The sequence below is a fragment of the Streptomyces desertarenae genome (assembly GCF_042681365.1).
Taxonomy (GTDB): Bacteria; Actinomycetota; Actinomycetes; order Streptomycetales; family Streptomycetaceae; genus Streptomyces; species Streptomyces desertarenae.
In genome coordinates this window covers 113,135-167,902 of record NZ_JBHUFU010000006.1, presented here as the reverse complement: position 1 = coordinate 167,902, position 54,768 = coordinate 113,135, and the positions used below count along the sequence as shown (strand labels likewise).

General features: G+C 74.6%; 50 protein-coding genes and 4 pseudogenes (2 of these 54 only partly in view). 24 read left to right on the top strand and 30 right to left on the bottom strand.

Annotation, left to right across the window (positions count from 1 at the left end; genetic code table 11):
• From ACFSJS_RS12310 to ACFSJS_RS12285, 6 genes are all read right to left on the bottom strand, one after another.
• Positions 1 to 1,273 carry the 5' portion of an NHLP family bacteriocin export ABC transporter peptidase/permease/ATPase subunit gene (locus ACFSJS_RS12310; protein ID WP_380899394.1) on the bottom strand. 1,022 nt of this gene lie to the left of the window's left edge, so 1,273 of the gene's 2,295 nt are visible here — the first part of the coding sequence; the start codon lies at positions 1,271 to 1,273; its stop codon lies off the left edge, out of view.
• Positions 1,270 to 2,076: an HlyD family efflux transporter periplasmic adaptor subunit gene (locus tag ACFSJS_RS12305; RefSeq protein ID WP_380899393.1), complete on the bottom strand. Its 807-nt coding sequence runs from the start codon at positions 2,074 to 2,076 to the stop codon at positions 1,270 to 1,272. The genes ACFSJS_RS12310 and ACFSJS_RS12305 overlap by 4 nt, the downstream gene beginning before the upstream one ends.
• Before the next feature lie 211 nt (positions 2,077 to 2,287).
• Complete coding sequence (locus ACFSJS_RS12300) at positions 2,288 to 2,527, bottom strand: hypothetical protein (RefSeq protein WP_380899392.1); 240 nt, start codon at positions 2,525 to 2,527, stop codon at positions 2,288 to 2,290.
• Between the two features lie 661 nt (positions 2,528 to 3,188).
• Positions 3,189 to 4,385, bottom strand: coding sequence for a VWA domain-containing protein (locus ACFSJS_RS12295; protein WP_380899391.1), 1,197 nt, complete (start codon positions 4,383 to 4,385; stop codon positions 3,189 to 3,191).
• Positions 4,382 to 6,760, bottom strand: a complete 2,379-nt coding sequence (locus tag ACFSJS_RS12290; protein WP_380899390.1) for a DUF5682 family protein — start codon at positions 6,758 to 6,760, stop codon at positions 4,382 to 4,384. The genes ACFSJS_RS12295 and ACFSJS_RS12290 overlap by 4 nt, the downstream gene beginning before the upstream one ends.
• Positions 6,757 to 7,857 (bottom strand): ATP-binding protein, encoded by a 1,101-nt coding sequence (locus tag ACFSJS_RS12285; protein ID WP_380899389.1) that lies wholly within the window; start codon positions 7,855 to 7,857, stop codon positions 6,757 to 6,759. The genes ACFSJS_RS12290 and ACFSJS_RS12285 overlap by 4 nt, the downstream gene beginning before the upstream one ends.
• A 253-nt stretch (positions 7,858 to 8,110) precedes the next feature.
• Here ACFSJS_RS12285 and ACFSJS_RS12280 point away from each other — a divergent pair, with 253 nt between their 5' ends.
• Both ACFSJS_RS12280 and ACFSJS_RS12275 read left to right on the top strand, forming a co-directional pair.
• A complete protein-coding gene (locus tag ACFSJS_RS12280; RefSeq protein ID WP_380899388.1) occupies positions 8,111 to 9,526 on the top strand; it encodes an SWIM zinc finger family protein in 1,416 nt (471 codons plus the stop codon).
• On the top strand, positions 9,523 to 11,133 hold the full coding sequence (locus ACFSJS_RS12275) for a DUF5691 domain-containing protein (RefSeq protein ID WP_380899387.1): 1,611 nt from the start codon (positions 9,523 to 9,525) through the stop codon (positions 11,131 to 11,133). The genes ACFSJS_RS12280 and ACFSJS_RS12275 overlap by 4 nt, the downstream gene beginning before the upstream one ends.
• A gap of 48 nt (positions 11,134 to 11,181) precedes the next feature.
• Here the strand turns inward: ACFSJS_RS12275 and ACFSJS_RS12270 are convergent, their stop codons facing one another.
• The gene (locus tag ACFSJS_RS12270; RefSeq protein WP_380899386.1) at positions 11,182 to 11,592 is read right to left on the bottom strand and encodes a cobalamin B12-binding domain-containing protein; all 411 of its coding nucleotides are present in this window, start codon (positions 11,590 to 11,592) and stop codon (positions 11,182 to 11,184) included.
• A gap of 285 nt (positions 11,593 to 11,877) precedes the next feature.
• Here ACFSJS_RS12270 and ACFSJS_RS12265 point away from each other — a divergent pair, with 285 nt between their 5' ends.
• Together ACFSJS_RS12265 and ACFSJS_RS12260 are read left to right on the top strand one after the other, a co-directional pair.
• On the top strand, positions 11,878 to 12,783 hold the full coding sequence (locus ACFSJS_RS12265) for an esterase/lipase family protein (RefSeq protein WP_380899385.1): 906 nt from the start codon (positions 11,878 to 11,880) through the stop codon (positions 12,781 to 12,783).
• A gap of 338 nt (positions 12,784 to 13,121) precedes the next feature.
• Positions 13,122 to 14,717, top strand: coding sequence for a M23 family metallopeptidase (locus ACFSJS_RS12260; protein ID WP_380899384.1), 1,596 nt, complete (start codon positions 13,122 to 13,124; stop codon positions 14,715 to 14,717).
• Positions 14,718 to 14,802: 85 nt separating this feature from the next.
• Here the strand turns inward: ACFSJS_RS12260 and pcrA are convergent, their stop codons facing one another.
• Positions 14,803 to 17,307, bottom strand: a complete 2,505-nt coding sequence (gene pcrA, locus ACFSJS_RS12255) for a DNA helicase PcrA (protein ID WP_380899383.1) — start codon at positions 17,305 to 17,307, stop codon at positions 14,803 to 14,805.
• A 61-nt stretch (positions 17,308 to 17,368) separates the two neighbouring features.
• Here pcrA and ACFSJS_RS12250 point away from each other — a divergent pair, with 61 nt between their 5' ends.
• A complete protein-coding gene (locus tag ACFSJS_RS12250) occupies positions 17,369 to 17,992 on the top strand; it encodes a DUF1707 SHOCT-like domain-containing protein (RefSeq protein WP_380899382.1) in 624 nt (207 codons plus the stop codon).
• Positions 17,993 to 18,116: 124 nt separating this feature from the next.
• Here the strand turns inward: ACFSJS_RS12250 and ACFSJS_RS12245 are convergent, their stop codons facing one another.
• Positions 18,117 to 18,470: a hypothetical protein gene (locus tag ACFSJS_RS12245; protein WP_380899381.1), complete on the bottom strand. Its 354-nt coding sequence runs from the start codon at positions 18,468 to 18,470 to the stop codon at positions 18,117 to 18,119.
• Between the two features lie 143 nt (positions 18,471 to 18,613).
• On the opposite strand from ACFSJS_RS12245, the gene ACFSJS_RS12240 reads away from it, so the two are divergent.
• The 3 genes from ACFSJS_RS12240 (at position 18,614) to ACFSJS_RS12230 (ending at position 20,961) form a co-directional block, all read left to right on the top strand.
• Positions 18,614 to 18,859, top strand: a complete 246-nt coding sequence (locus ACFSJS_RS12240) for a helix-turn-helix transcriptional regulator (protein ID WP_380899380.1) — start codon at positions 18,614 to 18,616, stop codon at positions 18,857 to 18,859.
• Entirely contained in the window at positions 18,856 to 19,377 is a 522-nt protein-coding gene (locus ACFSJS_RS12235; RefSeq protein ID WP_380899379.1) for a hypothetical protein, read from the top strand. The genes ACFSJS_RS12240 and ACFSJS_RS12235 overlap by 4 nt, the downstream gene beginning before the upstream one ends.
• Before the next feature lie 234 nt (positions 19,378 to 19,611).
• Positions 19,612 to 20,961: a hypothetical protein gene (locus ACFSJS_RS12230; protein ID WP_380899378.1), complete on the top strand. Its 1,350-nt coding sequence runs from the start codon at positions 19,612 to 19,614 to the stop codon at positions 20,959 to 20,961.
• 141 nt (positions 20,962 to 21,102) lie between these two features.
• Here ACFSJS_RS12230 and ACFSJS_RS12225 read toward each other — a convergent pair whose 3' ends face one another.
• A complete protein-coding gene (locus ACFSJS_RS12225; protein WP_380899377.1) occupies positions 21,103 to 21,933 on the bottom strand; it encodes a pectate lyase in 831 nt (276 codons plus the stop codon).
• Between the two features lie 216 nt (positions 21,934 to 22,149).
• On the opposite strand from ACFSJS_RS12225, the gene ACFSJS_RS12220 reads away from it, so the two are divergent.
• Entirely contained in the window at positions 22,150 to 22,674 is a 525-nt protein-coding gene (locus ACFSJS_RS12220; protein WP_380899376.1) for a SigE family RNA polymerase sigma factor, read from the top strand.
• Entirely contained in the window at positions 22,674 to 23,438 is a 765-nt protein-coding gene (locus ACFSJS_RS12215) for a hypothetical protein (RefSeq protein ID WP_380899375.1), read from the top strand. Before ACFSJS_RS12220 ends, ACFSJS_RS12215 begins: the two co-directional genes overlap by 1 nt.
• Before the next feature lie 63 nt (positions 23,439 to 23,501).
• On the opposite strand, the gene ACFSJS_RS12210 is transcribed toward ACFSJS_RS12215, so the two are convergent.
• Together ACFSJS_RS12210 and ACFSJS_RS12205 are read right to left on the bottom strand one after the other, a co-directional pair.
• Positions 23,502 to 23,714, bottom strand: coding sequence for a hypothetical protein (locus ACFSJS_RS12210; RefSeq protein ID WP_380899374.1), 213 nt, complete (start codon positions 23,712 to 23,714; stop codon positions 23,502 to 23,504).
• Positions 23,711 to 25,168: a PspC domain-containing protein gene (locus ACFSJS_RS12205; RefSeq protein WP_380899373.1), complete on the bottom strand. Its 1,458-nt coding sequence runs from the start codon at positions 25,166 to 25,168 to the stop codon at positions 23,711 to 23,713. Before ACFSJS_RS12205 ends, ACFSJS_RS12210 begins: the two co-directional genes overlap by 4 nt.
• A gap of 131 nt (positions 25,169 to 25,299) precedes the next feature.
• Between ACFSJS_RS12205 and ACFSJS_RS12200 the strand changes: the two genes are divergently transcribed.
• Entirely contained in the window at positions 25,300 to 26,556 is a 1,257-nt protein-coding gene (locus tag ACFSJS_RS12200) for a PspC domain-containing protein (RefSeq protein ID WP_380899372.1), read from the top strand.
• Complete coding sequence (locus tag ACFSJS_RS12195) at positions 26,553 to 27,227, top strand: LuxR C-terminal-related transcriptional regulator (RefSeq protein WP_380899371.1); 675 nt, start codon at positions 26,553 to 26,555, stop codon at positions 27,225 to 27,227. Before ACFSJS_RS12200 ends, ACFSJS_RS12195 begins: the two co-directional genes overlap by 4 nt.
• A 28-nt stretch (positions 27,228 to 27,255) precedes the next feature.
• On the opposite strand, the gene ACFSJS_RS12190 is transcribed toward ACFSJS_RS12195, so the two are convergent.
• Both ACFSJS_RS12190 and ACFSJS_RS12185 read right to left on the bottom strand, forming a co-directional pair.
• The gene (locus ACFSJS_RS12190) at positions 27,256 to 27,426 is read right to left on the bottom strand and encodes a hypothetical protein (protein WP_380899370.1); all 171 of its coding nucleotides are present in this window, start codon (positions 27,424 to 27,426) and stop codon (positions 27,256 to 27,258) included.
• A gap of 99 nt (positions 27,427 to 27,525) precedes the next feature.
• Entirely contained in the window at positions 27,526 to 28,134 is a 609-nt protein-coding gene (locus ACFSJS_RS12185) for a Uma2 family endonuclease (RefSeq protein ID WP_380899369.1), read from the bottom strand.
• A 359-nt stretch (positions 28,135 to 28,493) separates the two neighbouring features.
• On the opposite strand from ACFSJS_RS12185, the gene ACFSJS_RS12180 reads away from it, so the two are divergent.
• Positions 28,494 to 28,943, top strand: coding sequence for a hypothetical protein (locus ACFSJS_RS12180; protein ID WP_380899368.1), 450 nt, complete (start codon positions 28,494 to 28,496; stop codon positions 28,941 to 28,943).
• Between the two features lie 152 nt (positions 28,944 to 29,095).
• On the opposite strand, the gene guaA is transcribed toward ACFSJS_RS12180, so the two are convergent.
• Complete coding sequence (gene guaA / locus ACFSJS_RS12175; RefSeq protein ID WP_380899367.1) at positions 29,096 to 30,697, bottom strand: glutamine-hydrolyzing GMP synthase; 1,602 nt, start codon at positions 30,695 to 30,697, stop codon at positions 29,096 to 29,098.
• Between the two features lie 325 nt (positions 30,698 to 31,022).
• Here guaA and ACFSJS_RS12170 point away from each other — a divergent pair, with 325 nt between their 5' ends.
• Together ACFSJS_RS12170 and ACFSJS_RS12165 are read left to right on the top strand one after the other, a co-directional pair.
• The gene (locus ACFSJS_RS12170; RefSeq protein WP_380899366.1) at positions 31,023 to 31,328 is read left to right on the top strand and encodes a chorismate mutase; all 306 of its coding nucleotides are present in this window, start codon (positions 31,023 to 31,025) and stop codon (positions 31,326 to 31,328) included.
• Between the two features lie 973 nt (positions 31,329 to 32,301).
• Positions 32,302 to 33,414, top strand: a complete 1,113-nt coding sequence (locus ACFSJS_RS12165) for an LAETG motif-containing sortase-dependent surface protein (protein WP_380899365.1) — start codon at positions 32,302 to 32,304, stop codon at positions 33,412 to 33,414.
• Positions 33,415 to 33,515: 101 nt separating this feature from the next.
• On the opposite strand, the gene ACFSJS_RS12160 is transcribed toward ACFSJS_RS12165, so the two are convergent.
• The 5 genes from ACFSJS_RS12160 to ACFSJS_RS12140 form a co-directional block, all read right to left on the bottom strand.
• Entirely contained in the window at positions 33,516 to 35,360 is a 1,845-nt protein-coding gene (locus tag ACFSJS_RS12160; protein ID WP_380899364.1) for a GMC family oxidoreductase N-terminal domain-containing protein, read from the bottom strand.
• Positions 35,361 to 35,504: 144 nt separating this feature from the next.
• The gene (locus tag ACFSJS_RS12155; RefSeq protein WP_380899363.1) at positions 35,505 to 37,205 is read right to left on the bottom strand and encodes a succinic semialdehyde dehydrogenase; all 1,701 of its coding nucleotides are present in this window, start codon (positions 37,203 to 37,205) and stop codon (positions 35,505 to 35,507) included.
• Positions 37,206 to 37,354: 149 nt separating this feature from the next.
• Positions 37,355 to 39,568: a serine/threonine protein kinase gene (locus ACFSJS_RS12150; RefSeq protein ID WP_380899362.1), complete on the bottom strand. Its 2,214-nt coding sequence runs from the start codon at positions 39,566 to 39,568 to the stop codon at positions 37,355 to 37,357.
• A gap of 147 nt (positions 39,569 to 39,715) precedes the next feature.
• The gene (locus ACFSJS_RS12145; RefSeq protein WP_380899361.1) at positions 39,716 to 41,728 is read right to left on the bottom strand and encodes a serine/threonine-protein kinase; all 2,013 of its coding nucleotides are present in this window, start codon (positions 41,726 to 41,728) and stop codon (positions 39,716 to 39,718) included.
• Positions 41,729 to 41,914: 186 nt separating this feature from the next.
• Entirely contained in the window at positions 41,915 to 43,630 is a 1,716-nt protein-coding gene (locus ACFSJS_RS12140; RefSeq protein ID WP_380899360.1) for a glycerol-3-phosphate dehydrogenase/oxidase, read from the bottom strand.
• 241 nt (positions 43,631 to 43,871) lie between these two features.
• Between ACFSJS_RS12140 and ACFSJS_RS12135 the strand changes: the two genes are divergently transcribed.
• Both ACFSJS_RS12135 and ACFSJS_RS28035 read left to right on the top strand, forming a co-directional pair.
• Positions 43,872 to 45,134: a nucleotide sugar dehydrogenase gene (locus ACFSJS_RS12135; RefSeq protein ID WP_380899359.1), complete on the top strand. Its 1,263-nt coding sequence runs from the start codon at positions 43,872 to 43,874 to the stop codon at positions 45,132 to 45,134.
• 13 nt (positions 45,135 to 45,147) lie between these two features.
• Positions 45,148 to 45,447 (top strand): annotated as a pseudogene (locus ACFSJS_RS28035) (site-specific integrase); the annotation flags it as partial.
• Between the two features lie 115 nt (positions 45,448 to 45,562).
• Here ACFSJS_RS28035 and ACFSJS_RS12125 read toward each other — a convergent pair.
• The 3 genes from ACFSJS_RS12125 to ACFSJS_RS12115 all read right to left on the bottom strand — a co-directional run bounded on the left by ACFSJS_RS12125 (position 45,563) and on the right by ACFSJS_RS12115 (position 47,017).
• The gene (locus ACFSJS_RS12125; protein WP_380899357.1) at positions 45,563 to 46,450 is read right to left on the bottom strand and encodes a hypothetical protein; all 888 of its coding nucleotides are present in this window, start codon (positions 46,448 to 46,450) and stop codon (positions 45,563 to 45,565) included.
• A 127-nt stretch (positions 46,451 to 46,577) separates the two neighbouring features.
• Positions 46,578 to 46,802: a type II toxin-antitoxin system HicA family toxin gene (locus tag ACFSJS_RS12120; RefSeq protein WP_380899356.1), complete on the bottom strand. Its 225-nt coding sequence runs from the start codon at positions 46,800 to 46,802 to the stop codon at positions 46,578 to 46,580.
• Positions 46,799 to 47,017 carry a type II toxin-antitoxin system HicB family antitoxin gene (locus tag ACFSJS_RS12115; protein WP_155071610.1) on the bottom strand — a complete coding sequence of 73 codons (219 nt, stop codon included), beginning with the start codon at positions 47,015 to 47,017 and terminating at the stop codon, positions 46,799 to 46,801. The genes ACFSJS_RS12120 and ACFSJS_RS12115 overlap by 4 nt, the downstream gene beginning before the upstream one ends.
• Positions 47,018 to 47,382: 365 nt before the next feature.
• Between ACFSJS_RS12115 and ACFSJS_RS12110 the strand changes: the two are divergent.
• A pseudogene (locus tag ACFSJS_RS12110) lies at positions 47,383 to 47,675 on the top strand (tyrosine-type recombinase/integrase); the annotation flags it as partial.
• 100 nt (positions 47,676 to 47,775) lie between these two features.
• On the opposite strand, the gene ACFSJS_RS12105 reads toward ACFSJS_RS12110, so the two are convergent.
• From ACFSJS_RS12105 to ACFSJS_RS12080, 6 genes are all read right to left on the bottom strand, one after another.
• On the bottom strand, positions 47,776 to 48,171 hold the full coding sequence (locus tag ACFSJS_RS12105) for a hypothetical protein (RefSeq protein ID WP_380899355.1): 396 nt from the start codon (positions 48,169 to 48,171) through the stop codon (positions 47,776 to 47,778).
• Between the two features lie 9 nt (positions 48,172 to 48,180).
• Positions 48,181 to 48,504: a hypothetical protein gene (locus tag ACFSJS_RS12100; protein ID WP_380899354.1), complete on the bottom strand. Its 324-nt coding sequence runs from the start codon at positions 48,502 to 48,504 to the stop codon at positions 48,181 to 48,183.
• 569 nt (positions 48,505 to 49,073) lie between these two features.
• Positions 49,074 to 49,358, bottom strand: a complete 285-nt coding sequence (locus ACFSJS_RS12095; RefSeq protein WP_380899353.1) for a hypothetical protein — start codon at positions 49,356 to 49,358, stop codon at positions 49,074 to 49,076.
• Positions 49,355 to 49,666: a hypothetical protein gene (locus ACFSJS_RS12090; RefSeq protein WP_380899352.1), complete on the bottom strand. Its 312-nt coding sequence runs from the start codon at positions 49,664 to 49,666 to the stop codon at positions 49,355 to 49,357. Before ACFSJS_RS12090 ends, ACFSJS_RS12095 begins: the two co-directional genes overlap by 4 nt.
• Complete coding sequence (locus ACFSJS_RS12085; RefSeq protein ID WP_380899351.1) at positions 49,660 to 50,088, bottom strand: ATP-binding protein; 429 nt, start codon at positions 50,086 to 50,088, stop codon at positions 49,660 to 49,662. The genes ACFSJS_RS12090 and ACFSJS_RS12085 overlap by 7 nt, the downstream gene beginning before the upstream one ends.
• A 46-nt stretch (positions 50,089 to 50,134) precedes the next feature.
• Positions 50,135 to 50,542, bottom strand: coding sequence for an NUDIX hydrolase (locus ACFSJS_RS12080; RefSeq protein ID WP_279554488.1), 408 nt, complete (start codon positions 50,540 to 50,542; stop codon positions 50,135 to 50,137).
• Positions 50,543 to 50,652: 110 nt separating this feature from the next.
• Between ACFSJS_RS12080 and ACFSJS_RS12075 the strand changes: the two genes are divergently transcribed.
• Entirely contained in the window at positions 50,653 to 51,441 is a 789-nt protein-coding gene (locus tag ACFSJS_RS12075; protein WP_380899350.1) for a GntR family transcriptional regulator, read from the top strand.
• Between the two features lie 23 nt (positions 51,442 to 51,464).
• Here ACFSJS_RS12075 and ACFSJS_RS12070 read toward each other — a convergent pair whose 3' ends face one another.
• Positions 51,465 to 51,767, bottom strand: coding sequence for a hypothetical protein (locus tag ACFSJS_RS12070; RefSeq protein ID WP_380899349.1), 303 nt, complete (start codon positions 51,765 to 51,767; stop codon positions 51,465 to 51,467).
• Between the two features lie 314 nt (positions 51,768 to 52,081).
• Here ACFSJS_RS12070 and ACFSJS_RS12065 point away from each other — a divergent pair, with 314 nt between their 5' ends.
• From ACFSJS_RS12065 to ACFSJS_RS12045, 5 genes and pseudogenes are all read left to right on the top strand, one after another.
• On the top strand, positions 52,082 to 52,429 hold the full coding sequence (locus ACFSJS_RS12065) for an SCO3933 family regulatory protein (RefSeq protein WP_380899348.1): 348 nt from the start codon (positions 52,082 to 52,084) through the stop codon (positions 52,427 to 52,429).
• 2 nt (positions 52,430 to 52,431) lie between these two features.
• Positions 52,432 to 53,807: pseudogene (locus tag ACFSJS_RS12060) on the top strand (FtsK/SpoIIIE domain-containing protein).
• Positions 53,808 to 53,893: 86 nt separating this feature from the next.
• Positions 53,894 to 54,426 (top strand): annotated as a pseudogene (locus tag ACFSJS_RS12055) (DUF2637 domain-containing protein).
• A gap of 15 nt (positions 54,427 to 54,441) precedes the next feature.
• Complete coding sequence (locus tag ACFSJS_RS12050; RefSeq protein ID WP_380899347.1) at positions 54,442 to 54,618, top strand: hypothetical protein; 177 nt, start codon at positions 54,442 to 54,444, stop codon at positions 54,616 to 54,618.
• Between the two features lie 2 nt (positions 54,619 to 54,620).
• Positions 54,621 to 54,768, top strand: partial view of a mobile element transfer protein gene (locus ACFSJS_RS12045; protein ID WP_380899346.1) — the 5' portion only. 44 nt of this gene lie beyond the right edge of the window; only the first 148 of its 192 coding nucleotides appear in the window; it begins with the start codon at positions 54,621 to 54,623; the stop codon falls past the right edge of the window.

The window sequence follows — 54,768 nt, the reverse complement described above, 5'->3', positions numbered from 1 at the left end:
GCACGTCGAGGGTGGTGGCGTGCTGCCCGGCCCAGCGGCGGAAGAAACCCTGCTCCCCGCCGGTGGCCTTCATCGTCTCGATGAGCTGGAGGCCGCTGTAGGAGGTGTTGATCAGCCGGGCGGTGTCGGCGCGCAGCTTCTGGGTCCCGGTGGCCCGCAGCCTGATCACCACGCGCACGGCCACCAGGTTGAGCAGGGCCACCGACATGCCGACGACGGCGAGCTGCGGGTCGTACGTCCACAGCAGCGCCGCGTACAGGGCGACCACGACGGCGTCCACGCCCGCGGCGGCCAGGTCGCGGGCGAGGGTCTCGGCGACCGCGTCGTTGGACTGGAGCCGCTGGACGAGGTCGGCCGGGTTGCGCTGGGCGAAGAAGGCGACCGGGAGCCTGAGCAGGTGCCGGAAGAAGCGGGCGCCGGCCAGGGTGGAGGAGATGATGTGCCCGCGCAGCAGGTTGGCGTGCTGGAGTCCGGTGAGGACGGCGGTGAGCACCAGCGCGGCGGCCATCGAGGCCAGGAGCACGCCCAGCAGGGAGGTCTGGCCGCCGATGAGGAAGCTGTCGATGTAGGTGCGGCTCAGCGCGGGCACCGTCGCGCCGACGGCCACCAGCAGGAGGCTGGCCAGGACGGTGACGGCCAGGGTGCCGCGGGTGCCGCGCAGCCGGTCGGGCAGGGCGCCCATGACGCCCGGCCTGCGGCCGCCGCGGCGGAAGCCCTCGCCGGGCTCGAAGGTGAGCACCACGCCGGTGAAGCTGGTGTCGAAGTCCTCCAGCGGCACGAACCGCCGCCCCCGCCCGGGGTCGTTGACGTACACGCCGCGGCGGCCCAGGCGGCGGGCGGCGCCGTCGTAGACGACGTAGTGGTTGAACTCCCAGAACAGGATGGCCGGGGGGCGCACCCCGGCGAGGGCGTCCAGGTCCATCTGCATGCCCTTGGCCTGCAGCCCGTAGCGCCGGGCGGCCTTGAGGAGGTTGCTGGCCCGGGAGCCGTCGCGGGAGACGCCGCAGGCGATGCGCAGCTCCTCCAGGGGGACGTGGCGGCCGTAGTGGGCGAGCACCATGGCCAGCGCGGCGGCGCCGCACTCCACCGCCTCCATCTGCAGGACGGTCGGGGTGCGGACGGGGCGGGGCGCCCTGCCGCGGGGGGCGCGGGCGGCGCCGCGGGCCCCCCGGGGGGCGCGGCGGCCGGCGGGCGGGAGGCGGTGGGGCCGGGGACCGCCGGGGGCCCCGGAGTCCGCGGGGCGTGCGGTCCGCCGGTGCTGGGGCACGGTCATGGGAGGAGCCATTCGACGGGGCGCTGCGCCGGGAGGCGCACGGCGCCGGTGACCGGTGTCCTGGACTCGACGGCGTACGGCGGGCCGTCGTCCGAGGACCAGGCGTAGCCGGACTCGGTGTGCTCGGAGCGTTCGAGCTCCACGAGCACCGCGACGGGGTTGCCCTGCCGGGTGAACTCCTCGGCGAGCCGGGAGTCGCCGAGGAAGGCGCTGATCTGCCGCTGCGTCTGGGGGGCGCGGCCGACCCGGGCGACGCGGCCGCGCAGCACGCCGAAGCGCTGCTTGGGCACGGACTGGACGGTCAGGTCCACCCGGGCTCCGACGGCGATCGACGAGCCGCCGTCGCCGGGGACGTAGAGCACCGCCACCAGCGGGTCGTCCGGTCCCTTCACGTGCTCCAGGGTCGCCACGTCCTCGCCGGTCCCGACGACCGAGCCGACCCCGGCGACCAGGGACGTCACCCTGCCGCCCGCCACCGCGCGGACGGCCTGCTCGCCCTGCCGGGTGCGGACCTTCAGCAGGGGGGCCTCCGCGGCCAGCAGCTGCCCCTCCGTCACCAGCACGTCGGTGACCTGGCCGGCGATCGGACTCTGGAGGGTGTAGCTGCCCCCCGCGTGGGTGAGGATGCCGGGTGCACCGAGCGTGGTGGAGACCGACCCGTTGACCCCCCAGAAGGCGGCGACGGCCATCACGGCGACGGTGACGGCCAGGACGAGGCGGCCCTGCGGGCGTGCGAAGCGCACGGGCAGGTCGAGCTCCTCCGGCGACTGCAGCGTGGAGAGCGCCTTCTTGCGGAACTGCACGGAACCCTTCCTTGCGACTGCGTCCCCCCGGCGTCCCCACCTCGGGCGCGGCGGGTCCGCGGCCGGGGTCCGGAGCCGGCCGGGGACGGCGGGGGCGGACAGCCGTGAACCCCGGAACGGGTTGCTCCGGGGTTCGGGGGCGGTCCGCCGCGCGCACGCACGTCCTCGGAACCGTGCGGGCGCCCGGCCGGTGCCGGTGGGGATGCTGCGGTCAGCGGCCCAGGGCGCCGGTGTCGACGTGGACGCCGGTGATGCCGGAGACGAGGCCCGGGGCCGCGCCGACGATGCCCTGCGCGACCTGGGTCGTCTCGAGGGAGGTCACGGTGTTCACGACGCCCGCGGCGTCGTTGGCCGCGGCGCCGGCCAGGCCGCCGGAGATGCTGACGATGCCGCCGGAGACGGCGTCCAGCTCGGCGTCGTCGATCTCACGGGTCTCGAGGTGCTCACGCATTGAGCGTTGTCCCTTCTCGGTGTGGAAGCGTTTCCCAGTGGCGTGGGGCGGATCGCAGGGGGGACGTCCCGGCCCACTCCCAGGCGGCCGGAATACCGGCGCCTCATCGGCCGGGAGGCTTCCGGCCGAATTCGGGCACCGATTTCCGGTCCGCTCGGTGCGGACGATGAAAACACGTGACCGGTCGGCCTGACCAATCTCCTGCGGATCCGCCGGAGCGCCCGTGGAGAACTCCCGCACCCCTTCCGTCATGAAACGGCTCCAAATCCTTCACAGAAAGGGGCGGGGAATTGCGGGAATCCGGGCCCCGCCGGGGGCCCGACCGCGCGTTCCCGCCTGCCCGGCGGCGGAGCATGCCGGACATGTCGAGCACTGGCGACACGGGAAGAGCGCAGGTTGCACACGGTGTGAAAGTTTTCGGAGGAGGGCTGCCACCTGCGATCGGCGCCCCCGTCGGCCCCACCTGCCCCCGGCCCCCGCCGACGGCGGCCCCGGGAGAGGGCGCGGCGCCCTCCCCGCGCCGCCTCCCCCGCACCCCTGCGGCCGCCCCTCTCGCGGAAGCGCCGATATCCGGCACCGACGGTCCGCATTTCCTCCCGGTTCACCGGAGTCCAAGCGCCCCCCGCATTTCGGTCACGACTTTTTCACATCCCCTTCCGGCTTATTCCGCGGGGATCGGCAGCGGCCTTTTCTCGATGGCCGCCGCCATCACCTCCGGGAAGTGGTCGGGGGTGCAGGCGAAGGCGGGGGCGCCGAGCGCGGCCAGGGCGGCGGCGTGCTCGCGGTCGTAGGCGGGGGCGCCCTCGTCGGAGAGCGCCAGCAGGGCGACGAACTGCGTGCCCGCGCTCTTCATGGCGGCGACCCGCTTGAGCATCTCGTCGCGTATGCCGCCCTCGTACAGGTCGCTGATGAGGACGACGACCGTCTCGGCGGGCCGGGTGATCCTCGACTGGCAGTAGGCGAGCGCCCGGTTGATGTCCGTGCCGCCGCCGAGCCGGGTGCCGAACAGCACGTCGACCGGATCGTCGAGCTGATCGGTGAGGTCGACGACGGAGGTGTCGAAGACGACCAGCCGGGTGGAGAGGGACCGCATCGAGGCGAGCACCGCCCCGAAGACCGAGGCGTAGACGACCGAGGCGGCCATCGAGCCGGACTGGTCGATGCAGAGGACGACGTCCTTCCGCACCGCCTGCGAGGCGCGGCCGTGGCCGACGAGCCGCTCGGGGACGACCGTCCGGTGCTCGGGCAGGTAGTTCCTCAGGTTGGCCCGGATGGTGCGGTCCCAGTCGATGTCGCGGTGGCGGGGGCGGCGCACCCTCGCCGACCGGTCCAGGGCGCCGGCCAGGGTGGACCGGGTGCGGGAGGCGAGTTTCCGCTCCAGCTCGCCGACGACCTTGCGGACGACCGCGCGGGCCGTCTCCCTGCTCGTCTCCGGCATCGCCCGGTTGAGGGAGAGCAGCGTGCCGACCAGGTGGACGTCCGCCTCCACCGCCTCCAGCATCTCCGGCTCCAGCAGCAGGGCGGACAGGCCGAGCCGGTCGATGGCGTCCCGCTGCATGACCTGGACGACGGAGCCGGGGAAGTAGGTGCGGATGTCGCCCAGCCAGCGGGCCACGCTCGGCGCCGAGGCACCCAGCCCCGCCGAGCGCCGTCCCGGCCGGCCGTCCCGCTCCCGCCCGCCGCCGTAGAGGGCGGAGAGGGTGCGGTCCATGGCGGCGTCCCGGCCGGTCAGTGCGCAGCCGGTGCCGTCGGCGTCCTCCCCGCCCAGGACCAGCCGCCAGCGCCGCAGCCGCTCGTCCGCCGCGCCCGCCGCCACCTCGTCCGCATTCGCCCGCTCCGCAGTCGCCTCGATCGTCATGCCGTCGCCGCCTTCCCCTCCGTCGTCCCGTCCGTCCGGCTCCCCGGCCCGCTCCCGGCCGCGCCAAAGGCGCCCTCCCCCAGCAGCAGCCGCAGCACCGGCAGCACGGCGTCGGCCCGCTCCCGGTCCAGCCCCGCGCCGAAGCCCGGTGCGTCCTCCCACCGCGCCGCGCCCGTCCCCGGCCCCGACGGGCCGCGCCGGACCAGTTCGCCGACAGTGCGCCGCACCCCGGGCTCGTACGCCGAGAACGTCCGGCGCAGCAGCGGCAGCACGTCGGTGAAGGACTCCCCCGGTACCCCGGCCAGCCAGTCGTCCACCAGGGACAGCAGCCGCCCGTCGTGGACGAGCAGCATGCCGCCGCCCGCCAGGAAGCCCTCGATCCAGGCCGCCGCGTCCCCGGGCGGCGTGCCCGGGGAGAGGGCCAGGCCCATCAGCCGGGCCGCCTCGCCGTCCGCGAGCAGCCCGTCGTCCAGCAGCAGCCGGGCGCAGCGGCCCCGCACCAGACCCGGCACCCGGTCCCGTACGGCGAGGGAACGCAGCGCCGCGCGCCAGCGCGTCAGCACCTCCTCGCGCTCCAGCAGCACGACCGCCCGGTGGGCGGCGTCCACGTGGCCGCGCATCTCGGCCGCGCCGTCGCCGCCGAGACCGGCGCAGGCGGGCGGCAGACCGACGCAGACCCGTTCGGCGAGGCCCTCGGCGACCTCGCGCAGCGCGGCGGCGTCCGTGCCGCGGACGTCCCCGTAGCGGACGGAGCGCACCAGCGCCGGGAGGGCCTGGGCGAGGTGGCCGACGTCCGCGTCGAGGGCCGCGCGGTCGGCCAGGACCCGCATCACCTCCGGCAGGGCTCCGCCGAGCCCGGCGAGCAGGCACTGCTCGGCCAGCGCGGTGACCTCGGCCAGCGATCCGGCGTCGCGCGCCAGCGCCTCCGCGCGGGCCGTGGCCGCCGCGGCGACGGTGGTCCCCCACACCCCCGCCTCGGCGACCCGCACCGACAGCTCGGGCCGCCAGCACAGCCGCCAGGTCTCGCGGAAGGTGCCGGTGGAACCCGTGCGGCCCTCGACCGGCTCGCCCCAGTCGACCCCCAGCAGCGCCAGCCGGTGCAGCAGCCGGCTGCGGGCCGCGGCGCCCTCCTCGCGCAGGTCGAGGGCGAGTTCGCGCTCGCGCGCCTCCGGTTTCAGCCGCAGGGACCGCTGGAGGCGGGTGAGGTCCCGCTGGAGCGGTACCGCCGGGGCCTGCGCGGGCACCTCGCCCAACTCGTCCCCGACGACCAGCCGGTCGTGGACGAGGGAGAGCGGCACCGTCGAGCCCTCGCACATCACGGCGAGCACCGCGTCGAGCGTCTCGCCCAGACCGGGCAGGGGGCGCCCGCGCAGGGCGGCGAGGGCGTCCGCCAGCCGCACCGCCTCGATGACGTGGGCCGAGGAGACGGCGTGGTCCTCCTCGCGCAGCAGCCGGGCGACCTTCGTCATCCACCGCTCGAGGGGGCGGTCGGGAGCGGAGAAGAGGTGGCCGTACCAGCCGGGCGAGGTGATCCCGGCGCCGTAGCCGCTGCGGCGCGCCAGCCGCTCGCCCGTCCACGGCACCCAGGTGACCTCCGTCTTCACCTTCGGCAGCCCCCTGAGGAGCCCGCGGTCGGCGGCGACGGTGGTGCGCGCGGTGAGCGCGGGCACGTGCCAGGCGCCGCAGACGACGGCCACGCCGCCGTCCCCGAACTCCCGGCGCGCCTGGCGCAGGTGCAGCCGCATGTGGGCCTCGCGCACCGCGTCGCGCCGGTGGCCGCCGTCGCCGTGCGCCTCGCGCAGGGCCGCCATGGCGTCGGCGAGGGCGGCGAAGGGGGCGTACGGGTCGGCGGCGAGGCCGCCGCGGTGCTCCACGACGTCCTCCCACCAGCGCTCGGGGTCGTCGTGGCCGGCCGTCGCGGCGAGCACCCGCAGCGGGTCGAGGCGGACGTCCTCGCGCTCCCCGGCCTCCGGCCCCCCGCCGCCCCCCGCGCCGTCACCGGCGCCCTCCAGCGCCAGCGAGTGGGCCGCCGGCAGGTCGAAGAACCGCACCGGCACCCCCCGCCCCAGCGCCCAGCGGAGGGCCACCCACTCCGGCGAGAACGCCGCCAGCGGCCAGAACGCCGCCCGCGCCGGGTCGTCCACCGCGTGGGCCAGCAGCGCCACCGGCGGGCGCATCTCCTCGTGCGCCGCCAGCTTCGCCACCGCGTCGGCCTCCGGCGGCCCCTCCACCAGCAGTACCTCCGGCTCGCGCGCCTCCAGCGCCGCCAGCACCGCCCGTGCCGACCCGGGGCCGTGGTGGCGCACGCCGAGCAGCAGCGGCTCCCGGGGGGACGGGCCGCCCGCCCCCGGTGCCGCGCCGCGCCCGGCCGTCACGCGCCCACCTCGCGGCAGGCGCGGTAGAAGTCCTTCCAGCCCTCGCGCTCGCGGACGACCGCCTCCAGGTACTCCTGCCAGATCACGCGGTCGGCTGCCGGGTCCCGGACGACGGCGCCGAGGATCCCCGCCGCCACGTCGCCCGGGCGCAGCACCCCGTCGCCGAAGTGGGCGGCCAGGGCCAGGCCGCCGGTGACCACGGAGATGGCCTCGGCCGTCGACAGCGTGCCGGACGGGCTCTTGACCTTGGTGCGGCCGTCGGTGGTGACCCCGTCCCGCAGCTCCCGGAAGACCGTCACGACGCGCCGTATCTCGTCGATGCCGTCGGGGGCGGCCGGCAGGTCCAGCGAGCGGCCGATCTGCTCCACGCGCCGGGCCACGATGTCCACCTCGGCCTCGGGCGTGGCGGGCAGCGGCAGCACCACCGTGTTGAAGCGGCGGCGCAGGGCGCTGGAGAGCTCGTTGACGCCCTTGTCCCGGTCGTTGGCGGTGGCGATCAGGTTGAAGCCGCGGACGGCCTGGACCTCCTCGCCCAGCTCCGGCACCGGCAGGGTCTTCTCCGACAGGATCGTGATCAGGCTGTCCTGCACGTCGGCCGGGATGCGCGTCAGCTCCTCGACGCGGGCGACCATGCCGTCGGCCATGGCCCGCATCACGGGGCTGGGCACCAGCGCCTCCCGGCTGGGACCGTGCGCCAGCAGCCGCGCGTAGTCCCAGCCGTAGCGGACGGCCTCCTCGGCCGTGCCCGCCGTGCCCTGCACCAGCAGCGTGGAGTCGCCGCTGACGGCCGCCGCCAGGTGCTCGGAGACCCACGTCTTGGCGGTGCCCGGCACCCCGAGCAGCAGCAGGGCCCGGTCGGTGGCCAGCGTGGCGACGGCCACCTCCACGATCCGGCGCGGACCGACGTACTTGGGCGTGATCACCGTGCCGTCCGGCAGGGTGCCGCCGAGCAGGTAGGTGGCCACGGCCCACGGCGACAGCCTCCACCGCTCCGGGCGCGGCCGGTCGTCCGCCGCGGCGAGGGCGCCCAGTTCCTCGGCGAAGGCGTCCTCGGCATGGGGCCGCAGAGCGGCCGGTGCGCTGTTGGTGGCGGTCACGTTCTCCCCCTCGCAGGCGGCTGATCCGTACGCCGGACACGATGCACGCCGCCACTGACAACGCCTCCGCCGTCCTCCCCGCCCTCCTTCCGGCCTGCGAGGACACCGGGCCGGGGCCGGCTGTCAGTGGTGGCTCGTACGGTCGTTCACATGGTTCACCGCACAGAGAGCGAGCCTGTGTATCCGTTCGGTGAGGGCAATGGTCTGAGCAGCGACGACAACCACGCGTCCGTACGGGGAGGGCGAGGAGCACATGAGCGCAGGCGCAGCGCGATGGACGGCGGAGCAGGTGCTGGCACTGGCGCCTGACGCCGCGTCCGCGAAGGCCGGCGCGAAGCTGGCCGCGCCCGGTCCCTGGTCCGGGACGGGGGCGGGGGACGGCGGTGTGTGGGGGCAGTGCGGGGGCAGCGGCAGCAGGCCGTACCTGACGGTGGTGGACGTGGCCGGCGACGGCGCACCGGGGTACCGGTGCAGCTGCCCCAGCCGGAAGTCCCCCTGCAAGCACGCCCTGGGGCTGCTCCTGCTGTGGGCGGCCGACGACGGGGAGGCGGTGCCGGAGGCGCCCGGGTCCGCGCCCGACTGGGCCGGCCGGTGGCTGACCGGGCGCCGGCAGCGCCGGGAGAGGGGGAAGGAGGCCGCCGCCCGCGACGGGGAGCGGGCGGCGGCCCCCGCCGACCCGGAGGCGGCGCGGCGCCGCGCCGCGCGCCGTGCCGCGCGGATCGCGGCGGGCGCCGGCGAGCTGGAGCGGCGGCTGGCGGACCTGCTGCGCGGCGGCCTCGCGGGCGCCGAGCAGGCGGGCTACGCCGCCTGGGAGGAGACGGCCGCGCGCATGGTGGACGCCCAGGCGCCGGGGCTGGCCGCGCGGGTGCGGGAGCTGGGGGCCGTCCCCGGCTCCGGCCCCGGCTGGCCCTCGCGGATGCTGGCCGAGTGCGCGCTGCTGCACCTGCTCGGCCGCGGGTTCCTCGGCATCGGCGGGCTGCCGGAGCCGCTGGCCGCGACGGTGCGGTCCCGGGTGGGGCTCACCACGGAGTCCGCCGCGCTCCTCGCCGACCGCGACGCCGTCGTGCGCGACCGCTGGCTGGTGCTGGGGCGGCACGAGTCGGAGGAGGGGAAGGTGACGGCGCGCCGCTTCTGGCTCCGCGGGCGGCGGACGGGGCGCACGGCGCTGGTGCTGTCCTTCGGGGCGGCCGGGCGGCCCCCGGAGCTCGCCCTGCCGGTGGGGTCCTCCCTGGAGGCCGACCTGGCCTACCACCCGGGCGCCCCGGCGCTGCGCGCCGTCATCGGGGAGCGGCACGGCGCGCCGGAGCCCTGCGGTGCGCCGCCGGCGGGGACGGGGGTGCACGGGGCGCTGGCCGCGTACGCGGCCGCGCTGCGCGAGGATCCCTGGCTGGACGCCTGGCCGGTGGTCCTGTCCGGTGTGGTGCCCGTACCCGACGGCGAGGGCTGGCAACTGGCCGACGCCGGGGGCGACTCGGCCCTTCCGGTGGCCGGCACCGCGGGCGTGCGCTCCGGGATGTGGCGGCTGGCCGCCGTCTCCGGCGGCGGTCCCGTCACGGTCTTCGGCGAGTGCGGCCACCGGGGTTTCGCGCCCCACACGGTCTGGCCGGACGCCGCGCCGGCCACGGCGGTGCCGCTGGCCGCCGCGAACATCCGGGGAGGTGCGGCATGAGCTGGAGCGAACTGGTCGGCGCGGCCCTGCTGGGCGCCGAGCGGCGCACGCCGCCCGGCGGCTCGGTCGAGGCCCTGCTGGACGCCGCCGCGGTGGAGACGGTGCGGCGCCGGGCCGGCCTGCGGCCCGCCGCCGCGGCCCCCCGGCCCGAACCGGCGCCGGAGGACCCGCGGCCACCGCTGCCGCCGGCCGCCGCCCGGCGGCTGGTGCTGCTGCTCACCGACCGCCCCGGCACGGGCGGCGGGGGGCGCCGGAGCATCGCGCCCGACCTCGCCGAACTGCTCCCGCAGTGGCTGTCCGCCGCCAACGCCCACGGCTACCGGGCGCCGGCCGAGCAGCTGCCCGCCCTGCTGGACGCCGCCCGCGCCCGGACGGACCTGCGGGCCGCCTCGCTGGCGCTGGGCGGACCGCGGGCCCTGTGGCTGGCGCGGCTCAACCCGGAGTGGCGGTTCGCCCTGCGCGGCAGGCCCGGGCATGCCGCCGGACTGCCGGTGGACGGCGCCGGGGAGCCGGACGGGCAGGCCGTGCGGCGCCTGTGGGAGGAGGGCCTCTTCGCGGAGCGGTCCGCGCTGCTGTCGGCCCTGCGGCGCCACGATCCGGCCGCGGCCCGTGAGCTGCTGGCCGGCACCTGGTCCGAGGAGCGCCCCGAGGACCGGCTGATGTTCCTGGACTCGCTGCGCGAGGGCCTGTCGCAGCAGGACGAGGCGTTCCTGGAGCGGGCGCTGGCCGACCGCAGCCGCACCGTCCGGGCCACCGCCGCCGAACTGCTGTCGGCGCTGCCGCGGTCGGCCCTGGCGGCCCGGATGGCGGCCCGGGCCCGCTCCTGCGTCGGGCTGGACCGCACCGGTGATCCGGGCCGGCTGGCGGTCGAGGCACCGCACGAGTGCGATGCGGGCATGCAGCGCGACGGCGTGGTCCCCAAGCCGCCCGCCGGCCGCGGGGAGCGGTCGTGGTGGCTGTCCCAGGTGGTGGAGGCCGCGCCACTGGACTGCTGGTCGGAGCACCTGGGGGGCCGTACGCCCGCGCAGGTGGCGGCGCTGCCGGTCGCCGACGGCTGGGAGGGGGAGCTGCACGCGGCGTGGGCGCAGGCCGCCGTGCGGCAGCGGCACGCCGCGTGGGCGCGGGCGCTGCTGGGGAGACCGTCCGCGCCGGTGACGGCGGCCCCCGGCGATCCGGCGAAGCTGCTGGCCGTGCTCCCGGAGCGGGAGAGGGCCGCGTGGGCGGCGGAGTTCATAGCGGCCCACGGCCTGTCCGAGGCGTTCCGGGTGCTGGGGGTGTGCGCGGTCCCCTGGGCCGAGCCGCTCGGCGGCGCGGTGGTGGACGCGCTGGAGATCGCCCGGGACGCGGGCAGCTACCCGTGGAGCTTCAGCGGCGTGATGGGCCTGGCGGAGCGCTGCCTGGATCCGGCCCTGGCCGGGCGACTGGCCCCGCTGGCCGCCGTCCCGGACGAGCCCGAGGGCGGCTCGCCGGGCGCGGGCGGCTACTGGGCGGAGGCGTTCCAGCGGCTGGTGGCCACCTTGCGACTGCGCGCCGCGATGCTGCGGGAGCTGGAGCCCGCGGCGGAGGAGCCTCCCGCCGGAGGAGCCCCCGCCGCGGAACCGCGGTGAGACGGTGCGGAGGCGTGCCCTCCCGCCGCGCCGGGCCCGGAACCGTCCTCAGGCGGCCACCGAACCGACGTGGGAGCGCACCCACTCCACCACGTCGCCCGTGGGGGCGCCCGGGGTGAAGATCTCGGCGACGCCCTGGGCCTTGAGCGGGGCGATGTCGTCCTCGGGGATGATGCCGCCGCCGAAGACCTTGATGTCCTCGGCGTCGCGCTCGCGCAGCAGCTCCAGCACCCTGGCGAAGAGGGTGTTGTGGGCGCCGGAGAGGATCGACAGGCCGATCGCGTCCGCGTCCTCCTGGATCGCGGTGTCCACGATCTGCTCGGGCGTCTGGTGCAGGCCGGTGTAGATGACCTCCATGCCGGCGTCGCGCAGCGCCCGCGCGATCACCTTGGCGCCGCGGTCGTGGCCGTCGAGACCCGGCTTGGCGATCACCACGCGGATCGGACCCGACACACCCATCACTGCCTCCCAATACGGCTGCGGTCCGGTCCGCCCGTCCGGCTGTCTCCGGCGGGCGGCCATCCGGTGAACGAACGTTATCCCCCAGCATCCCGCACCCGGCAGTGCCCCGTGGCGCAGGGAGGGGGAAATCACACGCCCGAGGGTGCTCGGCCCGCCCTCCCCGGCCCCGCGGCCCGGCGGGGGCGGGCGGCGGCGGGGACCGCGCGGCCGCATCACACCCGCTCCCGAGGGCATACGAACGGTATGCACCCGTTGGGCGCCGCCAGGGAGGTGTCACCGGCCATGAGGGTCACCAGGGCACTGCCCTTCGCGTCCGGATCGCCCCTCGACGCCCTGCCGCTGTCCCTGGTCCCCCTCGCGCCGCGCGGGTTGCGGGCCGCCGCGCTGGAGGCCGCGTTCCTGGCGGGCCGCGCCCTCCTCTATCCCGCGGGCATGGTGCAGGAGCGGTACGTCCCGCCGCCCGCGGCCGGCCCGGACGGCGTCCTGTCCCGGCCCGCCGGAACACCGCGCGGGGCGGACCGCACGGGCGTGCCCGGGGCGCGCCGGCGCCACCGGCCGCCCGTCCTCCTCCTGCACGGCTTCATCGACAACCGCTCGGTCTTCACCCTGCTGCGCCGCTCCCTGGCCCGCCACGGCTGGCACGACGTCTGCGCCTTCAACTACTCCCCCCTCACCTGCGACATCCGCTGCGCGGCCGCGCGCCTGGCGGAGTACGTCGAGGAGGTGTGCGAGAGCTCCGGCCGGCGCCGCATCGACGTGGTGGCGCACAGCCTGGGCGGCCTGGTGGCCCGCTACTACGCGCAGCGCATGGGCGGGGACGCCCGGATCCGCACGCTGGTCACCCTGGGCAGTCCCCACGCCGGTACGCGCGCGGTGCCGCTGCTGTCGGCCCACCCGCTCGTCCGCCAGATCCGGCCGGGCTCCGAGGTGATCGAGGAGCTCGCCGGCCCGGCGCCCGGCTGCCGGACCCGGTTCGTCGCCTTCTGGAGCGATCTGGACCAGGTGATGGTCCCGGCCGAGGCGGCCCGTCTGGACCATCCGGACCTGGACGTCCGCAACGTGCGCGTGCACGGTCTGGGGCACCTGGCCCTGCTCGCGCACGGGGAGGTCGCCGCCGGGGTCCGGGACGAACTGGCAGCCGGCGCGCGGCGGCACAGGGCGCCCCGGGGCTCGGCGGGGGCCGCCTGACCCCCCGCACGCACCGCCGCGCCCCCTCGTCCGCGCCCTCGCCGCGGACGCTCCGGGCCCGACGGCCCGAGTCCTCCGCCGAATCCGCCGGAATTCCCCACGTCCCCCCGCCGCGGCTCCGCCGCGCCTCGAGCGGTTTCCAGGCCCCAGCAGCCCTCCAGGGAATCGAACTCGCTTCGAACGCCGGGCCAAGTACTGGTCTGTAGTCCACCGAAACACGACCGAATGCCCGTTTCCGGTGGGCCCGAAACCTGCCGAAGATTGTCGCCGTCGCGTACCGCCGGGTACAGTCGCCGCACTGCTCCGCCCCTGTCGCCGAGGCGAAAGAGAAGTTGGTGGTGAACGACCGTCACCCGTCGGGAGACTCAGCCCCCGCCGACCCCGCTGCCGACGCCTCCTACGGCCCCTACGGCCTCCCCTACGACCAGTCGGCCTACGGCTACCAGGTCTCCCAGGACACCTCGTACGGCTACGCCACCGGCACCTTCGACGCCCTCGGGGACGCCTACGGCGGCGACCCCCTCTTCGGCCCCCTGCCCGGACAGGCCCAGGCGGCCCCCTCCCAGGGCCTCACCGGCACGGTGACCGCCCCGGACGCCTCCTGGGACGGCGGCACCGGCTCGTACCCGGCGTACGGCGGCTACGACGACCACTCCACCGGCACCTGGGCGCACGTCCCGGCCCAGCCGGACTCCCCCGAGGACACGGCCGGCGGTTACGGCTGGACGGCGGCGGACACCGCCCACGGCGCGGACCCCCACCCGGACCCGCACACCGCCCACGGCGCCTATCCCGCCGCCGGCTGGGACGACTCGGGTGCCTACCCCACCGCGGACCCCGCCGCCTACGGCACACCGGCCTCCGCCGATCCGGACGGGTACGGCTTCCCCGACCAGGAGTTCCCGGCCCAGGACTTCTCCGACCAGGGCTTCTCCACTCAGGAGTTCCCGGCCCAGGACTTCTCCGACCAGGCGTTCTCCACCCAGGAGTTCCCCCTCCCCGACACCGAGGCCCCCGGCGCGTCCGACCCTTCCGAGGAGCACGACGCCTCCCGCGGTTCCGCCGGTTCCCCCGGACCCGGATCCTCCGGGGACGGCACCCACGACGCTCCCCACGACGGCTCCGGGACGTCCCCGGACCCGCAGGCGGGCCCCGTCCACGGTGAAGGCCCCGGCGGCCCCGGCCTCCCGGCCCGCTCCGGGGGATCGCGCCGCCGCCGCTCCGCCCGGCCCAAGCGCTCCGCGCTGCTGACCGTCGCCGTGCCGTCCGTCTGCGTCATGGGGGTCACCGCCGTGGCGGCGGCCTCCGTCGGCGACGACGGCGACGACGCACCGGCCCAGGCCGCCCCCGACACCTCCGCCGTCAAGATCAACGCGGCCAACAGCAAGCTCGACACCCAGCTCGCCGGGCTCTCCGACGAGGCCGAGGGCTTCGCCGACCGCGCCAGCCGCACCCAGGAGCGCATCGACCTCAGGGAACGCCAGGAGGCCGAACGCAAGCGCAAGGCGGCCGAGGCCGCGCGCCGGGAGGCGCTGCGGCCGAAGTTCGCGCTGCCGGTGGCCCAGCACGGGCTCAGCGCCTACTACGGGCAGGCGGGCATCAACTGGGTGTCGCTGCACACGGGCATCGACTTCCCCGTCAGCTACGGCACCCCCGTCATGGCCGCCACCGACGGCACGGTCCGCACCCAGTGGCACAGCGCCTACGGCAACATGGTGATAGTGACCGCCCCCGACGGCACCGAGACCTGGTACTGCCACCTGAGCAGCGCCCGGATCCGCTCGGGCTCCGTCAAGGCCGGCGACATCATCGCCTACTCGGGCAACTCCGGTAAGTCCACCGGCCCGCACCTGCACTTCGAGGTCCGGCCCGGCGGCGGCGCGGCCATCGACCCGCTCTCCTGGCTCCGCTCCAAGGGTCTGGACCCGACCTGACCGGTCCGGTGCGACCGGCCGGCGGGCGCCGCCCGGGGCCCGGGGGACCCCCGGCGAGGGTCCCCGGGCCGGGCCCGTCGACCACTCAGAGCTTCTCCACCGGCGCGTACCGCAGCAGCAGCCTCTTGGGCTTGTCGCCGCCGAAGTCGATCGTCGCCTCGGCGTTGTCCCCGCTGCCCTTCACGGCCACCACCCGGCCGAGCCCGAAGCTGTCGTGCGTCACCCGGTCCCCCACCTCCAGCGCCACCACCGGGCGCTCGGCGGCCCGGCCCGTGGCGAACCCGCTCGGGCCGCGGCGCCGCGACGAGGGGCCGGCCGCGGGGAACGACGCCGACAGGGACGACGACCGGGACGGGGAGGCCGGCCGCGACGACGGCGCGGAGGCCGCTCCCCCGGCCATCGGACCGGTGCGCCGCCACTCCAGGTACTGGCCGGGGATCTCCTCCAGGAAGCGGGAGGGCGGGTTGTAGGAGGGCTGGCCCCACGCGCTGCGCATCGCCGAGCGGGTCAGGTAGAGCCGCTCGCGGGCCCGCGTGATGCCGACGTACGCCAGCCGCCGCTCCTCCTCCAGCTCCTTGGTCTTGCCGAGGGTGCGCAGGTGCGGGAAGACGCCGTCCTCCATGCCCGTCAGGAACACCACCGGGAACTCCAGGCCCTTGGCGGTGTGCAGCGTCATCAGCGTGACGACGCCGCCGCCCTCGGCGTCCTCGTCGGGGATCTGGTCGGAGTCGGCGACCAGCGCCACCTGCTCCAGGAACTCCGCGAGCGTGCCCGGGTCCTCCCCGCGCTCCTGCTCGAACTCCAGGGCGACCGCGGCGAGTTCCTGGAGGTTCTCCACCCGGGTCTCGTCCTGCGGGTCGGTGGAGGCCTGGAGTTCGGCGAGGTAGCCGGTACGCTCCAGGACGGCCTCCAGCACGGTCGCCGGGCCGGCGCCCGACTCCACGACCGTCCGCAACTCCTCCAGCAGGGCGTTGAACCGCTTGACGGCGTTGACCGAGCGGGCCGCCATGCCGTACGCCTCGTCGACCCGGCGCAGCGCCTGCGGGAAGGTGATCCTCTCGCGCAGCGCCAGCGCCTCGATCATCGCCTCGGCCCGCTCGCCGATGCCGCGCTTGGGCACGTTGAGGATGCGGCGCAGCGGCACGGAGTCCTCGGGGTTGGCCAGCACCCGCAGGTACGCCAGGACGTCCCGGACCTCCTTGCGCTCGTAGAAGCGCACCCCGCCGACGACCTTGTAGGGCAGGCCGACGCGGATGAAGACCTCCTCGAAGACGCGGGACTGGGCGTTGGTGCGGTAGAAGACCGCGACGTCGCCCGCCTTCGCCTTCCCCGCGTCCGTCAGCCGGTCGATCTCGTCGGCGACGAACTGCGCCTCGTCGTGCTCGGTGTCGGCGACGTAGCCGGTGATGCGGGAGCCGGCCCCGGCCTCGGTCCACAGGTTCTTCGGGCGGCGGTTCTCGTTCCGCTCGATGACGGCGTTGGCGGCCGACAGGATGGTCTGCGTGGAGCGGTAGTTCTGCTCCAGCAGGATGGTGGTGGCGTCCGGGTAGTCCTCCTCGAACTGGAGGATGTTGCGGATGGTGGCGCCGCGGAAGGCGTAGATCGACTGGTCCGCGTCGCCGACGACGCACAGCTCGGCCCGCGCGTCCCCGCTCCCGTGCCCCTCGTCCCCGGTCCTGCCGTCGACCCCGACCAGCTCCCTGATCAGGGTGTACTGGGCGTGGTTGGTGTCCTGGTACTCGTCGACCAGCACATGGCGGAAGCGGCGGCGGTAGTGCTCGGCGACGTCCGGGAACGCCTGGAGCAGGTGCACCGTCGTCATGATGATGTCGTCGAAGTCCAGGGCGTTGGCCTCGCGCAGCCGCGCCTGGTACATCCGGTACGCCTCGGCCAGCGTCTTCTCGAAGCCGTCCGAGGCGCGGGACGCGAAGGCCTCCTCGTCGACCAGTTCGTTCTTCAGGTTCGACACCTGGGCGCTGAAGGACTTGGGCGGGAAGCGCTTGGGGTCCAGCTCCAGGTCCCGGCAGACCAGGGCCATCAGCCGCCGCGCGTCGGCGGCGTCGTAGATGGAGAAGCTGGAGGTGAAGCCGAGCCGCTTGCTCTCGCGGCGCAGGATGCGCACGCACGCGCTGTGGAAGGTGGAGACCCACATCGCCTGGGCGCGGGGGCCCACCAGCTCCTCGACGCGCTCCTTCATCTCGCCCGCGGCCTTGTTGGTGAAGGTGATCGCGAGGATCTGCCCCGGGTGCACGCCGCGCGCGCCCAGCAGGTAGGCGATGCGGTGGGTGAGCACCCTCGTCTTGCCCGAGCCGGCGCCCGCGACGATCAGCAGGGGCGAGCCGGTGTGCACCACGGCCGCGCGCTGCTGCTCGTTCAGCCCCTCCAGCAGGGTCGCGGGGTCGACGACGGGGCGGACCGCGCCGTCCCGGTAGTGGGTGTCGCGCGCACCGCCGCCCGCGAAGGCGCCCGCGAAGAGGTCGTCGGGGACCTCCTCCGCCGGTGCGGCCGCCTCCTCCGGCGGAGGGGGCGGCTCCTCCTCCGCGGAGGGTTCGAGGTCGGCCAGGAAACTGTCGTCGAAGAGGCTGCTCATCGTCGTACGAGTCTAGGCGGCTCCCTCGGTGCGGGGCGGCCCGCTCCCTAAGATGGCGGGTATGACGGACCTTCCCTCCCAGCGCCCCGGCTCCGAGCTGCGCGCGGGTCACGCCGACCGTGAAGAGGTCGCCGAGCGGCTCCGCGAGGCCGCCGGCGACGGCCGGATCGACCTGGAGGAGCTGGAGGAGCGGCTGGAGAGGGCCTTCACCGCCAAGACGTACGGCGAGCTGGACGCACTCACCGCCGACCTGCCCGACCCGGGGGCGCCCGGCCGGCCCCCGCGGCCGCAGTCGCAGTTGCAGCCGCAGCCGTCGCAGGAGCCCATGGTGCTGAGGACGGTGGCCGGGGACATCCGGCAGACCGGCTACTGGGTGGTGCCGGAGCGGATCGTCGCCAAGAGCGCCCTGGGCCAGATCAGGATCGACTTCACCCGGGCCGAGTGCCGCCACCGCGAGGTGCACCTGGAGCTCGACGCGGGGATGGGCGAGATCAGGATCGTGGTGCCGCGCGGTTGGTCGGTCCGGACGGACGGACTGAGCTGCGGCTTCGGCTCGGTGCGGAACCGGGTCACCGAGCCGCCCGCGCCCGGCATGCCGGTGCTGCGGCTCACCGGCAGCTCCAAGGCGGGGACGGTCGTGGTGCGGTACCCGTTCCGCTGGCCCGGCCGCCGCTCCGAGGACTGACGGCCGCCGCGGTCCCGCCGGGACCGGGGGAGCGGGCCGCGGACGGCCGGAGCCCCGGCCGCACGCACGCGGCCGGGGCTCCTGTCGCCTCCGCACGCCCGCGCGTCCCCGCGGGCGGGACCGCTCAGGTCCACATGGTGGCGATGAAGATGTTGGCGACGGTCAGCAGGCCGACGGTGCCGAAGACCGGCGCGGGCACCCTCTCCTCGTCGCGCTTGACGTAGACCAGGGCGAGGATCACCACCAGCAGCGCCAGCTTCACGCCGATCTTGACGTGGTCGACCGCCTGGTCGTCCGCCTCGTTCAGGCCCACCAGGGCCACGCCCGTCACCAGCATGGTGAGGGCGCCGTGCAGCATCGCCGGCACGATGCGCGCCTCTCCGGCGCCCATCGCCTTCATCTGGGTCATGAATCCGCCGAGCAGCGCGCCGATGCCCACGATGTGCAGGCCGACGAAGAAGTGGGTGAGTGCCTCCATGGACGCGAGGGTAGCCGGAGCGCGTCCGCGGCCCGCCGGTAGGTCCGGTCCCCCGCACCGCCCTCCCGTCCTCCCGTCTCCCCCCTCTCCCCTCCTGCCCCTCGTTGTTGTCAACCTTGTCTTCGATGTAGTACTTCTTATACATGAGCGAGCAGGTGCACAACAGGTTGTCCCTTGTACGCGCGGAACGGAAGGTCTCCCGCCGGCGCCTGGCCGAGGCGGTCGGCGCCCACTACCAGACCATCGGCTACATCGAACGCGGCGAGTACAACCCCAGCCTGCACCTGGCCCTGCGGATCGCCGGCTTCTTCGACCTGCCGGTCGAGGCGCTGTTCTCACTGGAGCCGTTCCGCCCGCTCACCGACGAGGTCTACGGGAGGAAGCGATGACGCACACCACCACCACGCACCGCGACCGGCGCATGCTCGCCCTGATGAACGAGGACCGCCACCGGGGCCTCCACGCCACCCGGGCCCGGCGCCGGGGCCTCGTCGCCGCCCACGTCGCCCTGACGGCCGCCCTGCTGGCGGCCCTGTGGGCCCTCTCGGGCCACGACCTGCCGCCGTACGCGGCGATCCCGGCGGCCTTGGTGGCGCTGGTGGCGTGGTGCGCGGTCACGGGAGTGCTGAACCTTTCGACCCGCGGGCTGCTGGAGCTGCGCACCCGGGCGCTGGACGAGCGGCAGCTCACCGACCGGGGCCGCGCCCTCACCACCGCGCACCGGACCTCCCTCGCCCTCCAGGCCGCCGCGCTGCTCGGCCTGCACCTCGCCCACGAGTACGGCGGTGCGCGGCTCACCGCCCCGCTCCTGCTGGGCGTCCTGTTCGCCCTGCTGGTCGCCCACTGGCTGCTGCCGCTGTGGATCGCGGCCCTGACCGCGCCCGACGAGCCCGCGGACGACGCCTGACGCGGGGGCCGGGCCGCCGCCGTTCACCCGTCCGGGTGCTCGTTCCGGCTCCCGCCCCGGCCTCCCGCGCCCCTCCACCACCGCGCCACCACGGCGGGTGACGCGCCCGCTCCGCTCCGGCCCCGCACGGAACCGGCGCGAACGCCCGCGGCGCCACCCCGCCGTAGGGCACAATTCCCTCCCGTTGCCGGGGAGTCGGCGGCTCGGGGAGAGCCGGGGAGAGGTGGAGCGACGGTGGCCGTGGACGCGGCGCGGGACGGTACGGCGGGAGCGCCCGGTTCGGCCGGCCCCGCGGGCACGAGGGCGGCGGGCACCGCGGCCGGCACGGGGACGGCGGCGGGCGGGCACGCGAGCGGGTGCGCCTGCCCCGGCTGCCCGCACGGGGCCCGCGAGGCCCTCCGCCGGGCACGGGCCGACTTCGCCGCACGGCGCGACGAACTGGCGGCGGGCTCCACGGTGCCCGCCGCGCTCGCCCACTCCCCCGGAGCGTCCCGCCAGTGGGTCTCCGACGAGCTGACCCAGGCGGCCCAGGCCGTCGCCGAGCGCGTCCGCGCCGTGGACGACCTCCGGCTGCGCTCGCTGTGGCGGCGCACCGCACTCGCCGTCTGGTGCGCCGTCGCCCTGCTGGCCGCCGTCCAGGCGGTCACCGCCGCCCTCGGCCCGGGCTGGACGGCCGCGCGGACGGCCGGGCTGGCCGCCGCGCTGGCGGCCGCGCTCTGCCTGACCGCCGCGGCCCGGCTGCACCGGTCGCACGGCGGGGTGCTGGCACCGGTGACCGGCGAGGACAACCGGCTGTCGACCTCGCGCGCGGTCGCCGCCGCGTGGGTGCTGCTGGTCTGCTACGCGGTGCTGGTCCTCGCCGTCGAGCCGGCCGTCGCGTCCGGCGCGGAGGACCGCCGCGGTCTGCCGGCGGGCCTGGACCTCCGGCACGGCGCCGGGCTGCTGACCGTCCTGGCCCTGTCGTGCGCGGTGGCCGTCGTGGTGCGGCGCACCGTGCTCCTGCGGGTGCGGGCGCAGCGGCTCCAGAAGGTGCGCGCCGACCGGCCCCGCGCCGCCGACCTGCTCACCGACGACGGCGGCCGCGGGTCCTTCACGGACGTGCAGTACGTGCTGGTGAACGCGGTCGTGCTGGTCATGGCGGCGGTGCGGCTGGCCCGCCGCCCCGGTGAGCTGCCGGAGCTGCCGTGGGCAGCGGTGCTGCTGGCGGCGGTCTCGGCCGTGACGTACCTGGCCGGGAAGTACGCCGAGGGCGGCCGCCCCGTCGTCATGTCCGTCGTCCGCGCCCGGGAGGCCGGCGACCTGGACGCGCCGATCCGCACCGGCGACGACATCGAGATCCGCGGCTCCGGTTTCGTGCCGCCGGGCGCGGAGGCCCCGGACCGGCTGGCGCGGACGACGGTCCGCATCGGCCCCGTCCACGTCCACGTGCCGCTGGTCCCGGTGGCCGGGGGCTTCGTCAACCCCTCCGACACGGTGCTCGTCGTCCCCGTGCCGGTGGACGTCGAGCCGGGGCGGGTGGAGGTGCAGGTGGTCACCGCGGCGGGCGCCGAGACCAACCGCTACGCCATCGACGTGGTGGACTGACCCCGCTCCGGGGCCCGGCGTCCGGGCCCCGGGGCGGGAGGCGGACCCCGCGCCCGCGGTCCCGCGCCGCCGCGCCCGGCGCCGCCGCGGTGGCGGGCGGCGCCGGGCGCACCGGTCACCCGCGGCGGCCCGGGCGCCGGCTCACTCGTAGGTGACGTCGGAGGCGGAGTAGCGGCAGTGCCTGCCGTCCGGACCGGTACCGGTCCTGCTCGGCTCCTTGCCGCTGCTGTTGCCCCGGTAGCGCTCGCACAGCTTGATCTTCTTCCCGGGGTCGCCGACGACCGTGACGTTCCGCAGGGTGGCGGTGTCCCCGTAGTTGCCGTTGACGCCCACCAGGGACTTGCCCGGGGCGGTGGCCGTCACGCCGTCGAGGACGACGTGGCGCGTGTACTGCTTCCGGCAGTTGCCGCAGGAGCGCACCAGCTTGCCGAAGCCGGCCACCCGGAAGCCGGAGACCGTCAGGGTGCCCGCGCCGTTGAACTGGAAGACCTTGTCGTCGGCCTTGCGGGCGCCGCCGCCGGTGACGGTGTACCGCGCCGAGGAGGAGGTGCCCTTGAAGCTGGCGGCGTCCTCGCCGACCTCCTCCCACCACACGTTCTGCAGGGTGCAGCTGCCCAGGCAGTGGACGCCGTCGGCGGCGGGGGAGCCGATGACCGCGTTCTTCAGGACGGCGCCGTCCTTCAGCTCGAAGATCGGGTCCTGGCCCTCGTCCTGGCTGTCGCCGCCCAGCCCGCCGCTGCCGTGGAAGCGCTTCATGCCGCCGTCGTAGGTGCCCGAGACCTCGATGGTGGAGGAGACCGGCTTGCTCCCCTCCGGGTCGGGCCAGGCGGGGGCCGCGCCGGCCGAGGAGGTCGGCACGGCGCCGGTGGCGACCACCGCCCCGGTCACGGCGGTGGCGACCAGCGCCCCGACGGTGCGGCGGCGGGTGGGCCGCCCGCGGTGCTCCCCGCGCCGCTGGGTTCTCGGTGTCATGGGCTCTCTCCGACTCTCGTGGGGGGGGTGCTTGCGCCCCCAAGTCGCCGCCGCCGCCCGGAAGGTTGCCGCCGGAATCACCCGCCTCACCGGGAGGCTCCCCGCCCCCGCACCCGCCCCCCGGTGGAGGCCCCGACTTACGCAACAAGGTTGCGCAAACGATTACTATGCTCAGCGCCCACCGTCGGGCACGGGCACACCACACGGAGGCTCGCCATGGTCCCGGACGACGCGTCCGCCGAGTTCCATGACTTCTTCGAGCGTCACCACGCCGAACTCGCCCGCCTCGCCTACCTGCTGACGGGTGATCCGGACACCGCCGAGGACCTGGCCGCCGACGCGCTGGTCGAGCTCTGGCACCGCTGGGACCGCGTGCGCGGCGCCGACCACCCGGTCGCCTACGCCCGCGGCGTCGTCGCCAACAAGGCGCGCTCCCGCATCCGCAGCGCGGTGCGCGAGAGGCGCCGCCTGAGCCTGTTCCGGCTCCACCGCTCCGAGCGGGTGGACGATCCGGACGTGGCGGCCGCCGTGGACGTCCGGACGGCCCTGGCGCGGCTGTCGTTCGGCAAGCGCGCCTGCGTCGTGCTGCGCCACGCCCTCGACCTGTCCGAGCGGGAGACGGCGCTCGCCCTCGGCGTCTCGGTGGGTACCGTCAAGAGCCAGACGTCCAAGGGCATGGCGGAGTTGCGCCGGATGCTGGGCACCCGGGCCGCCGGCGAGCTGGTGGGGAGAGGGCAGTGATGGACCCCCTGCACGAGATGCTGCGGGAAGAGGCCGACGCCTACCGGCCGGACGGCGCACGGCTGCGCGCCCGCGTGCGGGAGGGGATCTCCGCCGGCGCGGAGGGCCGCGCCGGCCGGTTCCCCCGGTCCGCGTGGGGCGTCCGGGCGCCGGGCGGGTCCCGCCCGTCCTGGCCCCGGATCGCCCTCGGCGCCCTGGCGTCGTCCGCGGTGCTCCTCGCCGGCGTCCTCGCCGTCACCTCCCCGGTGGACGGGGACGGGGGGAGCGACGAGGTGGCCACCGCCCCGCTCCCCGCACCGCCGGATCCGGACGCGGTGGCGCCCTCGCCCGGCCCGTCCGTCCCGCCGGGCGGCGGGGAGCGCGCCGAGAGCGGTCCGCTGTGGGCCGAGGGCGTCATCGACCCGCACAGCAACCCGCACTGGGCGCAGGGCAACGTCACCCTGGGCACCCGCGAGCCCCTCACCGCGCTCGTCCTGGAGGTGCGGGTCGCCCAGACCGGCGGGGTGCGCAGCACCGGGAACTGGCGGACGCTGCCCGAGGCCGACTTCACCGTCACCGTGCGCGAGGAGGGCGGCGCGCTGGTCTACCGCTGGACCCTGCGGGAGGGGCGGACCGTTCCCGCCGGGGAGCACGTCTTCGCCGTCCAGTACGACCACGCGGCCGGTGCCCGCGACGCCGGGCGGGACGCCTACACCGCGACCGCCGCCGCTGCGGCCGGCGGCGAGCACACCGTCCGAGGCGGCTTCCGGCCGCCTCCCGGGTGACGTACCGGGCCGGGCGGCCGGCGCCGGCGTCCCTCCCGGCGCGGGCCGGCCGCCCGCGCCGCCCTACCCGCCCTTCCCCCGGCCCCGGCGGCGCCGGACGGCGTGGGTGACGGCGGAGACGGCACCCGCCAGCAGCAGCGCGGCCGGGAGCAGCGGCAGCAGGACGGGCAGCGGCAGCTCCCACCGGCCCGTCGCCGTCAGCACGTGGGCCGCGGCGATGCCCAGCAGCGACAGGCCCAGCAGCAGCCGGGCGGGATCGAACGCCTGCCGTCTCACCGCGCCCCCTCCGCCCGGTGCTGCACGACCCGGGCCTCGCCCAGGCCGACGTGCAGGCGCAGCTCCAGCGTCCCGTCCGGCTCGCCCCCGTCCGCCGGGGGCAGCGTCCGCCGGTCGGTGACGCCGATCCCGCCGCCGTGCTCCCCGCGCCAGCCGCCCCCGGCCTCGGGCAGCTCCGACAGCCGGTAGCCGCCGGTGCCCACCTCGACCTCCAGCCGGACCTCGATGTCGTCGGGCACGACCACCAGCGCGTCCCCGGCGGCCACCTCCACGGCCGTGCGGAGGGTGCGCCCCGCCTCCAGCTCCACCCCGGACAGGTCCAGGACGGCCGAGCCGCTGCCCAGTTCGTACCGCTCCCGGACCGCGGCCGCCGAGGAGGGGCGCCAGGACGCCTCGGTCCACCCGGTGGAGATCTCCTCCGGCAGCGCCACGGCACCGGTCAGCAGCACTCCGGTGCACACGATCGCGGCGATCGTGCCGCCGCCCACCCTCCCGCGGAAGGCGCTGACGGCCGTGCCCAGCCCGAGGACGCCCAGCGCGCAGCCCAGCCCCACCGCCAGGGCGGTGCCCAGCGACGGCGAGGACCAGGCCGCGGCCGTGCCGGCCACCGCCGCCGCCAGCGCGAGCAGGACGAGCGGGCCGCCGAGGGAGCGCCGCCCGCTCGGTGCGGTGCCTCCGGGCTCCCCGGCGCCCTCCGGGGGCCGCGGCTCCCACGGGGCGTCCGTCCGCGCCGCGCGCGGGTCGGCGGCCGGCTCGTCCTCCGGCCCCCACAGGTAGCCGGTGTCGTGCGGCCACCCCGGCCGCCCGTCCTTGGTCAGCGGCTCGCGCCACCACGACGGCCCGGTCGGCGCGGGCGGCGCCTTGGCCTCGGGAGGGGCCTCGGCGGCGGCGTGGGCCGCCACCGGGTCCGCCAAACGGCCCTCGGCCTCGGTGGCCGCGGCCCGGCGCCGCTGCTGCGACCAGTGGGCCGCGCCGGCCACGGCGCCGACGAGCAGCACGGAGAACAGCTGGACGCGCTCGCTGCCGCTGCCCATGGAGGTGAGGAACAGCCCGGAGCCGACCAGCGCGCAGAGCACCGCGCTCAGCGCGGTGCCCTCGACCCGGCCCGACAGCAGCCGCCGCCCCTCGTTCTCGTCCTCGCCCTCCAGCGGGACGAGCAGCCAGGCGAAGCCGTAGAAGAGCAGTCCGAGGCCGCCGACGACGGAGAGCACGGCCAGCGGCACCCGGAAGATCACCGGGTCCAGGTCGTAGTGGCGGCCCAGGCCGCCGCACACCCCGGAGACGACCTTGTGGTGCCGGCTGCGGACCAGCCGCGGCCGCGCCTCCGGTTCGCGCCCGCCCGCGGCGGCGGAACCCGTCCCACCGGACGGCCCGGACGGCCCGGACGGCCCGGACGCGGTTCCGCCACCGGACGGCCGGTCGTCGTGCGGGTCGTGCGGCGGGGCGTCTGTCATGGACTCCATGGTGACGTGCCCGCCCGCCGCCGGGCATCAGGGTCGGTCCCGGAGGCGTCCCGGATTCCTCGGGGGCGCCTCCGGGGCCGACCCTGATGCCCGGCCGGGCGGGTCCGTGTGACGATCGTGGCATGACCGCCCCCGTCCAGCAGCCCGCCGTCGAACACCTCCCGCTGCGCAGGCTCTACCGCAGCGCCGAGGGGCGGCTGCTCGGCGGGGTCGCGCGCGGGCTGGCCGGGCACCTGGGGATGCCGGTCTCCTGGGTGCGGGTGGCCTTCCTGGTGCTGCTCATGGCCAACGGCATGGGCGCCCTGGTGTACGCCGCCTTCTGGTTCGTCGTGCCGCTGGGGACGGGCGGGGTCGGGGCCGGTCCGCAGCCGGGCCGGGACCGGCGGGGTTCCGTCCGCAGGCCTGACAAGGGGCAGTTGGCGGCCCTGCTGGCCCTGGCCGCGGGGGTGGTGGTGCTCGGCGCCAACCTCCCGTTCGGCGCCGCGGGCGCCTATCTGTGGCCCCTGCTCCTGGTCGGCGCCGGCGTCGCCGTCGTGTGGCGCCAGGCCGACAACTCGCGCCGCGCGCACTGGATGGAGGTCAGCCGGCGCAGGCGGCTGCTGCCCCTGGCGCGCAGTGCCGCCGGGGCGCTCCTGGTCGGTCTGGGCGTCACCGGCTTCGCCGTCACCCGGGGCCTGGGGCCGCACCTGGGCACGGTGCTCCAGGCGTCGCTGGCCCTCCTGGTGGGCATCGCGCTGCTGGCGGGCCCGTACCTGGTCCGCCTGGTGCAGGACCTGTCGGAGGAGCGGCTGATGCGCATCCGCGCGCAGGAGCGCGCCGAGGTGGCCGCGCACGTCCACGACTCCGTGCTGCACACCCTCACCCTGATCCAGCGCAACGCCGACAACCCCCGCGAGGTGGCCCGTCTCGCCCGTGCCCAGGAGCGCGAGCTGCGGGCGTGGCTCTACAGGCCGGCCGGCACGGGCCGGGAGGAGGAGGACGAGCCGGAGACCCTGGCCGACGGCGTGCGGCGGCTCGCCGCCGAGGTGGAGGACCACCACGGGGTGCCGGTGGAGGTGGTGTGCGTGGGCGACTGCCCGGTGGACGAGAGGCTGGGGGCGCAACTCCAGGCGGCCAGGGAGGCGATGGTCAACGCCGCCAAGTACGGTGGCGAGGGCGGCCCCGTGCAGGTCTTCGCGGAGGTCGAGGGGCGCACGGTGTTCGTCTCCGTGCGCGACCACGGCCCCGGTTTCGACCTGGACGCGGTGCCCGGGGACCGGATGGGCGTGAGGGAGTCCATCATCGGGCGGATGCGGCGCAACGGCGGCACGGCCGTGCTGCGCGCGGCCCCGGAGGGGGGCACGGTGGTGGAGTTGGAGATGGAGAGGGCGGAAGCATGAGCGAGGAGCAGCGCCGGGCCCGGGTGGTCCTGGTCGACGACCACCGGATGTTCCGCACGGGCGTCCGGGCCGAGATCGGCAGGACGGAGGAGACGGGCGTCGAGGTCGTCGGCGAGGCCGCCGACGTGGACCAGGCGGTCTCGGTCATCGCCGCCACCCGGCCCGACGTCGTCCTGCTGGACGTGCACCTGCCGGGGGGCGGCGGGGTGGAGGTGCTGCGGCGCAGCGCGGCGCTGACGGCCGACCCCGAGCGCCCGGTGCGCTTCCTGGCCCTGTCGGTCTCGGACGCGGCCGAGGACGTCATCGGCGTGATCCGCGGCGGCGCCCGCGGCTACGTCACCAAGACGATCACCGGCGCCGACCTGGTGGACGCGGTCTTCCGGGTCGCCGAGGGCGACGCGGTCTTCTCCCCCCGTCTGGCGGGCTTCGTGCTGGACGCCTTCGCCTCCACCGACGCCCCGCCGGTCGACGAGGACCTGGACCGCCTCACCCAGCGCGAGCGCGAGGTGCTGCGCCTGATCGCGCGCGGCTACGCCTACAAGGAGATCGCCAAGCAGCTGTTCATCTCGGTGAAGACGGTCGAGAGCCACGTCTCGGCGGTGCTGCGCAAGCTCCAGCTCTCCAACCGCCACGAGCTCACCCGCTGGGCGACGGCCCGCCGCCTGGTGTGACGGCGGCGGGCCCCGTCCGGGGGCGGGGTCAGCGCCGCGCGAAATGCCCGGTGAGGGAGTCCGGCAGCAGCGCGCCGCCCTGCTCGGCCACGGCGCGCTCCTCGGCGCTGCCGCAGCTCTGGCCGAGCGTGAGCCGGGTCCGCCCGGCGCCGTCCGGCTCGTCGAGCTCCAGGGTCATGACGGCCTGCCCGGGGGGCACCGGGCACGTCCACGCCCATCACCAGGCGCCGGCCGGGCTCCGCCTCCAGGCAGGAGCCGGCCGGCGGGAACCGCCGGCCGCGGGGCCCCTCACATCCGGTCACATCCGGTCGGTCCCGTTCAGGTCGATGTCGATGCCGTACGGGACCGTGAGCGTCAGCCGGTCCTCGTGGACGCCGGTGAGGGTGTACGCCCCCGTGGCCGGGTCGAGGAGGTGGACGTGGACGACCGGGCGGTGGCGCGTGCCCTCCTCGACCAGCCAGAAGTGCGGGATGCCCGCCCGCGCGTAGAGCTGCGGCTTGCGTTCGCGGTCGCGGACGGCGGAGTCGGGGGCGACCGTCTCGACCACCAGGACGACGTCCCGCGCCGCGTAGCGGTCCGTGTCCAGTCCCCTGACGGCCTCCGCGCGGATCACCAGGACGTCCGGCTCGGGCGCCTGGCCCGGCCCCAGGAGCACGACCACCTCCCGCCGCACCCGCAGGTTCGGCGGGCACGAGCGCCTCAGCCCGTCCGCCAGGAGGGCGTTGGTCAGGGAGTGGTAGGGGGTCTGCCGGGCCGGGAAGACCAGGCTGCCGTCGATGAGCTGGGTGTGGGAGGGGAGTTCGGTCAGGCGGAAGAGGTCGTCGGCCGTGAAACCGCGGTGCGGGGGCCGCAGCCATGCGGGGAACGGCTCGTCGCCGATGCCGTCCCCCCTCTCCAGGTCCTCCATGCCGCCATCGTGATCGCATTCCGCCGGGCGACTCACCGGAATTGTCCGTTCCTCCGCTCGTACGAGTGAACCGCGCCGGGGAATGACGCAGGGACGCGCTACCGTCGTGGACCGGCGCGCCGGGTGCGGCGCTGTCCTGGCGTGCGGCCGTCCGCGAGGGGGAAGACGGTGCGAGCGGCCCGGTCGGGGAGCGGGCGGAGTTGCCGGAGCCGGCCGCGCCGCTGCGCGAGGACACCCGCCCGTCCGTCCGGTGCACGACGGCCGGCGGGAGGCGGGCCTCGCCCTGTGGGCGTCCGGTCCTCGCGGGCGGGGCGGGGGAGACGCACACAGCGCAGCAGACCAGTGGAAGGAGAATCACCATGGCCGAGGACACGGGCACCGCGCAGGCCGCGCGGCCGGACGAGCGGATCCGGGCGCTGGACCGGCTGACCGGCTCCTGGCGGGTGACCGGCGGCGCCGAGGGCACGGTCGCCTACCGGTGGGCGGCGGGCGGCTTCTTCCTGATCCAGGACGTGGAACTGGAGCAGAACGGACAGCGGGTCACCGGGTTCGAGGTGATCGGACGCGAGAAGCCCTTCGGCGCAAAGCGGCCGAGCGAGGAGATCCGCTCCCGCTTCTACGACCACCAGGGCAACACCTTCGACTACGTCTACGAACTCGACGGCGACACCCTGACCATCTGGGCCGGAGAGAAGGGCTCCCCCGCCCACTTCCGGGGCACCTTCGACGCGACGGGCGACACGCTCTCCGGCGCGTGGGTCTACCCCGGCGGCGGTGGCTACGACTCGGTCATGACCCGGGCCGGCTGACCGGGGCGCCCTCTGCACCCGGCCGGCCGCGGGCGCACGGCCACGGGCGGAACCCCGGCCCTGCGCCCGCGGCGGCGGGCGGAAACGCCCGCGCCGCCGCTCGAAGGGGTGAGCGGCGGCGCGGGCGCGGCGTGCGGGGGACGCGGGGGGCGTCACTCCCACTCGATGGTCCCCGGCGGCTTGCTGGTGACGTCCAGCACCACGCGGTTGACGTCGGCGACCTCGTTGGTGATGCGGGTCGAGATGCGCGCCAGCACGTCGTAGGGCAGGCGCGACCAGTCGGCGGTCATCGCGTCCTCGGACGAGACCGGGCGCAGCACGATCGGGTGGCCGTAGGTGCGGCCGTCGCCCTGGACGCCCACGGACCGGACGTCGGCGAGCAGCACCACCGGGCACTGCCAGATGTCGCGGTCCAGACCGGCCGCGGTCAGCTCCTCGCGGGCGATGGCGTCGGCCTCGCGCAGCAGGTCCAGGCGCTCCCTGGTGACCTCGCCGACGATGCGGATGCCCAGGCCCGGGCCGGGGAAGGGCTGGCGGTGGACGATCTCCTCCGGCAGGCCCAGCTCCTGGCCGACCATGCGGACCTCGTCCTTGAAGAGCTTGCGCAGCGGCTCCACCAGTTCGAACTGGAGGTCCTCGGGGAGGCCGCCGACGTTGTGGTGGGACTTGATGTTGGCGGTGCCGGTGCCGCCGCCGGACTCCACCACGTCCGGGTAGAGGGTGCCCTGCACGAGGAACTCCACGGCCTCGTCGCCCTGGCCGGCCTCGGCGACGATCTCGCTCGCGGCCTGCTCGAAGACGCGGATGAACTCCCGGCCGATGATCTTGCGCTTCTCCTCGGGGTCGGAGACCCCGGCCAGCGCGTCCAGGAAGCGCTTCTCGGCGTCCACGACCTTGAGCCTGACGCCGGTGGAGGCCACGAAGTCCTTCTCGACCTGCTCGGACTCGCCCTTGCGCATCAGCCCGTGGTCCACGTAGACGCAGGTCAGGCGGTCGCCGATGGCCTTGTTGACCAGGGCCGCGGCCACCGCGGAGTCCACGCCGCCCGACAGCCCGCAGATGGCGCGCTTGGTGCCGATCTGGGCACGGATGGCGGCGACCTGCTCCTCGACGACGTTCGCGGCCGTCCAGGTGGGCTTCAGCCCGGCGCCCCGGTAGAGGAAGTGCTCCAGAACCTGCTGGCCGTACGTGGAGTGCATCACCTCGGGGTGGTACTGCACGCCGTAGAGCCGGCGCTCGTCGTCCTCGAAGGCCGCTACGGGGACGCCGTCGGTGGAGGCGGTGACGGCGAAGCCCTCGGGGGCGGCGGAGCAGGCGTCGCCGTGCGACATCCACACCGACTGCTCCACCGGGGTGCCCTCGAAGAGGGTGGAGCCGGGCCTGGTGACGGTCAGCGGGGTGCCGCCGTACTCGCGGCGCCCGGTGTTGTCCACGGTGCCGCCCAGGGTCTGGGCCATGAGCTGGAAGCCGTAGCACATGCCGAAGACGGGGACCCCGGCCTCGAACAGCGCGCGGTCGATGCCGGGCGCGTCCTCGGCGTAGACGGAGGCGGGGCCGCCGGAGAGGATGATCGCCTTCGGGTCCCTGGCGAGCATCTCCTCCACCGGCATGGTGGACGGGACGATCTCGCTGTAGACCCGGGCCTCCCGGACGCGGCGGGCGATGAGCTGGGCGTACTGCGCGCCGAAGTCGACGACGAGGACGGTGTCCGGCGCGTCGGGTGCGGCGGTGGGCTCGGTGGGCTCTGATGCCACTGGGCTGGCTGCCTTTCGGCGTGGGTATGGCTTGGGAGGGCCCAGTCTACCGGGGGCGCCCGCGGCACCCGGCCGTCTCACGATCCGGCTCCCGCTGGTCACGGCGGGTGGCCGAGGGCATACTGGGGCGCATGTTCGCGCGGCAGACCTTCTGGTTTACCTATGGCACCGGCCCGGCCGGCTGCCATGGTGACGCTGCGCGCACGCACTGACGAGCGACTCACCCAGGCGCCCCGGGCCGGTCAGGCCCGGGGCGTCTGCCGTTCCGCCCCGCCCCGGGCGCCGGCCGGTCCGCGGCGCACGACCCAGGAGGGACGGAGCGGCCATGGCCACCACGACCACCACCACGACCACCACGACCGCCGCCGACGGCGGCGGAACGCCCGGGACCGAGGAGCGGATCGGACGGGACCGGGAGCTGATCGACGACCTGGACCGCCGGATCATCGCCCTGGTGCGGGAGCGCATGGAGGTCTCCGCCCGCATCCAGCGGACCCGGATCGAGGCGGGCGGCCGCCGGGTGAACCTCTCCCGCGAGATGGAGGTCCTCACCCGCTACCGCGAGCCGCTGGGCAGGCCGGGCACCTCCCTGGCCATGACCCTGCTGGAGCTGTGCCGCGGCCGCGTGTGACCGCCGCCGCACCGGCACACCGCCCGGCGTGACGGACCGTGATCACCCGTACGGCGCGTTACCACCGCGGGACGCCCTCGTTGGACCGGACGACCCCAGAGCCGACCGGGCGCCCGGAGGCGGTGGGGGAAGTGCCGGAGCGATGAGACGCCGTCCTCCCTCGGGAGGTGAGGACCGGGCGTCGTGGGACCTCGCTCCGGCTCAGTGACCGGACGGCAGGGGACAGCAGCCCGGTCACGACACCAGCGGTCGGTCCTCGGGACGCCGTGGACCGACCGCTCCGCGGTCCCCATCCCCCGCACTCCGCACCCCGCTCCCCGCGAGCGGGGTGCGACCCCGCCGCGGCCGCCGCTCCACCGCGTTCGGGCAGGGTGCGGTCCGGTTCCGGGCAGGCCGGCGAAGAACGCGGCCGGTTCGGTCCGAACGGTTGCGCGGCCGCGGCCGCGTCCACCACGATGCGCAGCGGGCCCCGTCCGCGGGGCCCGACCCGGAAGCCATCCTCCGCGGCGTTCCCCCGGCGCCGCCCCAGCGCCGGCGAGCCCTGAGCCGGCGCTGACCCGGGCCCCGGGCACCGGCCACCCCACCCGGCCGGCGCCCGGGGCCCTTCCCCTCCCGCACCCCTTCCACACCCGTCCACGCCCGGCCGCGGACTCCCGGCCGCCGGGCCCGCCCGGGGAAACCGCAGGACACACGGGCAGGGCCGAAGGTTGTACACCTCCCGGTCACGCCTCCGTAACGAACACAACACCCGTGCGTGTGAGATGAACCACACCGAAACCTGGGTGAGCGTGGGCAACTGATCGTTTCCGTCCCTTATGCCGCGCCGGCCCGGATGGGGGCACCTGCGGGCACTCGGAAACCTGTCCGCGGAGTCACATGTTCCGCCCCTAGTCTGCTGTCGGCCCGCCGCGCCCCGAGGCGCGAAGGCCCTTCTGCTTTTCTCCTTTTCGCCTCACACCACATGAGGTTCCACATGAAGCTTCGCCGTGCCTTTGCGGCTGCCGCCGCCACGGCTGTCATCGCGCCCGCCGCGCTGATGGCGGCTCCCGCCGCGTACGCCCACGAGAGCGCCCCGGCGGCCGGCCGGACCGACGAACCGCAGACCGAGACCTCCGCTCCCGAGCCGGAGCCGGAGGAGAGCGAGACCGAGACCTCCGCTCCCGAGCCGGAGCCGGAGGAGAGCGAGACCGAGACCTCCGCCCCCGAGCCGGAGCCGGAGGAGAGCGAGACCGAGGCCCCCGCTCCCGAGCCGGAGCCGGAGGAGAGCGAGACCGAGACCTCCGCCCCCGAGCCGGAGCCGGAGGAGAGCGAGACCGAGAAGCCCGGCGACGGGGACGAGGAGGAGCCCGGCGACGGCCAGTGGCCGGTCGACGAGTGCCCGGTCGTCGACGAGGACCGGGACTTCACCACCTCCATCAGCAACCTCCCCGCCCAGGTCGCCGCCGGCAGCGGCTGGAAGCAGTTCTCGCTCAACGTGACGAACCGCTCCGACACCGACCGCCTCTTCTCCCAGGCGCACGTCTACCTCGCCGCGGCGACCGAGACCGGCGCCGACGCGGCCGACTACGTGACGCTCCAGGTCCGGGGCGGCGACGGCGCGTGGTACGACGTCAGCACCGACTTCGACTCCCTGGACGCCGGCTACGTCGGCCAGGGCTCCGTCGGCGCCGGCGAGACGGTCACCCTCCAGCTGCGGCTGAAGGTGGACGCCAAGGCGCCGAACTCGGTCGGCATCGTCCTGGGCTACGCCTTCTACCTCAACGAGGACAACGAGACCTGCAGCGAGTCGCCGCTCGGCGACGTCTACGAGTTCGAGATCATCGCCGCGGGCAAGAAGCCGAACGGCAACGACGCCAGGCCGCAGACCGGCGGCGGCAAGAAGGTGCCGGCCAAGCCGGCGCCGGTCGAGAAGGACGAGCAGACCCGGAACCTGGACTTCGACGGCCAGCTCGCCGAGACCGGCTCGTCCTCCGCGCTGCCGATGTTCGCCCTCGCGGGCGCCGCGGCCGTGGCGCTGGGCGTCGGAGCCGTGTACGTCGTGCGGCGCCGGGGCGGCGCCGGGGCGGACACCTCCGCCGCCGCGTGACGGCGTGACCGTCTGAACGCACGGAGGCGCGGAACGCGCCGAGGGGTGGAGCGGCCCGGCCGCCCCACCCCTTCGCCGTGTCCGCCGGGACCGCCCCGGGGTCAGGCCTCCGCGGGCTGCGCGGACTCCGCCCCGCCCGCACCCGCCTCCGCCTCCGCCCTCCGCGGCGGAACGGCCGGCACGGCCAGCAGCGGCAGCCGCAGCGCCGCGAACGCGTCCTCCGGCACCACCGGGGCGCGCGGCTCGACGGCGGGGACGCGCACATAACCGGTGCCCTGCTCGGGGCGGGGGTCGGGCTCGCCCTTGTTGGGCCACAGGGCCATGGCCCGCTCGGCCTGGGCGGTGATGGTCAGGGACGGGTTGACCCCGAGGTTGGCCGAGACCGCCGAGCCGTCGACCACCGAGATGCCGGGATGGCCGTAGAGGCGGTGGTAGGGGTCGATGACGCCCTCCTCGGCGCAGGCCCCGATGGGGCAGCCGCCCAGGAAGTGCGCGGTCAGCGGGGTGCCCATCAACTCGCCGACGTTGGTGCCGGGGAAGCCGTTGATCTCCTCGGCGATGAGCCGCGCGGCCTCGGCGCCCTCGGGGATGTGGTCGGGATTGGGGGCGCCGTGGCCCTGCCGGGCCGTCAGCAGCCCCTTCCCCGGGCCCCTGGGCCTGCGGTAGGTGGTCAGGGAGTTGTCCAGCGACTGCATCACCAGACCGATGATCGTCCGCTCCGACCAGCGGTGGTTGGAGAGCGTCCGCAGTGCCTGCACCGGATGGCGCAGGCACTGCGCGGCGAAGGCCAGCAGCCTCGGAGCGCGTCCGCCGTGCGGCACCTGGAGGACGGAGAGCGTGCCCATCGCGTTGGAGCCCCTGCCGTAGCGCACCGGTTCGATGTGGGTGTTCTCGTTCGGGTGGATGGAGGACGTGATGGCCACGCCCCTGGTGAAGTCCGGTTCGGCGCCGGGGCCGTACTTCCTCCGGTAGCGGCGCCCGGTGGTCATCGCCCCGACCAGGGCCTCGGAGTTGGTGCGGGTCAGCTCGCCCAGTCGCGGGGAGATCCGCGGCAGCACGCCGGTGTCGCGCATCCGGTGCAGCAGGGTCTGGGTGCCGTAGGTGCCGGCGGCGATGACGACCCTCCCGCAGCGCAGCACCGTCCGCCGGCCCCGGCGGCGCCTGGTGGTCGGCACGGTGGTGACCAGGAAGCCGCCCTCGCCGTCCTCGGCGACCTCGGTGACGGTGGTCAGCGGATGGATGACCGCGCCGGCCCCCTCGGCCAGGTGGAGGTAGTTCTCGGTGAGGGAGTTCTTGGCCCCGTGCCGGCAGCCGGTCATGCACTCGCCGCACTCGGTGCAGGCGCGGCGGGAGGGGCCCGCGCCGCCGAAGTAGGGGTCGGGGGCCTCCGCGCCCGGTTCGGCCCTCACCTTCCCCCCGGCGTCCTCGCCGTCGCCGAAGAAGACGCCGACCGGGGCGAGGTGGAAGGTGTCGCCCACGCCCATCTTCTCGGCGGCGGCCTTCAGGTGGACGTCGGAGGGGGTCGTGGTGGGGTTGAGCCGGACGCCCAGCATCCGCCTGGCCTGGTCGTAGTAGGGCCTCAGCTCCTCCTGCCAGTCGGTGATGCGGCCCCACTGGGGGTCGGCGAAGAAGGCGGGCGGCGGCACGTAGAGGGTGTTGGCGTAGTTGAGCGAACCGCCGCCCACCCCGGCGCCGGCGAGGATCATCACCTTGTCCATCAGGTGGATGCGCTGGATGCCGTACAGGCCCAGCGCCGGGGCCCACAGGTAGTTCCTCAGGTCCCAGGAGTTCTTGGGCAGCGTCTCGCGGGTGAAGCGGCGGCCGGCCTCCAGCACGCCGACGCGGTAGCCCTTCTCGGTCAGCCGCAGCGCCGACACCGAGCCTCCGAAGCCGGAGCCGACGACGATCACGTCGTAGTCGTACGCCGAACCCGACGGCTTTTGCATGGTTTTGTCCTGGGGATGGGACACGGGGGTACCTCCGGCGGTGCGGCTCGTTCTCTGGGGAGGGGAAGGGGAGGTCGGGGGTGGGGCCGGGGCGTCCGGCCCGCCGGGCCGCGGCCGGTGGTGGCCGCGGCCCGGCGGCGGCCGTCAGCGGAAGCGGAGCGCCTTCATCACGCGCAGGGACAGGCTCATGAAGGCGGCGTACCTCTCGTCGTCCATGCCGAACGACGGCGCCATGGGCATCAGCCGCTGGTGGGCGACGGTCTGGGCCTCGGTGTACTTGAGGATGCCCTCCACACCGTGGCGGCGGCCCACCCCGGAGTCGCCCATGCCGCCCATCGGCGCCTGGACGCTGCCGTACGCGGCGGCGTAGCCCTCGTTGACGTTGACCGTACCGGTGCGCAGCCGGGCGGCGACCGCCCGGCCGCGCCGGGCGCTCCTCGTCCAGACGCTGGCGTTGAGGCCGTAGGGCGTGGCGTTGGCCAGTGCGACGGCCTCGTCCTCGTCGGTGAAGCGGTAGACCGAGACGACGGGGCCGAAGGTCTCCTCGCCGCAGACGGCCATCGCGGGGGTGACGCCCTCCAGGACGGTCGGCTCGTAGAACAGCGGGCCGACGTCCGGGCGCGGCCTGCCGCCCGTGAGGACCTCCGCGCCCTTGGCGACGGCGTCCTCCACGTGGCGGGTGACGGTCTCCAGCTGGCGCCGGGAGACCAGCGAGCCCATGTCGGCGCCGTAGGCGAGCGCGGAACCCAGCCGCAGGGCGCGGGTGCGGGCGGTGAAGCGCTCGGTGAAGGCGTCGGCGATCGAGGCGTGGACGTAGAGCCGCTCGATGGAGATGCACAGCTGGCCGGCCGAGGAGAACGCGCCGCGCACCGCGCCGTCCACCGCCCGGTCCAGGTCGGCGTCCTCCAGGACGAGCATGGCGTTCTTGCCGCCCAGCTCCAGCGAACAGCCCACCAGGCGGAACGCGGCGCGCTGGGCGACCTCGCGGCCGGTGCGGGTGGAGCCGGTGAAGGAGACGTAGTCGGCGTGGTCGACGACCGCCGGGCCGACGACCGGTCCCTCGCCGATGACGACCTGCCAGACCCCGGCGGGCAGCCCCGCCTCGATCAGCAGCTCGCGCGCCCACAGGGCGGTCAGCGCGGTCTCGGTGTCGGGCTTCATCACCACCGCGTTGCCCGCGGCGAAGGCGGGCAGGGCGTCGCCGACGGACAGCTCCAGGGGGTAGTTCCAGGGGGCGATCTGCCCGACCACGCCCCGCGGCCGGCGCAGTTCGCGCACATGGGTGAGGACGGGGACGGCACCCGTGCGGCGCTTGGGGCGCAGGTGGGCGGCGGCACTGCGGCCGTAGTACCGGGCGGCGACGGCGACCGCCTGGACCTCCTCGTGCGCGTGCAGCCGGGCCTTGCCCGTCTCCAGCTGCACCAGGTCCAGCGCCTCGTCCTGGCGGCGCAGCAGCAGGTCGTGGAAGCGCAGCAGGACGGCCGCGCGCTCCCGCACGGGGCGGGCGGCCCACTCCCGCTGCGCCCGGCGGGCGCGGTCGAACGCCGCGGCGACGTCCGCCGGCGAGGACTCGGGCAGGACGGCCAGCCGCTCCCCGGTGAGCGGGGTGTGGCAGGCGGTGCTGCCGCCGCCTGCGACGTCGCGCGTCAGCCGGGCGACCAGCTCGCCGGTCACCACGTCCGCGGCGGTGCGCGCGCCGGCGGGGGCGGTGGCGACCGGGTTGCCGGCCGTCGCGGGTGCCGCGGGTCCGGCGGCTCCGGCGGCTCCGGCGGGCCCCGCGGGCTCGGTGGGCGGCGACTGGCCCGTCCGGACCGTCCCGGTGGCGGTGGCTGGCGATTCCGTCATAGGGCGGAGCGTAAGCCGTGCGCAACGAGCTGGGTACCCATCGGTAACCACTTTTCACGCAATCTGCCAGTGATCGCTGGCAGACTGCGGGCGCACTCCGGCGCACGCCCGGCGGGCGGCTCGCCGCCGGCGGGCCGCGGCGGCGCCCGTCAGCCGGTGAAGCGGTAGGTGTCGGCGATGTCCTCGAAGAGGCGGTCGACGTCGGCCCTGCTGCTCTCCGGCCCCCGGACCAGCACCGTGTGGTAGCGGCCGTCGACGATGACCGCCCGGTCGCGGACGTAGGTGCTGCCGCGGCCGTCGCGCCAGCTGAACCGGCCCTCGGCCATGACCGTCCGGCCGACCTCTATCCGCCGCATCCCCGAGCTGGTGGCCCAGTCGGCGGCCCGGTAGGCGTCCAACTCCCGCTGCTCGCCGGTGAGGTACGCCATCGGGTCGCTGCCGTACCGGTCGGTGGTGTCCCGGCCGGGCACGACCACGATCTCGACGCCGGAACCGCTCCGGGTGAAGACGTACTGCCCGTCGCCGTTCCGGCCCGCCGACCGGGTGCCCTCGGGGAGCGCGAGCCGGAACCCGGCGCCGTTCCGGTGCAGGACGTAGCCGTCCGGCCCCTCGGCCGGGTCGTCGGTCTGCGGCCGCTCCGCGCCGGACGGCTCGGAGGCGCCCGGGCCGTCGGACCCGCCGGCCTCCCCGGCCTCCCCGGGCTCCGCCGCGGGCGGTGGCGCCTCCTGCTGCTCGGGCACCTCCGGCCGGGCCCCCACCCGGCCCGGCCGCTGGTTGGCGGTGTCGCCGGAGGACCCGGTGTCCGCCCCGGGCATGAACACGGCCGCGTAGACCAGGGTCCCGGTCAGCAGCAGGAGGACCAGCCCGACCAGCACCATCCCGAGCCGCCGCGGCGAGCGCTCCCTGCGGGCGCGCCGGTGCCGGGCGGGCGCGGCCGCCGGCGCGCGCTCGGCGCGCCTCCTGCGCACCAGCTCGCCCCGGCGCCGCACGATCGGCAGCCGCCGCGGATCGGCGGGGCGCCCCGCTTCCAGGGGGAGCGGCGCGACGACCGTGTGCTGCCCGACCTCCGGCTCGGGCGCCGAGCGGATCAGGGACCGCAGCCAGCCGCCCAGCTCCTCGACGTCGGGCCGCTCGGTGGGGTCCTGGCGCAGCAGCGACTCCACCACCGGGCGCAGCGCCCCGCACTCCTCGGCGAACGCGGGCGGCTCGGCGCACACCATCTGCGCCAGCTCGGCCGCGGACTCCTCCGGATAGGGCGCGTGCCCCTGCACGGCCCGGAACAGCAGCGCGCCCAGCGCCCACAGGTCGGCCGCCGGGCCGACCGGCGGGGCCAGCCGCCAGTTCTCGTAGACGGGCCCGGCCTGCTCGGGGGCCCAGCGCTCGGTGACGGCGCCGACGACCGCGATCCGGGTCTGGCGGGCCCGCTCGGCGGCGAGCGCGGTGGTGGGGCCGCGGTACCGGTCGGCGCCGTCCTCCCCGTCCCAGCCCCGCGCGGGCGGTGCCGCCTCCCCGCCCTCCCCCGCGCGGTACGCGGCGACGGCGCCGCCGCAGGTCTCCCGGCCGCCGGACTGGCCGGGGATCCACGGGCCCGCCGGGCCGCCGTCCGCACCGTGCGGTCCGGGGCCGTCCGCCTGCCGCGGCACCCCGTCCCGGAACGGTCCGTACCCGTCGGGCTCCCCGGGCCGGCCCGCCTCCGGCTCCGCGCCGGGGCCGTACGGATCGTCCGGTCCACCGACGTGCCCGTGCGGCCGCGCGCCCGACGGCGCCGGGAGCGGGTCGTACCCGCACAGCGCCTCCTCGGCGGCGCCGGAGGCCAGGCCGGTGAGCAGGGCGCGGCCGTCGTCGCAGACGATGACGGTGCGCGCGGTGATGTTGCGGTGCACCCAGCCGTGCGCGTGGACCGCGCGCAGGGCCGAGAGCAGGTCGTCCGCCAGCTCGGCGGCGCGGTGGGGGCTCAGCGGGCACTCGGCGAGCACCGCGGCCAGCGGCCGGCCCGCGACGAGCTCGCTGACGATCCACAGTCCGTCGCCCTCGACGAAGACGTCGAAGACCTGGTCCAGCCGCGGGTGGTCGGGTATCCGGGAGGCGGCCAGCGCCGCCTCCACCGCGCGCCGCACGGCGGGATCGGCCGGGTGCCGCGTGGCCCGCCCGGTGTACGCGCGCCCGTGGTCGCCTCCGCCCCGGAGGCCGCCCGCGCCGACGAACTCGGCCTCCACCACCTCGGGCAGCGGGACCTGGCGGACCAGGACCTCCTGGCCGCTGGCGGTGTCGTACGCGCGCGACTCCACCAGCTCGTACTCGTCGGACGGCGGACGCGGCAACCGGTACCGCTCGGCCAGCAGCCGGCCCGAGTACTCGTCCACGGCGCGCCTCCCACTGCGTGCGACCCCTGGCGGCCTCATGCGCCGTCAGGAACCCTGCCCGCCCGCCGGATCGCGGCTGCACAGGGTCTGCGGTCTATCACGATACGTGCCGGAGGGGCCTTCCGTCGCCGGTGGAAGGAGCCGATCTCAGTCCAGGGGCCGGAACGTCCGGAACGCGGTCTCCCGGACGGTGCGGCACTCCTCGTCGTCCCAGGCGTCCTTCTCGCAAGTGATCATGATGGCGTAGCCGTGGGTGGGGTCCACCCGGAAGCCGCGGTTGAGGACGCGCACCCGCTTGCCCTTCTCCGTGCGCTCGAACGTCCAGTCCGCGACGGTGGGGTAGCCGCGCCAGTCCACCGGCTCGATGCCCACCAGGGAGTAGCCGGTGCTGCTCTTCCTCACGGCGGGCTCCAGGGACTTCCAGGCGCCCGCCGCGCTCTCGCCCGGGCTGCCGTTGAAGTCGACCTGGACCTTGGGGTACCCGCCGCCGGGCGGGGTGTACTCACCGCCCGAGTTCCGTCCCGCTATGCGGGTGCGCTCGTAGCCCTCGGGCATGGCCATGGAGAAGTGGAAGCGGGTGTCGGCGACCTCCTCGAAGCCCTTGGGCACCGTGCCGTCCTCCCCGCCCCCGGCGCCGTCCTCCCCGCCGTCCTCCCCCTTGCTGCCGCCCTGGCCCTCCTGCCCGCCGTCGCCGGACGGACCGGCCGAGGGACCGGCGGAGGGGCCGTCGGAGGCGCCGCCGTCGGGGTCCTTCCCGCCGTCCGCGCCGTCCTGCGGGTCCGTGGTGCCGCCGCGGCCGCCGGCCGCGGCGGTGCGGTCGCCGCCGGCCCGCTCGTCGCCGCCGCTCCCGTCGTCGCCGCCGAGCGTGATGGCGAGCACGGCGCCGAGGAGGGCGAGCACGACCACCGCGACCACCGCGAGCCCGGCGGGCTGCCGCGCCCGCCGGGCGCCACCGGCCGCACCGGCCGGGAGGGCGGCGCCGGCCGGCCCCCCGCCGTCGCCGCCGGCGGAGCCGGGGCCCGCGGCACCGCCCTGCGCGGTGGCGGTGCGCGTCTCGCCGGTGTCCTTCCCGGCCGCCGTGTTCCGCACGGCCCGCAGTGCCTCGCGCAGCCGCTCGGAGCCCGTCCCGGCGGTCTGCGGGGTTGCCGGCGGCCCCGCGGCGGCGTCCGCGGCTCCGGCGGCGCCCGCCGCGGCGGCGCCCTTCGCCGCGCCCGCCTTCGCCGGACCGCCGCTCCCCTTCGGCTCCTTCGCGCCGCCGGCCACCGGCAGCACCGTCGTGCGGGTGCCCTCCGGCTCGCCGTCCCCCTCCGCCGCGGCCGCCGCGCCGGCCGCCGCCTCCAGCAGCGCCCGCGCGCCCGGCTCGTCCAGCCGCTCGCCCGGGTCCTTGCGCAGCAGGCCGCGGATGACCTCCTCCAGGCATCCGGCCCGCACCGGGGGCTCCAGCGGCTCGGTCATCACCGCGGTCAGGGTGGCGATCGCCGACCCCTTGTCGTACGGCGGGCGCCCCTCGACGGCCGCGTACAGCAGCCCGCCCAGCGACCACAGGTCGGAGGGCGGACCGGGGCGCTGGCCGCGAGCCCGCTCCGGCGCTATGTAGGAGGGCGCCCCGACCAGCATGCCGGTGGAGGTGAGGGAGGGGTCGCCCTCGATCTGGGCGATGCCGAAGTCGGTGAGGACGACCCGGCCGTCCTCCTCGGCGATGAGGACGTTGGAGGGCTTCACGTCGCGGTGCAGGATGCCCTCGCGGTGCGCGGCGCGCAGCACGTCCAGGACGGCCAGCCCCACCTCGGCGGCCCGGCGCGGTTCCAGGGGGCCGTCCTCGCGCAGCACGTCGGCCAGGGAGCGGCCCTCGACCAGCTCCATCACGATCCAGGGGCGGTCGTCCTCGTCGACCACGTCGAAGACGGTGACGGCGCTGCTGCTGCGGATGCGCGCGATGGCCTTGGCCTCGCGGAGGGTGCGGGTGACCAGGCGCCGCTTCTCCTCCTCGTCGACGCTGGAGGGGAAGCGCAGCTCCTTCACCGCGACGGTGCGGCCGAGGACCTCGTCCTCCGCCCGCCACACCGTGCCCATGCCGCCGCGGCCCAGGACGTCGCCCAGTCGGTAGCGCCCGCCCAGCAGCCGCCCGGCCTTCTTGCCGCGGCCGTCCACGTCGCTCATGTGACCCCTCGCACTTCAGCCCGCCCCAGCAGTCGGCTCATTCTCTCCCATGGGACGGAGCGCCGCGTACGCGGCCATGGACACGCCACCGGAACGGCGGTGTGCGGGACCGGGGCTGACGCCCCGGCACCACCCCGCGCGCCCTGCGGGCTCCGCGGGACGGCGCCGGCTACCGGTGAGGGGCCGTCACAGCGGCTGGATCGGCACGATGTCCGGGGCGCCCAGCCGTGCGGCGTCGGCGGTCTGGTCGTCGGGCTGGCGCTGGGACTCCCGCTCGGCCTCGACCCGCTTCTCGTAGTGCGCGACCTCGCGGTCGATCTGGCCCGCGTCCCAGCCGAGCACCTCGGCCATCAGCTCGGCGCACTCGCGGGCGCTGCGCGTGCCGCGGTCGAAGGTCTCGATGGAGATGCGGGTGCGGCGCGTGAGGACGTCGTCCAGGTGGCGCGCACCCTCGTGCGAACAGGCGTACACCACCTCGGCCTTGAGGTAGTCGTCCGCGTAGGGCAGGGGCTCCCCCAGGCGGGGATCGCGGGCGACCAGCTCCAGGAGCTCGTCGGTGAGCGAGCCGTACCGGTTGAGCAGGTGCTCCACGCGCGCCACGTGCAGGCCGGTGCGGGCGGCGATCCGGGCGCGGGCGTTCCACATCGCGTGGTAGCCCTCGGCGCCCACCAGCGGCACCTCCTCGGTGCAGCACTCGGCGACGCGGTGGTCGAGCCCGTGGACGGCGGCGTCGACCGCGTCCTTGGCCATCACCCGGTACGTCGTGTACTTGCCGCCCGCGACGACGACCAGCCCCGGCACCGGGTGGGCGACGGTGTGCTCGCGCGAGAGCTGGCTGGTGGCGTCCGACTCCCCGGCCAGCAGCGGGCGCAGCCCGGCGTAGACGCCCTCCACGTCGTCGCGGGTCAGCGGCACCGCCAGGACGGAGTTGACGTGGTCGAGCAGGTAGTCGATGTCGGCGCTGGAGGCGGCCGGGTGGGCCTTGTCCAGGTCCCAGCCGGTGTCGGTGGTGCCGACGATCCAGTGCCGTCCCCAGGGGATGACGAACAGCACGCTCTTCTCGGTCCGCAGGATCAGGCCGGTGGTGGAGTGGATGCGGTCGCGGGGCACCACCAGGTGGATGCCCTTGGAGGCGCGGACGTGGAACTGGCCGCGCTCGGCGGTCAGCCGCTGGGTGTCGTCGGTCCACACCCCGGTGGCGTTGACGACCTGCCGGGCCCGGATCTCGTACTCGCCGCCCTGCTCCAGGTCCTGCACCCGGGCGCCGACCACGCGCTCGCCCTCGCGCAGGAAGCCCACCACGCGGGTCCGGTTGGCGGCGTGGGCGCCGTAGGCGGCGGCGGTGCGCACCAGGGCGGCGACGTAGCGGGCGTCGTCCACCTGGGCGTCGTAGTACTGGAGGGCGCCGACCAGGGCGTCCTTGCGCAGCGCCGGGGCCACGCGCAGGGCGCGGCGGCGCGAGAGGTGGCGGTGGTGGGGCAGGCCGCGGCCGCGCCCCGAGGCGGTGGCGAGCACGTCGTACAGCGCCACGCCGGAGCCCGCGTACAGCCGCTCCCAGCCCCGGTGGCGGAGGGGGTAGAGGAAGGGGACGGGTTTGACCAGGTGGGGGGCGATCCGCTGGAGCAGCAGCCCGCGCTCCTTGAGCGCCTCGCGCACCAGGGCGAAGTCCAGCATCTCCAGGTAGCGCAGTCCGCCGTGGATCAGTTTGCTGGAGCGGCTGGAGGTGCCCGAGGCCCAGTCGCGGGCCTCGACGATCCCGGTCGCCAGGCCGCGGGTCACCGCGTCCAGGGCCGTTCCGGCGCCGACCACGCCGCCGCCGACGACCAGTACGTCCAGTTCGCGCTCCGACATGCGGGCGAGCGCCTCGGCCCGCTCGGCCGGTCCCAGTGCCGCTGTCCTCACCGCTGCCTCCCAGTAGCCACCCGCACGTCTGTTCTGTCCTGGCCTCTGTCCGCCCTGTACCCGCTCTCCGGCCGGTTCCACGGATCCGACCCGAGCGGACACCACCCGGCACGCAATCCACCATATCTGTCATATATGCGCTTAACCTGACATGGATCCATGATCAAGGCCCGCCGGCCGCACGAGCCGCGCCCGCGCGCCCGCCGTGCGCGCCAGTCGACAGGGGAAGGGACGCCGCCTCATGCCCGCAGATCTCGCCGTCCTCGGCCTGGGTCATCTGGGCCTTCCCGCGGCCCGGGCCGCCACGGCCGCCGGCATCGGCACCATCGGCTACGACCCCGACCCCCGCGCCGTCGCCGACCTGAACGCCGGGCGCCCCCCGGCCGGCGGCGGACTGTCGGCGGCCGAGGTCCGCCGGATGCTCTCGGCCGGCTTCCGCGCCACCTCCGACCCGTCCGTCCTGGAGAAGGTCCGCACCGCCCTGATCTGCGCCCCCACCCCGCCGGGCGAGGACCGCGCGCCGGACCTGGGCGCGGTACGGGCGGCGGCCCTGGCGCTGGGCGAGCGGCTGCGCCCGAGGACGACGGTGGTGGTGGAGTCGGCCGTGCGCCCCGGCGGCACCGAGGGGTACGTCGCCCCGCTGCTGGAGAAGGCGTCCGGGCTGCGCGCCGGGCAGGACTTCCACCTCGCCTGCGCCCCCTCCCGCCTGGACCCCGGCAACCGCACCCACGGCTACGCCAACACCCCGCGCGTCATCGGCGGCCTCACCCCCGCGTGCACGGAGGCGGCCGCCGCCCTCTACGGGAGGCTGACGGAGAAGGTGGTGCGGGCCCGCGGGCTGCGCGAGGCGGAGATGACGGCGGTGCTGGAGAGCAACTACCGGCACGTCAACATCGCCCTGGTCAACGAGATGGCCGTGCTCTGCCACGACCTGGGCGTGGACCTGTGGGACGTGATCCGCTGCGCGGAGACCAAGCCGTTCGGCTTCCAAGCCTTCCGCCCCGGGCCGGGCGTCGGCGGCCACGGCGCCCCCGTCGACCCCGCCTGCCTGGACCGGGGCGACCGCACACCGGGCTACCCGCTGCGGCTGGTGGAAGCGGCCCAGGAGGCCAACGCGCGGATGCCGCGCTACGTCGTCCAGCGGGCGGCGGCGCTGCTGAACGAGTACGGCAAGTCCGCCCGCGGCGCCCGCGTCCTGCTGCTGGGCGTCACCTACAAGGCCGACCTCGCCGACCAGACCGGCTCCCCCGCACCGGAGATCGCGCTGCGGCTGCTGGAGATGGGCGCCCAGATCGGCTACCACGACCCGCACGTGCCGCAGTGGCGGGTCGCCGGGCGGCCCGTCCCGCGCGCCGACTCCCTCCACGAGTCCGCCGCCGCGGCCGACCTCACCCTCCTCCTCCAGCACCACCGCGTCTACGACCTGCAGAGCCTGTCGGCCAAGGCCCAGCTCCTCCTCGACACCCGCGGCGCCAGCCCGACGGGCGCGGCCCACCGCCTGTGAGGGGCGGCGGGGCGGACCCCTGTTCGGCACTGCGCGGGACGGCGCGTCCGCCCGGACCGACCCCACCCGTCGCTTCCGCACCTTCCCGACCGCGACCCTGCCCCCGGAACAAGGCGTCGACCTCGCCGTGATCAAAGAACTCCCCGGCCACGCCCACATCGGCGTCACCGCCGGCGTCTACGCCCACGTCCGACTCCGCCTCCAGCACGACGCCATCGACACCCTCAGCACCGCGCCCGACAGTCCTGCCGGCCACGAGCCGACCCGCGACGACGGCAACGACCCGCCGCTGTGCGGAGCCATCGTCCGCTGACGTTGCCGTCAACTACTGCCGTCACCCCACATAGAAGCCCCGCCAGGGCACCCTGACGGGGCTTCAACTTTGCTATCGCCATCCAGCGCGAGGGTTGCGGAATCGGGCTGCGAGGCTACACCTCGCCCTCCAGCCAACGCTCGAATGGTGCGACCTCCGACAGTTCGGAATTGATCGCCTTCAACCCCCCGGCGAAGTCCTCGGCCAATTTCGAGAGCATCGCGACTAGCTCATCCTGTGCAATATTCTCGCACTCCGGGTTTGGGACCCAATTGGTCCGCGAATCACAGCGAATCACCACGAGATTCCCGCTTGGGCGGAAGGCCAGAGTTCTCTCGATGCCCTGCGAGTAGAGATCCACCTCGACTTCGCGCCGTTCGCGCACGCCCGCCAGAAGCGACGGGAGTTGCTCCATGAAGGCAGACAAGTCATACGCCACATCGAGCGGCCACTCATCACTCCCGAACCCGCCAATGTGAAATCTGCCGCCTCCAGCATCAGAGAGGGCGCTGCACGCCTCCATGACGAGGGTTTCGTAATCGGCACCCGACTCCAGACTCGTTGAAGCAGGAGCCACAGCGCCAGACGGCACGGCCGGATTGAACGACACAGAGAAGCTCATCTCTCCAGCCTCCCAGTTCGGGTCAATGATCGGAAATCTCGTTTTGTATAGCCCATTTGAACTCGGGACGATGGTAGCTGCCCGCGCTTGCACAATGCTCCCATCCGGCATAATCACCTGCCCCATACCTTCCGGAATCCGCACCGATCTGGGCCCGGAGCCTTCGACATGAAGCCCCTTCAAAAACTCTGCCGCGGCATCATTATCCAGCCACTGACCTTGCTGATTCCCGGTGGCACGAGCGCGATCTGTCAGCTTCTTCGTGTTCTTCGCTCCAGCGCCATGAGTCTTGAAGGTATGACCCCACGTTTTCACACTGTTGGCTGCCCAATTGGGGCAGATGCTGTTGTGAACGAGTACCGGCGTGGCCCCCGCCAGCACATAGTACGTGTGCAGGGCATGGGCCTATGACCTGCGTTTTCGCAGGTCATCACTGATTCGCTTATCCGTGGAAGTCCGCCGGCGTCCGCCGTTGGCGGGTCCGGTTGCCGTCAGAACCGGGGCAGCCCTACTTCAGGCGCTCCTCAAGGGTGCCCACGGTCCAGTCGGCCTGGCGGAGGATGGAGCGGAGGGTGCCGGGTGCGAGGCTGCGGTGGAGGGGGACGATGACGGTTCGCTCCCCGCTGCGGTACTTGGCGTGGCTGCCACGGGTGGAGATGTGCTCGAACCCGCCCCGCTCCAGGGCCTCGGCTACCGCGGCTCCGGAGAGGTCCGTGGGGACGGCGGGGCTCACGCGGCGCGCCGCACTTCGACGGGGGCGGTGATCACGTCGGTGACCTCGGGGGCAGGGGCATCCTCGAAGTAGAGCTCCAGCGCTTCGCGGAGGTTCTCCAGAGACTCTTCGATGGTCTCTCCCTGCGAGGTGACCTCGACCTGGAGGCAGCGCGCCACGTACCACTCGCCTTCGTGGGTGATCGCGGCGGTCAGGTGCAGTGCGTCAGTCGTCATGCCGCCAGTCTGGCACGCCCCGGTCCCGCCGGTCAGAGGCTTTTCCCTGCTGTCACTCGCGCCGGTATCCGCGTTGACCTCGCGGAAGCTGTCCACCCTGGTGTGCGCCGGCTTCGGCACGCGTCCAGCGGTCTCGTGGGCCAACCGGTGATGGAGCGCCCGCGTCTTCCAGCGGGCGACAGGCTGTCACCGTGGTGCTGTTTGTGCGCGGCCAGGGGCTCGGGTCGGCGGCGTGGCGGCGCCGTAGCGGCCGGGCCTGGACACCGGCCGCGCGCGGGTCCGCGTCAGCGGGCCCGCCTTGAAACCGCAAAGAAAGTTTCGACGCGACCCTCACCACGGCAGCCCCTGGACCAGCCAGGGAGGGCGGCTACATATTCACCACGCCCACCGGCCGACCCATCGACTCCACCAACCTCACTCGCACCTTCACCACCCTCCTCCACCACGCGGCCTCCGCCGCATCCGGTTCCACGATCTCCGCCACACCGCCGCGACGCTCCTCCTGAAGCAAGGCGTCGAACTCGTCGTCATCAAGGAACTCCTCGGGCACGCCCACATCAGCGTCACCGCCGCCGTCTACGCCCACGTCCGCCCCCGCCTCCAGCAAGCCGCCATCACCACCCTCAGCAACGCTCTCAAGCCCAGCCTCACCCGGTAGCACCGCACAGCCCCAACAACGCCGACGCCCCTGCGAGATACCTCGCAGGGGCGTCGGCGTCCAGCTGCGTTGCCGTCACCGTTGCCGTCAGTGGACCTTGTCAGCGGGCAGGCCGACGATTCCGATCTACTTCCAACCTCAATTCTTCGAGATCAGCGGCAGCCACAGAGAAGGGAGAGCAGTAGCTTCCCAGAGCTTCGATCTGCTGATCTCGGCTCCAGTCATCCCACATCGGGAGCGAGGCGGCGTATCCAATAACCACTTGGCGTTCAAAATCACGCCCTTCCCACTCCCGCCACTCCTCCCAACGGCGCGCTCGACCTTCGTCTCCAACCCTCCGACTCCCTGAAATCAGAGAATCCAGAATCCGATTGTGTGCTGCGGAAAATACCGGACTTCCGAAGTACGGCTCCGGCACCTCCACTTCATCGAATTTCATCCTCACGAGAGCGGAGACCAAGACTTCGAGCTCGCTCAACTCCATCTCCACCTGCATGAATGCCTCCTAGCCGAACGGGTTAGGCCCAGCATAGAGCACGTCAGGGATGTCGAACTTGAGGGACCCCCTATGGATTAGCTCATTAGGTTGCTCCCCGCGCCTAAGCGACGTTCCTTGAGGCCGCCTCACCGCGATCATGAAGCCACCCTTATGCGCATACCTGGGATTGCCCGCAAAGAGGACGTTCAGTGCATCGCCAGAGGAAACCATCTCCTGAGTAACGTATGCCCGCCCCTTCGAGTCAGCCCTTATCGCGCCCGAATTGACGATTGAAGCAATCCCATCTTCGTCCGCATAGTGGAATATCACATCATCGTCGAGATTCTCCATCAGGGATTCTGCGGTGCCAATCCTGGGACATCCGCCAGAATTATGCACCAGTACCGGCGTGGCCCCCGCCAGCACATAGTACGTGTGCGTGCTGAGGTGCTGTCATCTACGTTTTCGCAGGTCAGCGGAATTCGGCCAGTCCGTGGGTGTGCGTGGAAGTGCCCTGTTGTGCGCCCGTGTTGCCGTCGGCGTTGCCGTCAGACGGTTACGTGCGTGAGGGCGGTGGAGTGGGGTTTGGCCGGTGTCCTGCCCGGGTTGGGGTCGGGCATGGTCAGGGGGCCGTACGCTGGCCCGGCAACTCGGGCAGGTCCTGATCCTGCCCGGAATTTGAACGAGTGGCCCCCTGGCCTTGCCCGACGCGGGCCCCGGCCCAGGGAGGTGGGTAAAGCCGTCGGAGCCGACCCCCAGCCACGACGGCGCCTGGTCAGCAACCCTGGCGCCCGCTGCTGGCGCGGAGCCGGCGGACGCCGGGGCGGAGCGGGGCGGAGACAGGAGCGGCACCCCCGGCGGGGAGCCGGGCCGCGCGCGGCGAGCGGCAGCGAGCCGCCTTGAACCCGTAGAGAAGGTTGTTACTCACTCGGCCGGTTGGGCCGGCGTTGGTGGTCGTGCTCGATGGCTTGGGCGACTGTTTCGGCTGCTCGGATGGCGACTTGGAGACGGCGGAGAACGTCTCGACGGGCGGCCTCGATCAGCTCTTGGTGCGTGGTCTGGGCGGTGCTGGTTCTGGGGGTCCAGAAGCCGCGGTGGCTGTGCTCGGCCACGATGTCTCGGCAGGCGCGGACCACGGCGTTCAGGGCGGCGGTGATCTCGTAGCGGTACAGCTGGTCGTTCTCGGCTGCTCGGTCGTGGGTCATGGGTGCTGCCTCGGGGTGGGGCGGGCGGTGAGCAGGTAGCGCACGGCGTCGTCGAAGACCGTGTAGCTGTACATCGCGCCGTGGGCGAGGGCGGCCATCGCGTGCTCGTGGGCCTGGTCGTCGTCGAGCCAGTGCAGGACGGGCCGCGCGGCCAGTGGGTCGAGTTGGTCGCTGATGTGGCGGGCGCGTTGCCGTAACCAGCGCAGGGCGAGCCGCGGTGAAGTGGTCGGGTGGGAGCCGAGCCAGAAGGTGCGGCCGTCGTTCGGGGTGTGGGCGATGGCCTCGCACCAGTAGGAGCGGGTCAGCATGGCTGGGCTTCCCGTGTGGCCGACTGCGGTACGTGGGCGGGGAGTTGGACGGTCACCGTGTGGCCGTGGCCGTCGTGGTGGACCTCCATGCCGATGGCGAGGAGGGCGACGATGGCCAGTCCTCGGCCGTGGGTGGCTTCGGCGTCGGGGTGGGTGATCCGCGGGTGGGTGGTGCTGCCGCCGGTATCGGTGACGGAGATCGTCACGGCCTCGACGGTTCGGGCGATGGTGACGCGGAAGGCGGTCCCGGTGGTGTGGGTGACCGCGTTGGCGCCCAGTTCGGTCACGATCAGTGCCGCGTCGTCGGCGCACGGGCTGCCGTCGAGGATGTCGCGCGTCCAGCGGCGGGCGCGGCCGACCTCGGCCGGAAGCCTCGGACAGGAGAGTTCCCAGACCTGCACCGTACTCGTATGCTCGTCCATACAAGTCTCCTCGTGCTGGTAGGCGGCCATGGGCAGTGGGTTCGGGCTAGACGAGTTTCACGCCGTCGTGGGCCCGGACGGCCGGCGGGGCTGCCGCGTCCAGGGCGTCCAGGACGCGCACGGCGTATGCCTCGTCGGCGAGTTCGGTGACGTCCTCGCGGGTGGCCCAGCGCAGCGCGTACGTCTCGTCGCCGGTGGTGGGGGTGCCGTCGATCGCCTCACAGCGGAAAACGAGGGAGACGATCAGGCCGGTCATGTTCTTGTAGACGCCGGTCAGGGTCGCGGGAAGTGCGATCTTGATGCCGGTCTCTTCGAGGACCTCGCGCTGGAGGGCCTCGGGGATGGTCTCGCCCGGTTCGAGGACGCCGCCGGGCGGCTCCCAGTGCCCGTTGTCCCTGCGCTTGATCAGCAGGGCCCGGCCGCGGTCGTCGACGATGACTCCGGCGACGCTCACGGAATGGGGGCGTTCGGCAGTACTCACGGTCCTCGGCTCCCCTCGCTGGCTAGGCTCTCCACCGTAGCAACGACACTCAGCCTCTCGTCTAGATATCCAAAGGAGTAAAGATGGCGGCCTCCCCCTCCGGTGTTCTCGGGGCGCTGGACCCGACCAGTGACCGCGCGGTGTTCCGGCAGATCGCCGACCAGATCCGCGAAGCCATCGACAAGGGCCGGTTCAAGGAGGGCGACAAGCTGCCGTCCGAAGCCGAACTGGTCGAGCACTACGGCGTCTCCCGGATGACCGTTCGGAACTCGCTGTCGATCCTCCAGACCGAGGGCCTGGTGGTCTCCGAGCACGGCAGGGGTGTCTACGTCCGGCCGCGCCCGCCGGTGCGGCGCCTGGCCTCGGACCGCTTCGCCCGGCGCCACCGCGAGCAGGGGAAATCGGCGTTCATCGCGGAGGCGGAGGCGGCCGGGAGCAAGTCGGAGGTGGACAGCCTGGAGGTCGGGGAGGAGCGGCCGAGCCAGGACATCGCCGCGCGCCTGGGCTCCCCGCGCCGGGTGCTGGCCCGTCGTCGCCGGTATCTGCTGGACGGGCGGCCGGTGGAGTTCGCCACCTCCTACCTCCCGCTCGACCTGGCCCGGAACACCCCGATCGCCCAGCCGAACCCAGGGCCGGGCGGCATCTATGCCCGGCTGGAGGAACTGGGGCACCGCCTGGACCACTTCGACGAGGAGATCAAGGCCCGGATGCCCACCCCGCAGGAGGTGCGGACGCTGCGACTGGCCTCCGGCGTGCCGGTGATCCACCTGGTGCGCACCGCGTATGACACCGAGGGGCGCGCGGTGGAAGTCTGCGACACGGTCATGGCCGCCGACGCCTACGTGCTGGCGTACCGACTCCCTGCGACGTGATCATGTGCAGCAGGGGCGCAACACTAGACGGCGGGTCGGTCTGTGGCTTCGGTGGCGGGTGGACCGAACAGGGCGCTGATGTTGTTCCACATGAAGTCGTCTCGCCACTCCGGCTTGCCGGCCGCCCAGCTGACGAGCGCTTGAAGCACCTTCTCCTGCGAGACGGTCAGCGTCTGGTAGTGCTCCGCTGCGACGCCGTCTCGGTACTCCAGTTGGTAGGTGTTGTTGTCGCGCAACAGCACCTGGATGTACCAGTCGCCTTCGCGGTCCTCGTCCTGCCACTCAAGGACCATGTGATCGTTGTCGCGTCGCAGGTTGGCGAGCATGGTGGCTATCGCCGACTTGGAAGGGCGTTTCACTACGTGGCCCCGAGCGCTTGTCGCAATCAGCATGGGCCGAGCATGGCGGAAGGATGTGACAGTGGCCGCTCTCGGCAGGCAGCGAAGGTCTGCGGTCACGCTCTTCCGGCGCGGGGTTTCTCTCGACTCGTACACACCCAGACGCATACTCGTATAGACGAGTGAGCAAGCTGTGTGGCACAGTGGTCCGCGTTCCGAACTGACTCGGGATCACGTCGACGCATCTTGTCTAGACGAGTAGACGTTGGTGGTTCCGGTGCGATCCAAGGAGAGACAAGACGTTGCGCACCATCCGTGTGGAGACCTCGACCGCCACGATCCTGCTGACCGAAGCCCCTGAGCCCAAGGTCCGCGACCGGCAGACCGGCGAGGTGGCCAAGGACGCCGTGAGCGGTGAGACGCTGATGACGATCGGCGTCGTCTACATCGACGAGGGCGAGTCGGCGCTGATCCGCGTGACCGTGCCGGAAAGCGGCGTCGCCGACGGGCTGGCCCTGGGCGCTCCGGTGTCCCTGCCGGGCCTGGTGGCCAAGCCGTGGGAGAACGTCTTCAACGGCCAGCAGCGGCACGGCATCGCCTACCGGGCCGCCGTCACCCCCGGTGCCGTCCCGGCCGCGGTGGGGGCCTGACCGTGTCCGACCTGATGACATGGCTGGGGGTGGGCGGTCCCGTTGCCATGCTCGGTGGCGGGGCCGCCGCCTGGGCCAAGTCCCGGCACCCGGCGGCCTACTGGTCCACGGTGGGCCTGCCGGTGTCGGTGGCCCGGCTGCTGGCCTCGTACGGGGCGGTCATGGACTCCTGCGGGCTGACCGTGCCGCCCTCCCGGCTGCGGGCGATGGCCACCTGGGCGACCAGCCGCCGGGAGGTGAGGCCGGTGCCGCCGCGTCGGGGCCTGATCCGCCCCACCTCGACCGGCCTGCGCCTGCGGCTGCGGCTGGCCCCGGGCCAGGAACCGGCGGACGTGGCGGCCTTGGCCGAACGGCTCCGCCACACCTGGGCGTCCACGCCGTCTACGTGACGGAGATCAAGCCGGGCGTGGTCGAGCTGCGGCTCGTCGGCTTCGACGTCCTCGACCGGGTGCGGATGCCGCGCGGTGTCGAGGGCGGTCTCCTTCGGGTGCCGGTGGCACTGCGGGAGGACGCGACCGCCTTCGTCCGCGACTACCGCGCCATTCCGCACCAACTCGCCCTCGGCGCGACGCTGTCGGGCAAGTCCATGTACCTGCGCAACCTCGTCGCGGGACTTGCCCGGCAGCCGGTCGCGCTGGCCGGGATCGACTGCAAGCGCGGGGTGGAGCTGGCCCCGTTCGCCCCGCGCCTGTCCGCCCTAGCCACCGAACCGGCGGAGGCGGCCGAGCTGCTGCCCGTGCTCGTCAAGGAGATGGAGGACCGCTACGACCTGATCAAGGCCCGGCAGGGCATCGCCCCCGGCACCCCGGACGAGGAGATCACCTCGGACGTCTGGGGCCTGCCGGAGGATGAGCGGCCCGTGCCGGTCGTCTTGGTCGTCGACGAGGTGGCCGAACCCTTCCTGGTCGCCACGAAGAAGGACGAGGAGCGGCGGGACGAGATGGTCACCCAGCTCGTCCGGCTCGCGCAGCTCGGCAGGGCCGCCGGGATCTATCTGGAGGTGTGCGGGCAGCGCTTCGGCGCCGAGCTGGGCAAGGGCGCCACCATGCTGCGGGCCCAGCTCTCCGGCCGCGTCTGCCACCGCGTGAACGACGAGGCGTCGGCGAAGATGGCGCTCGGCGACATCGCCCCTGAAGCGGTGGAGGAGGCCTGCTCCATCGCCCCGGAACGGCCGGGCCTGGCCGTGGCCGGTGACACCTCCGGCGGCTGGTCCCGCATCCGCACCCCCTACCTGTCCCTCACCGACGCCGCCGTCTGCCAGGACACCGCGCACCTCGCCCCCGACGTGCCCGCCCTCGCCCCGTTCCGGCCGCATATTCCGCCGGCCCCGGTCGAGCATCCGACTCCGCTGGTCACACCGCGGCCCGTGACCGACTAAAGCCACCCCGCACCACGGTCGGCGCGACCGCCTTCGCGCCAAGTCCCTACCCCTGCCATGCCGAAAACCGAAAGGAGGTGCCACCCATGCGCCGCTACCTGGCCCGCGTTGACGCCGTGCTGGTCCAGGCCGTCATCGCCGGTGCCCTGTCGTTCGCGCACCTGCACGATCTGGCCGCAGCGGCCGGACAGCACGGCTGGAAAGCCTGGGCCTACCCGATCAGCGTCGACCTGCTGATGGTCGCGGCCTGGCGGCGCCTGCGCTCCGGCCACGCCACGACGGCCGGATGGTGCTGGTTCGTCATCGCCCTGGCCGCCTCGCTCGGCGCGAACGTCGCCACCGCCGGACTCCTCGACCTGAACGACGTGCCCGACTGGCTGCGCATCCTCGTCGCCGGCTGGCCCGCCGTCGCCTTCCTCGGCGGGACCCTCCTCGCCCACTCACCGAGCACTGCGGCACCGGATGAGCCGGACGAGAACACCGCCGAGCTGCCCGCGGCCGCCGACCCTGCGCCGGACCCCACGCCCGGACCGGCACGCTCATCGACACCAACACCCTGCGCACCCGCCTCGGCGTCCCGCCCGCCCTGGCCGACCAGATCGCCGCCCAACTCACCTGACAAGGAGGACTGCTCATGCGCCCGGTCATCCGCCTCGCCCTGGAGTGCTCCGCCCAACTCACCCGCCGAAACCGCCTCGACGAAGCCATGGCCGTCGCCGAAGGCGCGTTCCAGCGGGCCACCGCAGACGAACACCCCGAGATCGAACAGTGGCTCATCGACCACACCAGCGACTTCACCGGAGAGGACTGACCGTGCCCGCGCACCGCCGCTTCCGCCGGGTCGTCCGCATTGGCCCCGTCCAGGTCGGCACCGCCTACGACGGCCGGGGCCGCGAGAAGCACACCACCGCCTGCACCGCGCCGCGCTGCGGCTTCTCCGCCGACTACGACAGCCGCGCCG

What these genes read in the sequence shown, in the direction of transcription:
- ACFSJS_RS12105 (WP_380899355.1), bottom strand. Translation starts at nt 48,171, where the DNA reads ATGCAGGTGGAGATGGAGTTGAGCGAGCTCGAAGTCTTGGTCTCCGCT.
- ACFSJS_RS12300 (WP_380899392.1), bottom strand. Translation starts at nt 2,527, where the DNA reads ATGCGTGAGCACCTCGAGACCCGTGAGATCGACGACGCCGAGCTGGAC.
- ACFSJS_RS12245 (WP_380899381.1), bottom strand. Translation starts at nt 18,470, where the DNA reads ATGGAGGCACTCACCCACTTCTTCGTCGGCCTGCACATCGTGGGCATC.
- ACFSJS_RS12185 (WP_380899369.1), bottom strand. Translation starts at nt 28,134, where the DNA reads ATGGAGGACCTGGAGAGGGGGGACGGCATCGGCGACGAGCCGTTCCCC.
- ACFSJS_RS12085 (WP_380899351.1), bottom strand. Translation starts at nt 50,088, where the DNA reads ATGGACGAGCATACGAGTACGGTGCAGGTCTGGGAACTCTCCTGTCCG.
- ACFSJS_RS12135 (WP_380899359.1), top strand. Translation starts at nt 43,872, where the DNA reads ATGCCCGCAGATCTCGCCGTCCTCGGCCTGGGTCATCTGGGCCTTCCC.
- ACFSJS_RS12225 (WP_380899377.1), bottom strand. Translation starts at nt 21,933, where the DNA reads ATGACACCGAGAACCCAGCGGCGCGGGGAGCACCGCGGGCGGCCCACC.
- ACFSJS_RS12050 (WP_380899347.1), top strand. Translation starts at nt 54,442, where the DNA reads ATGCGCCCGGTCATCCGCCTCGCCCTGGAGTGCTCCGCCCAACTCACC.
- ACFSJS_RS12220 (WP_380899376.1), top strand. Translation starts at nt 22,150, where the DNA reads ATGGTCCCGGACGACGCGTCCGCCGAGTTCCATGACTTCTTCGAGCGT.
- ACFSJS_RS12165 (WP_380899365.1), top strand. Translation starts at nt 32,302, where the DNA reads ATGAAGCTTCGCCGTGCCTTTGCGGCTGCCGCCGCCACGGCTGTCATC.
- ACFSJS_RS12200 (WP_380899372.1), top strand. Translation starts at nt 25,300, where the DNA reads ATGACCGCCCCCGTCCAGCAGCCCGCCGTCGAACACCTCCCGCTGCGC.
- ACFSJS_RS12090 (WP_380899352.1), bottom strand. Translation starts at nt 49,666, where the DNA reads ATGCTGACCCGCTCCTACTGGTGCGAGGCCATCGCCCACACCCCGAAC.
- ACFSJS_RS12235 (WP_380899379.1), top strand. Translation starts at nt 18,856, where the DNA reads ATGACGCACACCACCACCACGCACCGCGACCGGCGCATGCTCGCCCTG.
- ACFSJS_RS12070 (WP_380899349.1), bottom strand. Translation starts at nt 51,767, where the DNA reads ATGCTCGCCAACCTGCGACGCGACAACGATCACATGGTCCTTGAGTGG.
- ACFSJS_RS12100 (WP_380899354.1), bottom strand. Translation starts at nt 48,504, where the DNA reads ATGGAGAATCTCGACGATGATGTGATATTCCACTATGCGGACGAAGAT.
- ACFSJS_RS12250 (WP_380899382.1), top strand. Translation starts at nt 17,369, where the DNA reads ATGACGGACCTTCCCTCCCAGCGCCCCGGCTCCGAGCTGCGCGCGGGT.
- ACFSJS_RS12280 (WP_380899388.1), top strand. Translation starts at nt 8,111, where the DNA reads ATGAGCGCAGGCGCAGCGCGATGGACGGCGGAGCAGGTGCTGGCACTG.
- ACFSJS_RS12075 (WP_380899350.1), top strand. Translation starts at nt 50,653, where the DNA reads ATGGCGGCCTCCCCCTCCGGTGTTCTCGGGGCGCTGGACCCGACCAGT.
- ACFSJS_RS12275 (WP_380899387.1), top strand. Translation starts at nt 9,523, where the DNA reads ATGAGCTGGAGCGAACTGGTCGGCGCGGCCCTGCTGGGCGCCGAGCGG.
- ACFSJS_RS12265 (WP_380899385.1), top strand. Translation starts at nt 11,878, where the DNA reads ATGAGGGTCACCAGGGCACTGCCCTTCGCGTCCGGATCGCCCCTCGAC.
- ACFSJS_RS12115 (WP_155071610.1), bottom strand. Translation starts at nt 47,017, where the DNA reads ATGACGACTGACGCACTGCACCTGACCGCCGCGATCACCCACGAAGGC.
- ACFSJS_RS12180 (WP_380899368.1), top strand. Translation starts at nt 28,494, where the DNA reads ATGGCCGAGGACACGGGCACCGCGCAGGCCGCGCGGCCGGACGAGCGG.
- ACFSJS_RS12195 (WP_380899371.1), top strand. Translation starts at nt 26,553, where the DNA reads ATGAGCGAGGAGCAGCGCCGGGCCCGGGTGGTCCTGGTCGACGACCAC.
- ACFSJS_RS12155 (WP_380899363.1), bottom strand. Translation starts at nt 37,205, where the DNA reads ATGACGGAATCGCCAGCCACCGCCACCGGGACGGTCCGGACGGGCCAG.
- ACFSJS_RS12240 (WP_380899380.1), top strand. Translation starts at nt 18,614, where the DNA reads ATGAGCGAGCAGGTGCACAACAGGTTGTCCCTTGTACGCGCGGAACGG.
- ACFSJS_RS12095 (WP_380899353.1), bottom strand. Translation starts at nt 49,358, where the DNA reads ATGACCCACGACCGAGCAGCCGAGAACGACCAGCTGTACCGCTACGAG.
- ACFSJS_RS12270 (WP_380899386.1), bottom strand. Translation starts at nt 11,592, where the DNA reads ATGGGTGTGTCGGGTCCGATCCGCGTGGTGATCGCCAAGCCGGGTCTC.
- ACFSJS_RS12170 (WP_380899366.1), top strand. Translation starts at nt 31,023, where the DNA reads ATGGCCACCACGACCACCACCACGACCACCACGACCGCCGCCGACGGC.
- ACFSJS_RS12145 (WP_380899361.1), bottom strand. Translation starts at nt 41,728, where the DNA reads ATGAGCGACGTGGACGGCCGCGGCAAGAAGGCCGGGCGGCTGCTGGGC.
- ACFSJS_RS12160 (WP_380899364.1), bottom strand. Translation starts at nt 35,360, where the DNA reads ATGCAAAAGCCGTCGGGTTCGGCGTACGACTACGACGTGATCGTCGTC.
- ACFSJS_RS12215 (WP_380899375.1), top strand. Translation starts at nt 22,674, where the DNA reads ATGGACCCCCTGCACGAGATGCTGCGGGAAGAGGCCGACGCCTACCGG.
- pcrA (WP_380899383.1), bottom strand. Translation starts at nt 17,307, where the DNA reads ATGAGCAGCCTCTTCGACGACAGTTTCCTGGCCGACCTCGAACCCTCC.
- ACFSJS_RS12205 (WP_380899373.1), bottom strand. Translation starts at nt 25,168, where the DNA reads ATGACAGACGCCCCGCCGCACGACCCGCACGACGACCGGCCGTCCGGT.
- ACFSJS_RS12295 (WP_380899391.1), bottom strand. Translation starts at nt 4,385, where the DNA reads ATGACGATCGAGGCGACTGCGGAGCGGGCGAATGCGGACGAGGTGGCG.